Origin of the sequence: Cupriavidus neocaledonicus, assembly GCF_000372525.1 — a bacterium.
Taxonomy (GTDB): domain Bacteria; phylum Pseudomonadota; class Gammaproteobacteria; order Burkholderiales; family Burkholderiaceae; genus Cupriavidus; species Cupriavidus neocaledonicus.
Genome location: NZ_AQUR01000094.1, coordinates 1 through 57195 on the forward strand (window position 1 = coordinate 1; position 57195 = coordinate 57195).

Sequence of the window (57195 nt, forward strand, 5' to 3'; positions counted from 1 at the left end):
CTCTCAGAAAACTGACTGACCAGATCCGAAGACCCGGTCACGTTTTGCTGTGCGAGCACTGTATAACTTGAAGCATCACTGTCCGCAGACAGCGGCGTCCGCTACCCAGCGCCCACACTTATCGGTTGTTTGTTTGTTAAAGAACTTCGCTTCCCGGCTTTGCCGTTCAGCGCGCTGCGTTGTCTGCAGCAGAGAAACGAGATTATGCAGAGCTTTCTTCGTTTCGTCAACCGTTTGCAGCAATCTTTTTTGCTGCCGTCAGCGCCGCAAACCTTGCTGCGCCAACCTCCCGGCCAACCCCGCAACCCTTGCCGCGCCTGACTTGCAGCGCCGCGTTGTGTTGCGAGGGGGCGAATAGTAAGCGAGCGCGACGGGGTTGGCAAGCGATTTTTTCGGGCCAGCCGAAACCGGCACGGATACGCTGCTTCCGGCGCTCCTGACCGGCGGCGAGGCTGCTTATAGAATGGCCGTTCCGGCCCGCGGGGCCGCTCTTTGAAGAGATGGGGACGTTCGATGACTATCCAAGCGACATGGAAGCCAAGCCAGGGCAACAGCATCTGCCAGCTGACCAACGGCACCGCCGAGTGGCAAGCGGACCTCGACGCATCCGCCGGCGGCGACACGCGCTACCCGAACCCGCATGACTTGCTGGACTCCGCCCTGGCCGCGTGCACGACGCTGACCTTGCAGCTGTATGCGAAGCGCAAGGGCTACGCGGTCACTGACATCCAGGTCTCGGTCGCTCACGAGGAAGCCAACGGCACCTATACGATGCGGCGCGAGGTCAGGGTCAGCGGCGACCTTTCGCCCCAGATCCTGGAAGACCTGCTGCGCGTCGCCAATCGTTGCCCGGTGCACAAGACCTTGTCCGGCCAGCTTTCGATCCAGACCTCGATAGCCTGACGGGCGCACCCGCTCACCCGAGGGGCTTGCCACAGCAAATGAGAATCGTTAGCATTTGAGTCCTCGGGTTCTGACACCACCTGAGTCAGCAAATGGGTTGGCCGGACACCGCATCGTGTCCGGCTTTTTTCTTTTGCCGGGTGCCGTGTCATGGTCCTGACCGCCCGACGCAATACGCTACGCCGGGATCCGCCCCCGTTGACCAACGCCCCATGTGCTGTGTTGGCTGGCCCACCAAGTTCAGTCCGGGAAGTGATCAAAACGGCAGTGCCGACACACTCTGTGCCACACCGCCGGCTTACCATGGCGAAAAGCAAAAACAATAAAAACGCTTAAATAACGAAGCGAGCGGGGGGATGCCTTGACCAACTTCATCGAAGCCTATTGCGCGCAGATACGGCTGGCGGGCGCCGGCAGCGTGATCGCGAAACCCGTCGTGGTGGCGCGGGACAGCACCTACGCCATGCACTACGTGCCATGCGAATACCTGAATCCGCAAGCAGCGCTGGTGCTGGTCAGCACCACGCCGGGCCACGCGCACGTGCGGCTGGCCGCCGCGGTGACCGAGGAACTGCTGCACGCCCATGCGCCGGGCCGCGTGATCCAGCGCGAGAACAAGCGGCGCGTCGAACTGGGCGGCAAGCTGGTGCGGCCCAACCTGATCCGCATGCTCGACCACTTCCGCGTGCCCGAACTGGTGGGGCTGCCGCATGCCGCCGCCTTGTGGAACGACGGCTTCGAGCGCCTGCAGCCGTTGGCGCTGTTGCCGCATGCCACCACGCGGCGCGGGCTGGCATTCGACGGCCCGCTGGAAGAACTGCTCGACGCGCCGATGCTGCGCGACGTCTTCGAAACGCAATTCCTCGGCGCTGTGCGGCAGATGCGGACGGACGCGCTGTACATCGCCTTGGGCCGCACTGCCTGGGCCGCGCTCCAGCACGCGGTCACGCGCCGGTTGCTGGCGCGTCGCCAGTTGCTGGGAATGATGCCTGTGCCCGCGCGCGCCGGCAGCATGGTGCGCTACTTCCTGCGGGAGATCGCCGCCAGCGCCCTGTCGGCCAAGGATCCGGTGCGGCATCGCGTGGACTGGCTCGACGCGGCCCACGCCGAACTGGAATCGAATGTCCGGAAACTGCGCGCCTCCGTTCGGCCTGGCCCGCCTCCCGCCTACCTGATTGCGTGAGCGGACGCTCGCATTCATGCTTGTGATTCATAGACCCCACGGAAGTGGGGTCTTGAGCCCCCGCTTTGCGCCGATAACGTCTCCTGAGGAATTTGACACTCCTCGCATTCCCGATTTGCGGCCCCTCGTGGGCCGCGATTTTTTTGTGCTGGTCAGATCCGACAGGGTGCACGGCGCGCGGGCACACGGTTTGCGTTCGATCCCACGTCTCGTATTCCGCTGACCCGCCATGACGACCCTCCATGCATTGCTCCTTGCCTTGTGTGCCACCCTGCTGCTCGCCCCGCTCTCGGCGCCGGCCCAAGGCGGCAAGCCCTGACTTGTCGTTTCCGAGCGCAAGCCGGGCGGCGTGCTGCCGGCGGACTGGAAAAATTTACCGGTTGCCGAAGGCAAGGCCAGGACCGAGTACCAACTGGTCACGGATGGCGGCAGCACGGTGCTGAGGGCCCAAGCCAACGGGTCGGCGTCCGCGCTGATGCATGCGGGCGACGTGGACCTGTCGCGCACGCCCGTGGTGGCCTGGCGCTGGAAGGCAGACGGCGCGATACCGGGCGCCGACAACCGCGACGGCGCGCGCGAGGACGCGCCGGCACGGCTGGTGTTCTTCTTCGACGGCGACACCAGCAAGCTTTCGCTGCGCGACCGCGCCGCGATGCAACTGGCCAGGACCGTGGCGGGCGAGGAACTGCCCTATGCCACACTGATGTATGTCTGGTCGACCAGTTCCGCGCCCGGCAGCGTCATCCCCAACCCGCATACCGGGCGCGTGCAGATGATCGTGGTCTCCGGCGCCGACGATGCCGGCAAATGGCAGAACCTGCGGCGCAATCTGGCGCGGGACTATGAACGCGTATTCCACGAGCCGCCCGGTCCGCTCAAGGCCTACGGCATCATGACGGACACCGACAATACCCACGCCGCCACCCGCGCCTGGTATGGCGATATCCGCTTCCTGCCTGGCACCGCGGCGAAGGACTAGGCTGGGGCAGGATGCTGTCCGAGGCTGTATCGCAGCGCGTCCGAGACCTCGGCCATCAGCACGGCATCGTCCTGCGGGACACACCCGGCGGCCGCAAGCGCCTCGCGCACGCTGACGACCTTGCCCGCGTCATAACGCCGCTCGCTGCCGATCGCCGCCTCGAAGGCATTGGCGCGCGCATTGATCTGCTCCGGGTCGGCGCTGACCAGCAGCACCGCATGGGCCAGCACCAGGTGGCGCTGGCCGTCGGCCGCCTGCAGGGCCGCTGGCGCACGCCGCCAGTACTGGGCCGTGCCGGCGATCTTGCGGGCGCCTTCGGGCGGGCCCCAGGCGAGGTTGTAGCGGCCATCGCAAAAGGAGCCGGCCACGGCTTGCCAGTGGGTCTCGATGCCGAGCGTGCGCAGCGCGCCGCCGATCACCGCGCACAGGTGCAGGTAGACCGCGTCGCTGAGGGCGCCGGGCGGCTGTCCGACGGGGTAAGCGAGGCTCAGGTTGAGGATGCCCGGACCCTGGGGAACCAGGCCACCGCCCGACATGCGCAGGAACACCGGACAACCCCGCTGCGCGAAATCGGCGCGTGCGCGCTCCAGCGCCGCGTGGCGCAGGTAGGTGCGCGGCACCACCAGCGACAGCGGTGCCTCCCACAGCCGTGCTACCTGCCGGCCCTGCGCCGCGAGTTCGAGCAGCGCCAGTTCTTCCTGCAGCGGGTCGCTGCACGCGTGGTCCGGGGCGACGGGATCGACAAGTTCAAACGGCATCGGTGGGAAGCTGCCCGGGAATGGCAATGCGCCGAGTCTAGCAACCCTAGGCGTTGAGCGCATCGAAATACGCCAGCGCCTTGGCGGCGTACATGGCGCCGGGCCCGCCACCCATCTCGATATTGACGGCCAGCACTTCGGCCAGTTGCTCGCGGCTCGCGCGATGGCGCAGCGCCTGGCTGGTGTGGAACAGCACGCAGTCGTCGCAGCCCTTCTGCACGGCCAGCGCGACCGCCACCAGTTCCTTGATTTCGGCAGGCAGGCTGCCCTGCTGCGTGGCGGCTTTCATCACGCCCTGGAAGGCGCTCATCGCGGCGGGCTGGGCCTGGCCGAGCGCGCCGAATTGCTTGTTGATGTCCGCCAGGCGGGTCTTCAGGTCTGTGGTCATGTGGAGGTGTCCTTTGGTAGATTGGCCCCGGGCGTTGCCTGGACGGCGCGACGCGGCGCCGTCCGGGCGGCATCAACCGGCCAGGTGGGTCTTCAGCAGCGCGTTGAAGTCGTTGGCCTTCTCCATCTGGCTCATGTGGCCAGCGTCGGGGAAGACCTTGACGCTGGCACCCGGCGGCGCGGCTTCGGCATGTTGGGCGGGGATGATGCGGTCCTGGCCGCCCCACACCACCAGCACGCGCTTGCCGCTTTCGGCCAGGCGCTGGCCCGGTTGCTCGCGCTGCCGGCCGCCGGCGAAAAGTCCCTGACCGAGCGCGGTCAGCGCCTCGTCGACGCCATCGAGCCGCTTGTAGCGCAACAGGTCGTCCAGCATCTGCCGGCTCACCAGCCCCGGGTCAGCAAACAGCAGTTCGACCACGGGCTTGAGCTCGCGCCGCGACTGTGCCTTGACGAAGCCTTCGGTATAGTCGCTGTTGACGGCCTCGCCAAAGCCCACCGGCGACACCAGCGCCACCGACAGCACCCGCTGCGGCGCATCCACCGCCAACTGCGCGGCCACGCCGCCGCCCATCGAATGGCCGACCACATGCGCGGCGTCGATCCCGGCCTCGTCCATGAAGCGCGCTACAAAGCCGGCCATCTGCGCCAGCGTCGTGCCCGCGAGCCGCGGCGACGACTGTCCGTGGCCGGGCAGGTCGAGCGCCACCACGGTGTACGCGTCGGCCAGGGGCTCGAGGTTGAACAGCCAGTTGTCCAGGTCGCCGCCAAAGCCGTGGATGAAGAGCACGGTCTGGGCGCCGTCGCCCTTGCGGGCATAGCGGACCCGGATGCCGTCGACTTCGGCGAACTGGTACGCGGCGGCGGCATCCTCGTCGCCGCCGTCGTCCGCCGGCGTTTCATAAGCCGCCACGTATTCATCGATCTGCGCATCGCTCACCTCCGCAGGGGCCAGCACGCCAAGCAGCGCCTTCACCGGCAGCACGTCGCCGGCCTGCGCCACCTTGCGGCGCAGCGTGCCCGCGTCGGGGGCCTCCACCGCATTGGCGATCTTGTCGGTTTCCACGTCGAGGATCGGCATGCCCACGGTGATCTCGGTGCCTTCGTCGACCAGCCAGGCATTGACCGTGCCCTCCTTCATCGACAGGCCCCATTTGGGCATCACGATCGGGGTGATTGCATCCGTTGCCATCAGTGCTTGCCTCCCTTCACGGTCTTGCGCGCGGCATTGACGATCTGTGCCGCGCTGGGGATATACAGGTCTTCCAGCGTGGGCGAGAACGGCACCGGCGTATGCGGGGGGCACACCATCTCGATGCCGGCCTTGAGCGCACCGAAGGCCTGCTGCGCAACCTGCGCGGAGATATCGGTGGCGATATTGCAGCGCGGGCTGGCTTCATCCACAACGACCAGGCGCCCGGTGTTCTCTACCGACTCGAGCACCGTATCCATGTCCAGCGGCGACAGCGTGCGCAGGTCGACGATCTCGGCCTCGATTCCCTCCTTCGCCAGCGTCGCCGCCGCCTCCAGCGCGCGATGCACCATCAGCCCGTAGGTGACGATGGTCACGTCCTTGCCGTCGCGCACGATATTGGCCTCGCCGAACGGGATGGCATAGGCGCCTTCCGGCACGTCGCCTTCCAGCCCGTAGAGATTCTTGTGCTCGCAGAAGATCACCGGGTCGTTGTCGCGGATCGCCTGGATCAGCAGCCCCTTGGTGTCGTACGGCGTGGACGGGCACACCACCTTCAGGCCGGGGATATGCGTGAACAGCGGCGTCAGCATCTGGCTGTGCTGCGCGGCGGCGCGGAAGCCCGCGCCGACCATGGCGCGGATCACCACCGGAGTCTCGGCCTTGCCGCCGAACATGTAGCGGAATTTGGCGGCCTGATTGAAGATCTGGTCGAAGCAAACGCCCATGAAGTCGATAAACATCAGTTCGGCGATCGGGCGCATGCCGCAGGCGGCGGCGCCGATGGCCGCGCCCACGTAGGCGGACTCGGACAGTGGCGTGTCCAGCAGCCGGTCGCCATGCTTGGCGTACAGGCCCTTGGTCACGCCCAGCACGCCGCCCCAGGCGTCCTTCTCGCCGTCCGCGCCGGCGCCGCCGACGATGTCCTCGCCCAGCATGATGACGCTGGGGTCGCGGGTCATTTCCTGGTCGATCGCCTCGTTGATCGCCAGCTTGATGCTCAGTTTGCGAGCCATGTCTGTCTCCTGATAATTGGTTTGCGCGGGGCGGATCAGTAGCTGACGTAGACGTCGGTCAGCAGGTCTTCCGGGCCCGGCTGCGGCGCCGCCTTGGCTTGCTGCACGGCGTGGTCGATCAGCGCGGCGACTTCGCGGTCGATCGCGTCGAGCTCTTCGCGCGCGATCACGCCGGCCTGCGTCACGGTGCGGCCGAACAGCTTCAGGCAATCCTTGTTGGCGCGGATGTCGTCGAGTTCCCCGGCGGCGCGGTAGGTCTGCGCATCGCCTTCGAAGTGGCCGTAGAAGCGGACCATCTTGCATTCGAGCAGCGACGGCCCGCCGCCTTCGCGCGCGCGCCGGATGACTTCGCCGGCGGCTTCGTGGACCGCGAAGAAGTCCGTGCCGTCGACGGTCACGCCCGGGATGCCGAAGCCCGCGGCGCGGTCGACGTAGCTGTCGACCGCGGTGCCGTAGTCGCGCGAGGTCGATTCGGCGTAGCCGTTGTTCTCGATCACGAAAATCACCGGCAGGTTCCACACCGCGGCCAGGTTCAGGCTTTCCAGGAAGGTGCCCTGGTTGGAAGCGCCGTCGCCGCAGAAGGTGATGCCGACCTCGCCCTTGCCGCGGAACTTGGCCGCCAGCGCGGCGCCGCAGATCAGCGGGGCGCCCGCGCCGAGGATGCCGTTGGCGCCCATCATGCCCTTGGACAGGTCGGCGATATGCATCGAGCCGCCCTTGCCGTTGCACGAGCCGCCCTTCTTGCCGTAGATCTCCTTCATCATCGCCACCGGGTCGACGCCCTTGGCAATGCAGTGGCCATGGCCGCGGTGCGTGCTGGCGATGCGGTCGCCGTCGTGCAGGTGATGCAGGATGCCGACGCCCGCGGCTTCCTCGCCCGCGTACAGGTGGACGAAGCCCGGGATGTCGCCGCGCGCGAAATCCACGTGCAGGCGCTCCTCGAAGTCGCGGATGGTGCGCATCTTGCGGTACACCGTCAGCAGCGTCTCCTTGTCGAGCGGCAGCGCCGCACGAGGTTGTGCCGGATCTTGCGAAGCTCTGGCTGTCATGTCTGTCTCCTTCGTTTTCAGGTGTTGCACTTCAAGAAAATCGGGGCATGCGCGGCCTGGCGTGCTCAGCCCATGGCGTGCTGCGGCACGCTGCGCATCAGGTGTTGGCGCGCCGCGTGGCGCATGCAGGCAGCGACGTCGATGCTGCGGAAAGCGTGGTCATGCAGCGTGACGGTGACTTCGTCGTCCGGGCCGAAGGTCAGCTCGCGCTCGCCGTCCAGCGCGACGACGCCGCTGCGCTGGCGCACGCGATGAGGGCGGCCGTGGGCGAGCCGCTGCCAGCCGGCAATGGGCACGGTGCACATCAGGCCAGGCGCAATCGGCGCGCGCAGTTCGAATTCGCCCGCGCCCGGCGCCGCCAGCTCGATCGCGAGGCCGCCGGCTTCGCGGCGACCCACCGGCTCGAGCAAGCCGGCGATGGAGGACAGCCCGATCGTTTCGGGATCGGCAAACGACACGTAGACCGCGGCCAGCGTGTCGGTCTTCCACAGCGCGCGCGCGCCGATGAAGTGTTCGTGCGAGATCACCGCATCGACCAGCGCGATGTCGCGGCGGAAATTGCCATTGCCGTCGCGGATGACGATGTCCAGGCGCTTGTTCGACGCCAGCGCCTGGCTGGCGGGAATGCGTCCGCTGGCATAGAGGCCGGTGGCAAGCCCGGTGACGGTGGGTTCGCGCATCTCGGGGTAGGCGTTGTTGGTGCCGGTCGACAGTCCCGCGATCGGCACCGCGCCGCACTCGCGCACCACGGCGCGGTGGGTGCCATCGCCGCCCAGCACGATGATGGCGGCAACGCCGGCATCGGCCATGCAGCGCGCCGCATGCAGCGTGTCGTCGACGCGCGAGGCCACCGGCATGTCGAGATACGCGACTTCGGGCAGGCTCGAATCGGGTCCCTGGCGGTGCGCCAGGTGCCGCGCCAGCATGACGCGCAGCCCCTCGCGGTCGGGCATCATCAGCACGCGCCGCACGCCGCAGGACGACAGCGCGGCCAGCAGGCGCAGCACGATATTGACGCGGTCAGCCAGCTGCAGGCTGTTGGCGTTGGCGATCACGCGGCGGATGTCGCGCGCCGAAACCGGATTGGCGATGATGCCGACCAGCGGCGCATCGGCGAACCTTGTCTGCCCCATTGCCTGTCTCCTGTGTTGTCGTTGTCGTGACAGGCGACTTTGCAATGGCTGTGCCAGTGGCCGGATGGCATCGCAACGGGAAACTCGGCCCCTTGCGGTGCGCTGGCCTCAGGGATAACCCGCAAAAACTACTGCCGATTTCGCCAGACGGGCGGCCTTGGCGGCCGCCAGGCGAGACAGGTGTCACAGTACGGGTGTACACGCTGTACACCCGTACCACCTGAGCGGTTCCGCTCGCGCCGATTACTGGCGGGAATACCTGAATAGCCAATATTCAATGGTTTGAGGTGGCTGCCTGCGCCAGACTTTCGTCCTCGCCATCGCGAGCTTCGCCGTCCCCCGGCGAAGACAACGAGGAGACGACATGGATGCCCGCTGGACCGCGGTACTGGTGGAAAAATTCGGCCACAGCTTCAGTGCCTACGACCTGCAGACCGGCGCACGCCGCTTTACCGTACCGCTGCCGGAATACCCCCACGAATTCGCCATCGACCGCGACCGGCTGCTTGGCTATGTCGGCCACTACGGCGTGCAAACCTTTGCCCATCCCGGCGATGGCGGCGCGGCGGTGATCGCCGTCGACCTGGCCCGCGGCGAGCGTCATGGCGTGCTGGCCTGCGCGCCGTGGCATCGCATCCACGGCCTGCAACTCGACGCGCAGGGCCGCGTCTATGCGCTGAGCGAGCGCGACAACATGCTGCTGGTGTTCGAAGCGCCCGCGTCACGGCAGACACCGGACCGCGCGCTCCCGTCCGGCGGCGTCAAGAGCCATTTGTTCGTGCTGTCGCGCGACGGCCAGCGTGCCTATGTCACCAGCCTGCTGTCGCACACCGTGACGCTGGTCCATCCCCACGACGCCACGCGCCCGCCGCTGGCCGCGCATGCCGGCCGGCGGCCGGAAGGCTGCTGCCTGAGCCCCGACGAATCCATGCTCTACGTTGCCAGCCGGGATGAGCACCGCATCACGCGGCTGGACGCCCATACCCTCGCAGAAATGGGTACGGCCGATACCGGCGAGGATCCGACCCGGCTCTACTGGTCGCCCTGCAACCGGCTGGTCGCGCTGAACTATGGCGAGCGCAGCCTGCGTTTCTTCGACCCGTACACGCTGGCAGAACTGGCCCGGGTCGATACCGGCGCCAAACCCATCGCGCTGGCCTTCCATCCCGCCGACCCGGGCCGCGCCTGGCTGGCCCTGAATGACGACAGCGTCGGCGTGCTCGACCTGCGCACGCTTACCTTGCGCCACGCCTTTGCCACCGGCCAGGAGCCGGATGGGCTGGCGATCCTGGCGCTGCCGCGCCAATAGCCCCTACCCCAAGACAAGGCGCCGCAGCCGGCGCACGCGCTGACGGCAGCCCTGGAGGAGACCATGACCATTTCGCAGCCCGCGGGCGGCGCCTGCGCGCCCACCCTCGATTCCCGCACCCACATTCCGGCCCAGCGCTGGTGGCGGGTGATCCCGCCCATCCTGATGGTGTGCATCGTGTCCTATATGGACCGCGTCAATATCGCCTTTGCCATGCCCGGCGGCATGAGCGAAGCGCTCGGCATCGGCGCAGGCATGGCGGGCCTGGCCGGCGGCATCTTCGTTGCCGGCTATCTGTTCCTGCAAATTCCCGGGGGCAAGCTGGCAGTGCGTGGCAGCGGGCGCAAGTTTATCGCCTGGTCGATGCTGGCCTGGGCGGTGCTGTCGGTGCTGACCGGACTGGTGCGCAACGAGACCGAACTGCTGATCCTGCGCTTTGCGCTGGGCGTGGCCGAGGGGGGCATGCTGCCGGTGGTGCTGACCATGGTCGGCAACTGGTTTCCGGACCACGAGCGGGGCCGCGCCAATGCGCTGGTGATCCTGTTCGTGCCGATAGCGGGCATGATCACGGCCCCGTTGTCGGGGCTGGTAATCGCCGCGCTCGACTGGCGCTGGCTGTTTATCATCGAGGGCCTGCTCTCGGCGCTGTGCCTGGGCCTCTGGTGGCTGCTGGCCTGCGACCGTCCGCAGGAAGCCAGGTGGATCAGCGCGGCCGAACGCGACTATGTGCTGGGCCGGCTGCATGCGGAGCAGCAGCACGCCGCGCCGGCAAGCGCGCCGGCCACGCGCACGGTGCTGGCCCGGCTGCTGCGCGATGCCGTGATCTGGCGCCTGATCGCCCTGAATTTCCTGTACCAGATGGGCATCTACGGCTACACCCTGTGGCTGCCCACCATCCTCAAGAACCTGACCCACGGTGGCATGGGACAAGTGGGCTTGCTGGCCATGGTGCCCTATGTCGGCACCATGGCCGGCATCCTGCTGGTGTCAGCCTGGTCCGACCGCAGCGGGCGCCGGCGCGCCTTCGTGACGTGGCCGCTGCTGGCCTTTGCCGCGTGCCTGGCCGGGTCGGTCTGGTTCCACGCCAACACCTGGCTGGCCTATGGCCTGCTGGTCGGCTGCGGGGTCTGCCTGCAGGCGGCGGCGGGCGTGTTCTGGACCTTGCCGCCACGGCTGCTGGCGGTGGACGACGCCGGCGTGGCGCGCGGCCTGATCAATGCGCTGGGCAATCTCGGCGGGTTCTGCGGGCCGTACGCGGTCGGACTGCTGATCCAGCATGTCGATGCCGGTGCCGGGGTCTACCTTTTGGCCGGGGCGCTGGTGCTGGCCGCGGCCCTGGCGGCAACCTTGCCGGAGCGTTGCCGATGACGCACGGCCCGGCGTGCGGCGGCGCGCCGCTGGCCATCGTCGATGCCCACCACCACCTGTGGCGGCTCGATCGCGGCCATTATCCCTGGCTGCAGGATGCCTGCCAGCCGGCCGCGTTTTTCCTTGGCGACAACCGGGCGCTGCGGCGGGACTACCTGCCGGCGCAGTACCGGCGCGATACGCAGGGCGACCGCGCAGGCCGCGTCACGGTGCTGGCCACGGTGCATGTCGAGGCCGAGCGCGACCGCGGCGAGGCGGTCGCCGAAACCGCATGGCTGCACGAGCCGGGCTGGCCGCCAGGCATGGCCGCCGCGGTGGTGGCCTACGCGCCGTTCGGCACGCCCGGCTGTGCCGCGGTGCTGGCGCGCCAGGCGAGTTTTGCGCGGGTGCGTGGCATCCGCTGCAAGCCGCGGACCGCCAGCGGGCCGGGCGAATCGGTGGCCGGCGCGGCCGGCTCGATGCAGGACCAGGCCTGGCTGGATGATTTGGCGCGCCTGCCGCGCCACGGGTTGTCGTGGGACCTGCGCGTACCGTTCTGGCATCTGGCCGAGGCGGCGCAGGTGGCAGCCGCCCTGCCGGACCTGCGCATTGCGCTGAACCACACCGGCCTGCCGCTGGACCGTTCCGACGCCGGCCTGGCGCATTGGCGCCGCGGCATGGAGGCGCTCGCCGCCTGCCCCAACGTGATGGTCAAGCTGTCCGAGTTCGGGCTGCCCGGCGGCCGCTGGGACGCGCCGGGCAACCGCCGCATCGTGCGCGAGACGCTGGCCATCTTCGGGCATGAGCGCGCCATGTTCGGCAGCAACCTGCCGGTCGCCTCGCTGAGCGCCAGCTTCGGCACGGTGCTCGGCACCGTGTGCGAGGCCTTGCCGGACCCCGAGGCGCGGCTCCGCGTGCTGGCGGAGAATGCCGCGCGCTTCTACCGCATTGCGCCTGCGGACATGGCGCAGCCGCCGGTAGGATGGTTCGGATCCCGCTGAGCCTTCGGCCATCCCGGCCGCGTGCATGCTATAAGGACGTGACGCTCGCACATCGCCATGTCCCATCCACAGAACCTGTTGTCCAGCGCCGCCACGTTGCGCAAACGCCTGCAAATGCGCCATCTGCGGCTGGTGCTGGCGCTGGCCGGCCATGGCACGCTGCGCGGTGCCGCCGACCAGCTGGCATTGACCCAGCCGGCGGCCACCAAGGCGCTGCAGGAACTGGAGGACATCGTCGGCGCGCTGCTGTTCACCCGCCACGCCCGCGGCATCGCACCGACGCTGTTCGGCGAAGCGCTGATCCGCTATGCGCGCGTGGTCCTCTCCGACCTCGATGCGCTGCGCGACGAGTTTGCCGCGATCGCCGTGGGCGAGGTCGGCAAGGTGCGGATCGGCGCCATCCTGGCGCCGGTGCCCGACCGGCTTACCGGCGCCATCAACGGACTGAAGGCGCGCTACCCGCAATTGCATATCTCGCTGCAGGTGGATACCAGCGACGTGCTGGTGCAGGCGCTGCGGCAGGATGCCCTCGACTTGGTGGTGGGCCGCATCCCGGCGGACGCGCTGGCGCAAGACCTGGCCTTCGAGCCGCTGTGCGAAGAGACCTTGTCCGTCGTCGCCGGTACCGCGCATCCGCAGGCCGGCAAGCGTACCTTGCGGCTGGCTTCGCTGGCGCGCTATCCGTGGATCATCCAGCCGGCCGCCAGCCCGATGCGGCAGATCATCGACCAGGCGTTCCGCGACGCGCGCGTGCCGCCGCCCGAGGATGTCATCGAGACCTCCTCCATCATGGCAACGCTGCCCTTGCTGGCCGCCAGCGAGCGCGTGGCGGTCGTGCCCGACGCGATCGCGCGCTACTTTGCCGCACTGGGCGCGCTGGCGATCCTGCCGGTGGCGATGCGGGGCCGGCTGGTGCCCTATGGCCTGGTCACGCGCAAGCGCCGGGCCTCCACGCCGGGCATGCGGCTGCTGGCCGATGCGCTGCACGCGGCCTGCGCATCCGGCCAGCCCGGCCCTACGCCTGCGCGCCGCCGTCGCGCCGGTTAGGCGACTGGATGCCGTAGCGTTCCATGCGCCGGTACAGCGTCATGCGGCTGATGCCGATCTGGCGCGCGACCGCGCTCAGGTTCCAGCCCGAAGCGCGCAGGTATTGCATCAGCAGCATGCCCTCGGGGGGCAGCTGGTGCGGGTCGAACGGCGCGGTGGCGTCGTGGTCCGGGGCGCGATCCGCCGAGGCCGGCACGGCGGTTGCGGCAGCCGGTACGGCCGCGCCGGCCACGGCATCGGGCAGGTCGTGCACGTCGATATAGCCACCGCTGCAGACTGCGCGCGCGTACTCCAGCACGTTGCGCAGTTCCCGCAGGTTGCCCGGCCAGCGGTGGCGGCGCAGCCGCTCGCTCGCCGCCGGCGACAGCGTCACCGGTGCGCCGGCGCCTTCCTGCAGCAGCTTGCGCACCAGCCAGTCCAGGTCGGTGCGCTCGCGCAGCGGCGGCAGCTCGAAGCGCGCGCCGTTCAGGCGGTAGTAAAGATCCTCGCGGAAGCGGCCTTCGGCGACCAGCTGCTCCAGGCGATGGTGCGTGGCCGAGATCACGCGCAGGCGCACCGGTACCGGCCGCGCGGCGCCAACCGGCAGCACCTCGCCCTCGGCCAGCACGCGCAGCAGCCGCGACTGCAGTTCGCGCGGCATGTCGCCGATCTCGTCCAGGAACAGCGTGCCGCCGTCGGCCTCCTGGATCAGCCCGCGCTTGCCGCGCGAGCCGGCGCCGGAGAAGCTGTTGGGCAGGTGGCCGAACAGCTCGCTCTCGATCAGCGTCTCGGGAATCGCCGCGCAGTTCACCGCGACAAAAGGCCCGGCGCGGCGCGCGCTGGCCTGGTGCAGCGCCTTGGCGAAGAACTCCTTGCCGCTGCCGGTTTCGCCCTGGATCAGCAGGTGGATCGGCGAATCGACCAGGCGCGCGGCGCGCTCCAGCTGTTGTGCCAGCGCGGCGTCGCCGCCGCTGAGCGCGGCCAGCGGCGCCGGCATCGCCACCGGCACCGGGGCTGCGGGCGCCTGCCATCCCAGCGCGGGCGGCATCACGCTCAGGTACAGCAGGCCGCCGCTGCGGTTGAGCGCGACCAGCCGCTGCTCGCTGGGCCGCGAGTAGACATAGCGGCCCAGGTCTTCCAGCCGGGCATCGAACAAGGTCTCGAACGGCTGCCCGAGCACGGTGGCGCCCGGCATGCCCGCCAGTTCGGTCTCCAGCATCAGGCGGGCGCGATGGTTGTGGCCGACGATGCGTCCGGCATCGTCGAGCGCCAGCAGGTATTCCGGGTTGACGTCGACAAACTCGGGGGCGACGTTCAGCTTCAGGATCCAGTCGCGCCGGTGCGCGCGCAGGAAGTTGGCGTTCTCGATATGCGCGGCGTAGATGCGCACCATCTGCAGCGCCAGGCCCTGGCTGTCCTTGGCCTGCGGCGAGACCAGCGCCGAGATGTCGAGGATCGCGTGCAGCTTGCCGTGCGTGTCGAACAGCGGCGCCGCGGTGCAGGTCAGCGGGATATGGGTGGCGTCGAAATGGTCGGCCTGGTGCACGGTCAGTGCCTGCCCGGTGACCAGCGCGGTGCCGACCGCGCAGGTGCCGGCGCCGCTCTCGCTCCATTCCGCACCGAGGTAGAGGCCGGCGTGGCGCAGCGCGGCATCGCTGTGGGTATCGCCGATATAGTCGACCGTGACACCCTGCGCATCGGTCAGCAGCACCACGTAGCTCAGCGCGGCCACCTGCGCGTGCAGGCTCTGCAAGCCGTGGCGGGCGATGCGGGCGAAGTCGTCGATGCGTTCCTGGTGTTCGCGCAGGCGCGTCTGCGGCAGGATGCGCGCCTCCTGCATGCGCGAGGGATCGAGCCCGTACTGGTGCACGCAGCGCCGCCATGAATTCTGGATGATGGCGTCATGCGCGATGCGCTCCGCGAGCAGGGCTGGCGGGGATAGATAGGCGGTGGCCTGGACCACCGTCTCGATGTGCTCGCGTTGCCGCAGGTCCATCGCTGTCTCCTGTCGTCGCTGCCCTCGCCCCCGCGGGCTTGCCTGGGACGGTGGATCGGGCGAACTATGCGGGCGCGTGCCTGGCTGGCCACGCCTCTGTCTGGTGTCGGCCTTCTAATGTATCCGAGCGCCTCGGCGCCATGCAAACCCGAACCGGCAGGAAATGAAAGACAGCGGCCGGCGCACGCCGCAAGTGCGGCGTGCGCCATACCGAACGGCTAGAGCGTCGCGTTAGCCTGGAGGCCGCGCGCGGCAGTGGCTGCGATCTCGAACGATCGCAGCCGCGCCTGGTGGTCGAAGATCTGGCCGGTGATCATCAGCTCGTCCGGCTGCAGGTCATCGACAAAGCGCTGCATGCCGGCGCGGACCGCATCCGGGTCGCCCACCACCGAGCAGGCCAGCGAGCGCCGGATATGGTCCGCCTCGCTCTCGTTCCAGAGCGCTTCGATATCGTCGACCGGCGGGCGCAGCTGCCCCGGCGTGCCGCGCACCAGCGCCAGGAACTGTTGCTGCAGCGAGCTGAACAGCCGGCGCGCCTGGTCGCCGGTATCGGCCGCGAACACATTGAGGCCGAGCATCACGTAGGGCCGGTCCAGCGTTTCCGACGGGCGGAAGGTGCGCCGGTACAGGTCCAGCGCCTGGCGCATGAAGCCCGGCGCAAAGTGCGAGGCGAAGGCGAACGGCAGCCCCATCGCCGCGGCCAGCTGCGCGCTGAACAGGCTCGAGCCCAGCAGCCAGATCGGCACCTTCAGGCCCGCGCCGGGAACCGCGCGCAGGCGCTGGCCCGGGCGCACGTCGTCGAAGTAGGCCTGCAGCTCTTCCACGTCCTGCGGGAAGGTGTCGGCGCTGTCGCTGGCGAGATGGCGGCGCAGCGCGCGTGCGGTGGCCTGGTCGGTGCCGGGCGCGCGGCCCAGGCCCAGGTCGATGCGGCCCGGATAGAGCGAGGCCAGCGTGCCGAACTGCTCGGCGATCACCAGCGGCGAATGGTTCGGCAGCATCACGCCGCCGGAGCCCACGCGAATGCTTTGCGTGCCGTTGGCGACATAGCCGATCAGCACCGCGGTGGCGGCGCTGGCGATGCCGGGCATGTTGTGGTGCTCGGCCAGCCAGTAGCGGTGGTAGCCCAGTTGCTCGGCATGGCGCGCCAGGTCGAGCGAGTTGCGCATGGCCTGGCCGGCATCGCTGCCTTGCGGGATGGGGGCGAGGTCGAGCACCGAATAGGCGATGCCGTTGCCGGCGGGGAGAGAGTCGCGATTCATGTCGTGGTCGGGCCGGCGGCGGGCGGCATAGGCCACACGTGCGCCGCCCGCTGCAATGCGGATGGTTCGCTATGGTAGTGAGCCTGCGCGGATCGTGCTGGCGGCGGCATTGCGGCCCTGCGGGCGGCGTGGGTATCGCTCGCGCGGCAGGGCCGCAGCCGGGCTGCCGCATGCCCTTACCATTCAGCCCGATGCGAACGAACGATCGATGACTCTCAAGACACTTCGAGGCCGGCTCGGCGCGCCATCACGCCAGCAGCGCCTTGCCTGCTTCACCGCCCAGCACGCGCTTGCCGATTGCATGCCCCAGGGCCCGGTAGCTCTCCCATTGCGCCTCGTCGAAGAACTGGTCGCCGGTGCCTTGCTGCGGAAAGTCCGGGTGCGTGGCGCCATAGTGCCGCACGTCGGCCGGCGCCCATGACACCAGCCGCGGCTTGATCAGCACGATGCGGCAGACGCGCACGCGCGGCGCCGCGCAGGCGGGGTCGGTGCGGAACACGTCGAGCAGCACCGCGCATTTGTCGGCGGCGCCGGCCGGCTGGCCCGGCCCGAAATCGTCCGGCACGCCGAAGACGCGGCTCAGCACCGGGTGCGTGGTGGCGGCCTCGGTATCGACGACGATCTCCAGCCCATGGTCGATGCGCGCAAGCCGGATCAGGTTGGCAAGGTCGCCGAAGCGATAGTCGGGATCGGCGCCGCAGTCGCACAGCACGATCAGCGCGACGTCCCGGCCGGGGCGCAGCAGCTCGTAGACGGCGGTGTTGTCGAAATGGCCGCCGTCCGACAGATACTGCCAGCCGCGCCGCGTGCCATGGAAGCGCGCGCTCAGCTCGCATCCCAGGTAATACTGCGTGCGGAAGATGCCCGCGGCCAGCCACGGATGCGTGGCGCGTTCGGGATGGCGCCAGCGCTCGCCCTCGCGCCCGCCGCGGCGCGCGTAGCGGGCCGGGAACGACGGCCACCACGTGCCCAGCCGCAGGTTGGCCAGCCCCAGCAGCAACGATGTGCCGAGCGTGGTGGCTCGGCCCAGCCCGGTGGACACCGCCGCGCCCGAGATCGCGATCCAGTCGCCCACCGTCAGCGCTTGCGCCAGCTTGCCCGACGCCGGCCATGACGCATCCGGGCAGCACTGCCAGCCATCGACGGTGAAGCGCGCATAGGCGTCCGGCGCGATCGCGCCCGCCGCGCCCGGCTGCGGCAGGCCGGCACCCGGTGCCAGGCACAGCGGCTTGCCCTTGCGGTCGCGCTGGACCAGCTGCTCGGCCGGATCGACGGTCAGGTTCAGCGTCACGTTGATCAGGTGCAACGGCGCGAGCACGTGCGGATCGTAGTAGGCATTGAGGCTGAGCTGGTCGCCGGGCACGGGTTCGGCCACGCTGAAGCGCGCGCGCCGGCGCCGGTCCGCCGCCGGATCGGGATCGTGCGCGGCAAAGCGTTCGCCGTTGGACGCGCCGAGGTAGGCGCGTGTGAGCCGTGCCGCGTAGAAGGGCTGCAGCGTGGACAGGTTCAGGAAGCCGGTAAAGCGGCCGGCGACCAGCGCCAGCACCAGCGCCACCACCGTCAGCGTGGCCAGCGCCGGCCCGGTGTAGGCGGTGCCATACACCAGCCAGTCGACCGGCTCGCGCCCATTCCAGCGCACCCACAGCACCAGCCACGACCACAGCACGTACAGCAGCAGCGCCAGCACCGCCGCGGCCGCCCCGGCCAGCAGCGAGACCGGCAGGCGTGCCCACAGTGCGCGCCAGGCCGTGGCGGCGCTGCCCTTGCGACCTTCGTCGAGCCGGCGCGCGCCGTAGCGCACCAGCCAGACCAGCACGCCCAGGGCGCTCGCGGGCAGCGCCACGCTCCACGGATGGCCGGCGGCCTGGGCATACAGGTAAGAGGTGCGCGCGACGGTATCGGCCACGCCCAATGCCGCCAGCCACAGCGTCAGGGTGACCGCCGTGCGCAGCGCGCGCGTGGCGCGCACGCGATAGCCGGACACCGTGCGCGGCTCGCCCTGCAGCATCACCAGGCAGGCCAGCACGCCAAGCCAGGTGAGCACGCCCAGCGCGGCAAACAGCTGCGCCGGCAGCGGCCGCGCCCCGATCCGTTCCGACCAGTACGCGGCGGCGAGCAACAGCAGTCCCAGCAGCGTCGCCACCATCGGCGCGGGGCTGAAGAAGCGGCCCGGCGCCTGCGGTTCGCTGGCGCGGGGATAGACCAGCCAGTACGCCAGCCCGGGCGGCACCGCGCCGAGCACCGCCGTGGCCAGCGGCAGCCACAGCAACGGGCTCCACCAGATCGCGCATTCGCCCTGGTTGAAGGCCTGGCGCGCATCGTGGAGCAGGTCCATCTCGTAGCGTCCGAAGCCGTACCACGCGCCCGCCGCGCCGTGCAGCAGCAGCGCCAGCAGCGACAGCAGCACCAGCAGCGCGCTGCCGATCACGTAGTGCATCGCCAGCCAGTTGCGCGCCACCAGCGCGGCGGCATAGAGGTTGTCGCCCGCGCCCGTGGGCGACAGGTAGCGGCCGTTCTCGCGCAGCCACGCGACCGCGCCGCGGCCGGGATCGGCGGCATAGGAGACCGAGGTGTGGATGCGGCCCGGCGGCTCGCATTGCAGCGTGTGGTAGGCGTCGGCGGCAGCCTGGACCGGACCCGCGCCGCGGCGCAGGCGCCCCGGCACGAACAGGCTGACGAAAAAGGCGCCGAGGTAGCCACCGCCGCTGACGGTCGACAGGTAATCGAACTGCGCCAGCAGAGAAGCCAGCCCGGGAACGGTCTGCGCCGGGGTGGCCGCGCTCGCCGCGGGTGTCTGGGGCGCGTCGCCGCGCGGGGTCGCCGCGGTCGTGTCTGCCGGCATGTCGGTGCCGGCCAGCGCCTGCATCACGCCAAGGCAAAAGGTGGCGCTGCGGATGCCGCCGCCGGACAGCGCCAGCGCCCAGTGGCGCTGGCCCTCTTGCGTGCGCGGCGCGATGCCGAGCAGGCGGCGGCGGTGCGCGATGCGGGCCGCTTCGTCGCCGTAACCGTGGTCTTCCGCAGCCATGGGCGCCTCCCGTAGCAGTCGGCCTGCGCCAAGTATAGGCAACGGCGCATGGTCGATATTCCGCTGCAGCCCGCGGCTCAGCGTGCCGTCGCCTGGCCCGGTCCGGGATGGGTGACGGCGGGCGGCACGGTGGCGCCGTGCCGCCGCTTCCATTCATCGAAGCCGCCGGCCAGCGCCCAGGTCCTGGGATAGCCGGCCACGCGCAGGCGTTCGGCCAGCAGCGCCGCGGACATCTCGTTCGGGCAGGCGCAATAGACCACGATGTCGGCCTCGGCGGGCGCCACGCCGAGCGCGTCGAGGCTGTCGAGCGCCCCCTGCATGTCGAGCACCATCGAGCCGGGAATGCGCTCCATCGGCAGGTCGCCATGGGCGCGTACGTCGATCACGAGCGGCAGCGCGCCGGCCAGCCGGCGCGATTCCAGTTCATCCACACTCATGCGCGGCACGCGCTTCGTGATGCGCAGCAGCCGCAGGCGGCGCCACGAGCGCCACGCCAGGAACACCAGGAAGGCCCCCACCACCGCCGCCAGCGCCATGTGGCCGTAGGTGCTGAAGCCCTCGAGAATGGCATCGATGAAGTCGCTGAACACCACGCCGATCAGCAGGCCGCTGCCGGCCCACACCAGCGCACCGATCGCATCGTAGAACAGGAACAGCGGCAATGGCGTGCCGGTCATGCCGGCCATCGCGGTCGACAGCGCGCCGGCACCCGGCAGCAGCTTGGCCACGACCAGCGAGCGCGGCCCCACGCGCAGGTACAGCGACTGGGTCTGGCGGATGCAGGAGTCGGGCGAGATCGATACCTTGCAGATGGTGCGCAGCATCGGCTGGCCCAGCCGGCGCCCGGCGAAGTACCAGCCGGTATCGGCAATCAGGCAGGCGGCGATGACCGCGGCCAGCACCGCGCCGATCGACGGCCCGGTCTCCTGCACGCCCAGCGCGCCGGCGACGAACAGCATCGGATAGGCCGGCACCGGCAGGCCCGCCTGCTCGACCAGTACGTTCAGGAACACCAGCATCAGCCCGTGGTTTTCCAGCAAGGCCTGTAACTCTCCCACCGCGCTCTCCCCTTTGGTCCAGGACGCCAGTGTGCCAGCCGCGGGATCGCCGTGGCGCGGAACCTTTGCATGGTCGATTCAAATTGGCTGGTGGATACTGCAGCACGGGACCTACGTTGTCCTACAACAACGGCTGCGGGCCCATACACCTCCTGACCGGCCGGGAAGCACACAGCAGCCCACCCGCGAGCCGCTTCGCCGGGCTCCCGGTTAACCCGGGGTACATCTCCGACCTATTGCCTTCGCCAGCCTTATGTCATACGATGACTGATAACTCGACTGATCTTCCGCCGGTCAGCCGCCTCTGCCACCCGGGCCCTTGGCCCGCCCCGGATTGCCGCAATGCTCGCACCGAACGAACTCAAGCAAATCGTCTCCGAAGGCCTGCTGTCCTTCCCCATCACCGACTTCGACGCCCAGGGCGACTTCGCGCCGAAGTCCTACGCAGCGCGCCTCGAGTGGCTGGCACCCTATGGCGCCACCGCGCTGTTCGCGGCCGGCGGCACCGGCGAATTCTTCTCGTTGACGCCGCAGGACTACTCCGCCGTGGTCGATACCGCCGTGCGAACCTGCGCCGGCAAGGTGCCGATCCTGGCCGGCGCCGGCGGCCCGACCCGCACCGCCATTGCCTATGCGCAGGAAGCCCAGCGCCTGGGCGCCGCCGGCGTGCTGCTGCTGCCGCACTACCTGACCGAAGCCAGCCAGGACGGCATTGCGGCCCACGTCGAAGAAGTCTGCAAGGCGGTCGATATCGGCGTGATCGTCTACAACCGCGCCAATTCGAAGCTCAACGCCGACCAGCTGGCCCGCCTGGCCGGGCGCTGCCCCAACCTGATCGGCTTCAAGGATGGCGTGGGCGACATCGAAGCGATGGTCAGCATCCGCCGCAAGCTGGGCGACCGCTTCTCCTACCTGGGCGGCCTGCCGACCGCCGAGGTCTATGCCGCGGCCTACAAGGCGCTGGGCGTGCCGGTGTATTCGTCGGCGGTGTTCAACTTCATCCCCAAGACGGCGATGGACTTCTACCGCGCCATCGCCGCGGACGACCACGACACCGTGGGCCGCCTGATCGACGACTTCTTCCTGCCCTACCTGGCCATCCGCAACCGCAAGGCCGGCTATGCGGTCAGCATCGTCAAGGCGGGCGCGCGCCTGGTCGGCCGCGACGGCGGTCCCGTGCGCGCGCCGCTGACCGACCTGACCGGCGAGGAGATGGAGATGCTGGGCGCGCTGATCAACCAGCTCGGCGCGCAGTAACCCGGCGCGCGGACGGCCAGCGCGCCGTCCCCCGCCGCGCATTCCGACCAGCCGGCCGCGGGGCGCATGCCCTGCGGCCGGTTTCCCGTTCCAAACGCTGACAAGGACCTTTCATGCAAATCACCGGCGACATGCTGATCGGCGCGCAAGCCGTGCGCGGTACCGAGGCCACGCTGCAGGCGATGAATCCCGCCACCGGCGCGGCGATCGGCCCTGACTTCCACGGCGGCGGCGAGGCCGAGGTCGAGCGCGCCTGCGCGCTGGCCGGGGCGGCCTTCGACACGTACCGCAACACCACGCCCGAACAGCGCGCGGCCTTCCTCGAGGCCATCGCCGCGGGCATCGAGGCGCTGGGCGACACGCTGATCGAGCGCGCCCACCTGGAAAGCGCGCTGCCGATCGCGCGCCTGCAAGGCGAGCGCGGCCGCACCGCCGGGCAGCTGCGCCTGTTCGCCACGGTGCTGCGCGAGGGCCGCTGGCAGCAAGCCACCTTCGACCCCGCGCTGCCCGAGCGCAACCCGCCGCGCCCGGACCTGCGCATGCAGCGCATCGCCATTGGTCCGGTTGCGGTGTTCGGCGCCAGCAACTTCCCGCTGGCCTTCTCCGTGGCCGGCGGCGACACCGCCGCCGCGCTGGCCGCGGGCTGCCCGGTGGTGGTCAAGGCGCACCCGGCGCACCTGGGCACGTCCGAGCTGGTCGGGCGCGTGATCCAGCAGGCGGTGCGCGACGCCGGCCTGCCCGAGGGCGTGTTCTCGCTGCTGGTGGGCGCGGGCAATGCCATCGGCACGGCGCTGGTGTCGCATCCGGCGATCCAGGCGGTGGGCTTTACCGGCTCGCGCGCCGGCGGCATGGCGCTGATGCGCGCCGCCAACGCGCGCCCGCAGCCGATCCCGGTGTACGCCGAGATGAGCAGCATCAACCCGGTGTTCCTGCTGCCCGCCGCGCTCGAGGCGCGCGGCGAGGAGATCGGCCGCCAGCTGGTCGATTCGCTGGTGCTCGGGGTCGGCCAGTTCTGCACCAACCCCGGACTGGTGATCGGCGTCGAAGGCCATGCGCTGGACAAGTTCCGCGCGGCGGCGCTGGGCGCGCTGCAAGGCAAGCCGGCGGCCACGATGCTGACACCCGGCATCCATGCCGCGTATCAGCAGGGCGTGGCCCGGCTCGCATCGCTCGATGGCTTGCAGCGCATTGGCCACGGCGTGGACGCCAGCGGCGCAAACCAGGCCCGGCCGGAAATGTTCGAAACCACCGCCGCGCGGTTCCTGGCTAACCACCGCATGCAGGCCGAGGTGTTCGGCCCGTCGACGGTGCTGGTGGTGTGCCGCGATCTGGACGAGATGCTGACCGTGGCGCGCGAGCTCGAAGGGCAGCTGACGGCGACGATGCAGCTCGACGACGCCGACCACGCCGCCGCGCAGCGCCTGCTGCCGGTGCTGGAGCGCAAGGCCGGGCGGGTGTTGTGCAATGGCTATCCCACCGGCGTCGAGGTGGCGTACGCGATGGTCCATGGCGGGCCGTTCCCGGCGACATCGGATGTGCGTACGACTTCGGTGGGTGCCACGGCGATCGACCGGTTCCTGCGGCCGGTTTGCTATCAGAACCTGCCGCAGGCTTTGCTGCCGGCGGCGCTACGGAAATAACGAGAGCTGTCGAGATATGCCCCGCCTGGTGCGGGGCTTTTTGCTTTTTGGAAGGGGCACAAAGCTACGCTCCCAGCGATATGCCGCAGGCCTTCCCAATCCCGACTGGGTGCTCCCTCTCCCGCAAGCGGGAGAGGGGAGAAAACACACGCTACTTATAGCCTTCAAAAAAAAACGGCCCGCATGCGAGCCGTCCTTTGCCAACACCCACGCATCAGGCCTCCAGCTTGATCCCCGCCTGCTTCACCACCCCCGCCCAGCGCGATTGCTCGGCAACGAAGAACTTGCCCGTTTCCCCCGGCGTCATCGTCACCACTTCGGCGCCCTGCGCCACCAGCTGGGCACGCAGTTCAGGCGCGCGAATAATGCGGATCAGCTCGGCGCTGATGCGCGCCACCAACGCGTCGGGCATGCTGGCCGGGGCCATCACGCCCTGCCAGGTGCCCGACTCGAAGTTCGGCACGCCCTGCTCGGCGATGGTCGGCACGTTTTGCAGCAGCGGCATGCGCGTGCGCTTGGATTGCGCGATCAGCTTGAGCTTGCCCGACTGCACATGCGGCAGCGTGGCGAGCATGCCGTTCATCAGCACCTGGGCACTGCCGCCGACGGTGTCGGCAATCGCCTGCGAGCCGCCCTTGTACGGCACGTATTGCCACTTGGCGCCCGTGGCCTGCTCCACCGCCACGCCGGCCAGGTGCGGCGCGCTGCCGATGGCGGTGACGGCAAAATTGAGCTGGCTGCGCTGCGACAGCGCCACCAGCTCCTTCACGCTGGTCACCTGCACCGACGGATGCACCACCAGCAGATGCGGCGAATACGCCAGCATCGACACCGGCTTCAGGTCTTTGGCGATATTGAAGGTCAGCTTGGTATAGACCGACGGGCTGATGGCCAGCGCGCCGATATCGCACAGCAGCAGCGTATGGTTGTCGGTGGCCTGCGCCACCAGCGCCGCGCCGACATTGCCGTTGGCACCGGGGCGGTTGTCGACCACCACCGACTGGCCCAGCGCCTCGCCCAGTTGCTTGCTGATCAGGCGCGCGATGATGTCGGACGAGCCACCGGCGGTGTACGGCACCACCAGGCGGATCGGCCGGCTGGGCCAGTCCGCGGCGTGCGCGGCCGGCGACAGGCCGGCGAGCGGCGCGGCGGCGAGGCCCGCGGCCAGGGCGGAGGATTGCTTGAGGAAGTTGCGGCGTCCGTAGGTCATGCTGTGTCTCCTGTCGAGGGCGCGCGCCGGCCCGGCGCGATGCACGTGCCGGGCCGGCGTGGTCGGTGTTTTGGTATCGGGTTTATGCGGCGGCTTTCAGTCCAGCGCGATCTTGCCCTTCTCGATCACGGTCTTCCAGCGCTGCAGCTCCTGCGCCTCGAACTGGTTGAATTGCTCGGGGCTGTTGGCCACCACCTCGAAGCCGCTTTCGGACAGCTTCTGGCGCATCTTCGGGTCGTTCAGCGACGACACCAGCGCGCCGTGCAGGCGGCTCTTGATCTCGGGCGGCAGGCCGCGCGGCGCTGCCACGCCCTGCCACGAGTAGACCTCGACATCCTTGATGCCGGCCTCGGCCATGGTGGGCACATTGGGCAGCACCGGCGAGCGCTTGTCGGAAGTTACCGCCATGGCCTTGAGCTTGCCGGCACGGATGTGCTGCAGCACCGCGTTGACGTTCTGGAACGACACGTCCACCTGGCCCGCCAGCAGGTCCGAGATGGCCGGGCCGCCGCCCTTGTAGGGCACGTGCAGGCCGTCGGTGGCGCTCTTCTGCCAGAACAGCGCCGCGGTCAGGTGGTCGGACGAGCCGGCGCCGGACGAGGCAAAGCTGACCTTGCCCGGGTTCTTCTTCATGTAGGCCACCAGTTCCGCGAGGGTGTTGGCCGGAAAATTCGGGTTGGCCACCAGCACGTTGGGCGCGCGCACCGCCACCGTCAGCAGGTCGAAGTCCTTGGCCGGGTCATAGGCCAGGTTCTTCTGCAGGAACGGATTGACCGCATAGACGCCGATCGACGCCACCATCATGGTGTAGCCGTCGGCCGGCGCGCGCTTGACGTAGGTGGCGCCGATGGCGCCGGTCGCGCCGGGGCGGTTGTCGATCACGAACGGCTGGCCCAGCTTCTCGTTGAGCGGCACCGTCAGCATGCGCGCGATGGCGTCGCTGGAGCCGCCCGGCGGGAACGGCACCACCACCGATACCGGACGTTGCGGCCAGTCCTGCGCCGCGGCGCCGGCCGGGGCGCTGAAGGTCAGCGCCGCGACCGCGGCGACCGAGCCGAGCGCGAAGGCGCGCAGCCAGTAAGGCAGGCGCGGCGCGCCCTGGCGTTGGAAGGTGTACATCGTTGTCTCCTGCAGTGTTCTTGATGAGAAAGGCCGGCCGCCCCGAGGGTCGGCCATGGCCGCGGGCGTCGTCGCCGGTGCCGCGTCAGCGCACCATGCACGGCGCCTTGTTGTTGAACTTCCAGCCGGGGATCAGGAACTGCATCGCCGCGGCATCGTCGCGCGCGCCCAGGCCCTTGCGCTGATACAACTCGTGCGCGCGCGCCAGTGCATCCGGGTCGAGCTCGACGCCCAGCCCCGGGGCCCTGGGCACCTGCACCAGCCCGCCTTCGATCTTCAGCGGGTTGCGGGTCAGGTGTTCGCCGTCCTGCCAGATCCAGTGCGTGTCGATCGCGGTGACGCGTCCCGGCGCGGCCGCCGCCACGTGCGTGAACATCGCCAGCGAGATATCGAAGTGGTTGTTCGAGTGCGAGCCCCACGTCAGGCCCCACTCGGCACACATCTGGGCCACGCGCACCGAGCCCTGCATGGTCCAGAAGTGCGGGTCGGCCAGCGGGATGTCGACCGACTGCAGCCGCACCGCATGCCCCATCTGGCGCCAGTCGGTGGCGATCATGTTGGTGGCGGTGGGCAGGCCGGTGGCGGTGCGGAATTCGGCCATGATCTCGCGGCCCGAGTAGCCGTCCTCGGCGCCGCACGGGTCTTCGGCATAGGCCAGCACGCCGCGCTTGTCGCGACACAGGCGCACGGCTTCCGCCAGCGACCAGGCGCCGTTGGGATCCAGCGTGATGCGCGCCCTGGGAAAGCGCTCGGCCAGCGCCACGATCGCTTCCATCTCTTCGTCGCCGCGCAGCACGCCGCCCTTGAGCTTGAAGTCATTGAAGCCGTAGCGCTCATACGCCGCTTCGGCCAGGCGCACCACCGCCTCGGGCGTCATCGCCGCTTCATTGCGCAGGCGGAACCACGCGTTGTCCGCGTCAGGCTCGGTGCGGTAGTCCAGCGTGGTGCGCTGGCGCTCGCCGATATAGAACAGGTAGCCCAGCATCTCCACGGCGTCGCGTTGCTGGCCTTCGCCCAGCAGCGCGGCCACCGGCACCTCCAGGTGCTGGCCGAGCAGGTCGAGCAAGGCCGCCTCCAGCGCCGTGACGGCGTGGATGGTGATGCGCAGGTCAAAGGTCTGCAGGCCGCGGCCGCCGGCATCGCGGCCGGCAAAGGCCGCGCGCACGCGGTTCAGCACGGCCTGGTACTGGCCGATGGGCTGGCCCACCAGCAGCGGGCGCGCGTCTTCCAGGGTCTGGCGGATGCCTTCGCCGCCCGGCACTTCGCCGACGCCGGTATGGCCGGCGCTGTCGCGCACGATCACGATATTGCGCGTGAAGTACGGGCCATGGGCGCCCGACAGGTTCATCAGCATGCTGTCATGCCCGGCGACGGGCACCACGGTCAGTTCGGTCACGACCGGGGTGTGGGCGGACGCCATGGGGGCGGCGGTAAGGCTCATTTCGGGACTGTCTCCGGCATTGCCCGGGCGTACGATTCTTCACCCCAGGTCTGTCTTGCGTATGTTATCTGTCATCGTATGACTGATAACCCAGTATAATGAGGCCATCTCAGACCGGTCAAGTCCGGGAAAGCCCGCCCGTATCCCGTCTTCGTACGTAGCCGCCATGCCGAACGCCCAGCCCCTCGCGCCGCCCCCGAGTTCCGCCCCCACCCCGTTGCGCCGCCGCGGCCGCACGCTTGCCGAGGAAGTCGTACAAGCCCTTGGCGAAGAGATGCGCCAGGGCCAGCTCAAGCCCGGCGACAAGCTGCCCACCGAATCCGAGATCATGGCCACCCTGGGCGTGAGCCGAACCGTGGTGCGCGAGGCGCTGTCGCGGCTGCAGGCCAGCGGGCTGGTGGAGACGCGCCACGGCATCGGCACGTTCGTGCTGGAACGCCCGGCGGAGGCGCCGTCGCCGTTCCGGATCGGGCCGGACACGCTGGGCACGGCCATGGATGTGATGGCAATGCTGGAATTCCGCGTCAGCGTGGAAGCCGAGGCGGCAGGCCTGGCGGCAGCGCGCCGCACCGACGCGCAACTGGCGGCGATGCGCCAGGCGCTGGACGAGCTCAAGCATGGCGCCGGGGCGGGCAATGACGCGGTGGAAAGCGACTTCGCCTTCCACCTGGCCATCGCGCGCGCCACCGGCAACCGCTATTTCACCGACATCATGGGCCACCTGGGAACCATGGTGATCCCGCGCAGCCGGCTGCAGGTCAACACGCCCGAGCGCGTGCAATACCTGGAGCGGGTCAGCATCGAGCACGAGAACATCTACGACGCGATCGAGCGCCGCGACTCCGACGCCGCCAAGGCCGCCATGCGCATGCACCTGACCAACAGCCGCGAGCGGCTGCGCAAGGCGTCCGGTTCGGCCGGTTCGGCCGGCCCGCAAGGCTGAGGCGGGACGCGCATGCGGCGGGCATGCGCCGGCAAGTCATACGATGTCTAATGAATAGTGACGCGCGCCGCGCTAGGGTGTCAGCCGGCAGCGGCGCGCGAAGTCGACCAGTTCGACCAGCGACGACACCTGCAGCTTGTTCATGATGCGGGCCTTGTAGCTGCTCACGGTCTTGTTGCTGATAAAGAGGCTTTCGCTGATGGCCTTGTACGACATGCCGCGCGCCAGCATCTGCAGCACCACCAGTTCCTTGTCGGACAGCCGCCGCAGCATCTCGTCGTCGGCGGACATCGACTGGCGCGGCGCGCCGCCGCGGCCCAGCACCGGAAACACGGTATAGCCGGCCAGCACCGCCTCGACCGCGCGCAGGATTTCCTTGATGTCCTGGGTCTTGCTGACGAAGCCCTGCGCGCCCGCCTGCCACGAGCGGCTGACGAACACGGCGGGGTCCAGCGCCGTCACCACCAGGATGCGCACCTGCGGATGGATCGCGCGCAGGCGCGGCGCCACGTCGAGCCCGCTCGAGCGCGGGATGTCGAGGTCCAGCAGCACCAGGTCCGGCATGCGTGCGCGCACCATTTCGATGGCGCATTGCCCGTTGTCCGCCTCGATCACCTCGTCGACGCCAAGCAGTTGCGACAGATGGTGCCGAAGCACCAGCCGCATCGCCGGATGGTCGTCAACGATCAGGATGGTTGTCATGCGCGGGGTCCAGGTTCTAGGCAGGCATCGGCTGAGGCAACATCCCGATGCTGGAACGGGCTGGCAGGAACGGCGCACGCCGGTGCGCGATGCCACGCCAGTATAGGGAGCCGCAGGCGCGCGCAGGATGGGAGGAATCCGCTTCGGTTGCAGCGAAAATCCTAGGCCGGCCTCAGACGCGCGGGCCGTCCGCGCGCCGCCCCCAAACCCGTGCCCCTGCCCGCGGCAGGGGCAACGGGGAGCGGCCAGTGGTGCTACTCTATCCGGGCGTGTTTCATCCATGGAGAACACTGTGCCCCGCAAGACCCCCATCGAGCGCTACCGCAATATCGGCATCAGCGCGCATATCGACGCCGGCAAGACCACGACGACCGAGCGCATCCTGTTCTACACGGGCGTCAACCACAAGCTGGGCGAAGTGCACGATGGCGCGGCCACCATGGACTGGATGGAGCAGGAGCAGGAGCGCGGCATCACCATTACCTCGGCCGCCACCACCGCCTTCTGGAAAGGCATGGCGGGCAACTATCCCGAGCACCGCATCAACATCATCGATACGCCGGGGCACGTCGACTTCACCATCGAAGTCGAGCGCTCCATGCGCGTGCTGGACGGCGCCTGCATGGTCTACGACGCCGTCGGCGGCGTGCAGCCGCAATCCGAGACGGTCTGGCGCCAGGCCAACAAGTACGCGGTGCCGCGCATCGCGTTCGTCAACAAGATGGACCGCATCGGCGCCGACTTCTTCCGCGTGCAGGCGCAGATCGCCGAGCGCCTGCGCGGCCGCGCCGTGCCGATCCAGATTCCGCTGGGCGCCGAGGACCACTTCCTGGGCGTGGTCGACCTGGTCAAGATGAAGGCCATCGTCTGGGACGAGGCCAGCCAGGGCGTGCGCTTCGAGTACCAGGAGATTCCGGCCGAACTGCTCGCCACCGCGCAGGAATGGCGCGACAGGATGGTCGAGGCCGCCGCCGAGGCCGACGAGGCGCTGCTCAACCAGTACCTGTCCGGCGAGCCGCTGAGCGAAGCGCAGATCAAGCAGGGTCTGCGCAAGCGCACCATCGCCAACGAGATCGTGCCGATGCTGTGCGGCAGCGCCTTCAAGAACAAGGGCGTGCAGAGCATGCTGGACGCGGTGATCGACTACCTGCCGTCGCCCGCCGACGTGCCCGCCATCCTCGGCCACACCGAGGATGACCGCGAGGCCGAGCGCCACCCCAGCGACGACGAGCCGTTTGCCGCGCTGGCATTCAAGATCATGACCGACCCCTTTGTCGGCCAGCTGATCTTCTTCCGCGTGTATTCCGGCGTGGTCAACTCCGGCGACAGCGTCTACAACCCGCTCAAGGGCAAGCGCGAGCGCCTGGGCCGCATCCTGCAGATGCACGCCAATGTGCGCCAGGAGATCAAGGAAGTGCGCGCCGGCGACATCGCCGCGGCGGTTGGCCTGAAGGAAGCCACCACCGGCGACACGCTGTGCGACCCCGACAAGGTCATCATCCTGGAGCGCATGAGCTTCCCCGAGCCGGTGATCTCGCAGGCGGTGGAGCCGAAAACCAAGGCCGACCAGGAGAAGATGGGCATCGCGCTGAACCGGCTGGCACAGGAAGACCCGTCGTTCCGCGTGACCACGGACGAGGAATCCGGGCAGACCATCATCTCGGGCATGGGCGAGCTGCACCTGGAAATCCTGGTCGACCGCATGCGGCGCGAATTCGGCGTCGAGGCCTCGGTCGGCAAGCCGCAGGTGGCGTACCGCGAGACCATCCGCCAGACGGCGCGCGACGTCGAGGGCAAGTTCATCAAGCAGTCGGGCGGGCGCGGCCAGTACGGCCACGTGGTGCTGAACCTCGAGCCGATGCCGCATGGCGGCGGCTACGAGTTCGTCGACGCGATCAAGGGCGGGGTGGTGCCGCGCGAGTTCATTCCCGCGGTGGACAAGGGCATCCGCGAGACCATGCAGTCGGGCGTGCTGGCCGGCTACCCTGTGGTCGACATCAAGGCCACGCTGGTGTTCGGCTCCTACCACGATGTCGACTCGAACGAAAACGCGTTCCGCATGGCGGGCTCGATGGCGTTCAAGGAAGGCATGCGCCGCGCCCGGCCGACGCTGCTCGAGCCGATGATGGCGGTCGAGGTGGAAACGCCCGAGGAATTTACCGGCAACGTGATGGGCGACCTGTCGTCGCGGCGCGGCATGGTGCACGGCATGGAAGATATCGCCGGCGGCGGTGGCAAGATCGTGCGCGCCGAAGTGCCGCTGGCGACCATGTTCGGCTACTCCACCACGCTGCGCTCGCTGACGCAGGGACGCGCGACCTTCACCATGGAGTTCAAGCACTACGCCGAGGCGCCGGCCAATGTGGCGGAAGCAGTGATCTCGGCGAAGCGGGTGGGCTGACGATGGTTTCGGGCGGCGGACTTCCCTGACGTTGGCGGCGCCCCACCCCGACCCGCTCCCGCATGCCGCGCCGGTTACCGCTACGGGGGGCCAGCGGCGGCGCGGACGCGTTGTTTTTGCAAGCCTCGGGAAAGAATTACCTCCGGCGGGGGCGCCAGCGGGTGCCGCCGCGCGGCGCTCCACGTGGAAACCGCGCCAAAGCGGCGCAGGCATGGTCATTGCGCACGCCAAGCATTCCACCGTCTCGCGACAAGGAGCACAGCATGCAAACCCAACCTCCCAGCAGTGAAGGCGCAGCCATCGTCGGTTCCGGCGTGGGCGAAGGCCCGGGCCCGGAAGTGATGGCGGCTTCCAGCCTGGATGGCACCAAGGCCTATTCGTCCGACGGCGAGCATGTCGGCACGATCTCCGAGATCATGCTGGACGTGCCGCACGGGCGCATAGCCTATGCGGTGCTGACCACCGGCGGGTTCCTCGGCATTGGGGACACGCTGCACGCCATCCCATGGAACGCGCTGGTCATGGATACCGACGAAAAGTGCTTCCGGATCGCCGTGACGGCGGACCGGATCAAGTCCGCGCCGGGCTTCAACAAGGACAGCTGGCCGAGCATGGCCGACCCGCAATGGGGCAAGTCGCTGCACGAATATTACGGGCGCGACCCGTACTGGGTCGCTCCGCCGCTGTAAGCCGATTGCAGCACGCTGCCAGCCAGGGCCGCGAGTGCGCCGCGACAGGCGCCTCGCGGCCCGCTTGCATTGCAGGGCAAGGCTAGGCACAGTCTGCGAAGACGCGCGGGCCGGACCCGGGGCCGGCGTGCCCGAGAGACGACCATGAGGACACCCGCCGCCAGCATGACGCCCCTGCCATCTCCGCCGCCCCCGGGCGAAACCGCAACTGCCGGCCCCAGCACAGCGTCCGCCGCGCCCGGCGACAGGCCCGGCTTTCTTGCCGGCGGCGGCGAGATGGGCGCGCTGATGCGCGGCTTCGACTGGGACGCCACCCCGCTCGGCCCCCCGCAAGGCTGGCCGCACAGCCTCCGGACCGCGATCCGCATCATGCTGACCTCGCGCCAGCCGATCTGGATCGGCTGGGGCGACGCCCTGCACTTCTTCTACAACGACGCCTACAAATCGATCATCGGCGGCAAGCACCCCGGCGCGCTGGGACAGCCCACCTCGGTGGTCTGGCGCGAGATCTGGCCCGAGATCGCCCCGCTGCTGGCCACCGCGATGACCGGCAGCGAGGGCACCTTCGTCGAGCAGAAGCTGCTGGTCATGGAGCGCAACGGCTACCCCGAGGAGACCTACTACACCTTCTCCTACAGCCCGGTGCCGGACGACCACGGCGGCACCGGCGGCATCATCTGCGCCAACAGCGACGACACCGAACGCGTGCGGGCCGAGCGCCAGCTGAATGTACTGCGCGACGTGGCGGCAACGGCCAGCGAGGCGCGCGCGTGGCGCGATGCCTGCGCGCGGGCCATGGCGGCGCTGTCGTCGGACCCGCGCGACATCGTGTTCGCGCTGCTGTACATCGCCGAGCCCGGCGCGCGCACGCTGCAACGCACCGGCGCCATCGGCATCGATGACGGCCACCCGGGCGCGCCTGCGCAGATCGCGCTGGACGCGCACTGGCCATGGCCCGTGGCCGAAGTGCTGGCACAGCAGCAGCCGGTGCTGCTCGACGGCCTCGCCGAGCGCTTCGCCGTGCCGCTGCCGGGTGGTGCCTGGAGCGTGGCGCCGTCGCGCGCGGCGGTGATCGAGGTGGCGCCATCGGGCAGCGCGTCGCATCGCGGCGTGCTGGTGGTGGGCCTGAACCCGTTCCGCCTGTTCGACGAGCGCTACCGCAGCTTCCTGACGCTGGCGGCCGGGCAGATCGGCGCCGCCATGCACTCGGCGCTGGCCTATGAGGCGGAGCGCAAGCGTGCCGAGGCGCTGGCCGAGATCGACCGCGCCAAGACCGCGTTCTTTTCCAACATCAGCCATGAATTCCGCACGCCGCTGACGCTGATGCTGGGCCCGCTCGAGGAACTGGTGCGCCGCGCCGGTCCCGGCGAGGACCGCGCCATGCTGGAGATGACGCATCGCAACGGGCTGCGCCTGCTCAAGCTGGTCAATGCGCTGCTGGATTTCTCGCGGATCGAGTCCGGCCGCGTGACGATGCGGCGCCAGCCCACCGACGTGGCCGCGCTGACGGCGGACCTGGCCTCGCTGTTCCGCGCGAGCGTGGAAGCGGCCGGCATCACGCTACGGGTCGACTGCCCGCCGCTGTGCCCGCCGCTGGCACGCGCCGTGGCGGTGGACCGCGACATGTGGGAGACCATCGTGCTGAACCTGGTCTCCAATGCCTTCAAGTTCACCTTCGCCGGCACCATCGCCGTGACCGTGGCGCCGCAGGGCGACGACGCCGTGGTGCTGACCGTGCGCGACACCGGCATCGGCATCCCGGCGGCGGAACTGCCGCGCATCTTCGAGCGCTTCCATCGCGTCGAAGGCGCCCAGGGCCGCACCATCGAAGGCAGCGGCATCGGCCTGGCGCTGGTGCAGGAACTGGTGCGGCTGCACGGCGGCACCATCGACGTACAGAGCACACCCGGCGCGGGCACCTGTTTTACCGTGCGCCTGCCGGCCGGCGCGGACGCGGCCATGGATGCGGCCATGGATGCGGCCACTGCGGTGGCCACGGCGGCTGATGCCGCGCCCCCGGCCAGCAGCGTGCAGGCGCGCGCCTATGTCGAGACCGCGCTGCGCTGGCCGCAGGCGCAGATGCCGCCGGCATCGAGCGTGGCAGCGGAAGACCTCCCTTTGCCCTCCGCGCAGCCCGTGGCCGAAGCCGACGCCGGCGAGGCGGCGCGTGCCGGCGCACTGGTGCTGGTGGTGGACAACAACGACGACCTGCGCGACTACATGCGCCGCCTGCTGGGCGCCGCCGGCCATCGCGTCGCCGTGGCGGCCGACGGCGAGGCGGCGCTGGCGCTGGCGCGCGCGCACGCGCCGGCCCTGGTGGTATCGGACGTGATGATGCCGCGCCTGGATGGCTTTGGCCTGGTGCGCGCGCTGCGCGGCGATGCGGCGCTGAGCGACACGCCGGTGCTGCTGCTGTCGGCCCGCGCCGGCGAGGAGGCGCGCGTCAGCGGCCTGGGCAGCGGCGCCGACGACTACCTGGTCAAGCCCTTCTCCGCACGCGAGCTGCTGGCGCGCGTGGCCAGCAACCTGCGCCTGTCGGCGCTGCGCCGCGCCAGCGAGCGTCGCCTGCAGGAACTCAACGCCTCGCTGGAGCGCCGCGTCGCGCAGGCCGTGGCCGACCATGACCGGCTGTGGGAGCTGAGCGAAGACCTGCTCATCGTGGCGCGCTTCGATGGCTGCCTGCAGCGGGTCAGCCCGGCGTGGACGCGCACGCTCGGCCACGCGCCGCAGCAGGTGCTGGGACGCGCCTATTTATCGTTCATCTACCCCGACGACCTCGCCGGCGCCAGTGCGCAACTGGACGCCCTGCGCCACGATGGCATGCCGGTGCGCTTCGAATGCCGGCAGCAGCGCGCCGACGGTGCATTGCGCTGGTTGGCCTGGACGCTGTCGGTCGATCCGGCCAACGGCCATATCCACGGCGTCGGCCGCGACGTCACCGGCGACCGCGCAGCCCAGGCCGCGCTGCGCCACGCCGACGAGGCTCTGCGCACGGCGCAGAAGATGGAGTCGATCGGCAACCTGACCGGCGGCGTCGCGCACGACTTCAACAACCTGCTGCAGGTGATCGGCGGCAACCTGCAGTTGCTGGCGCGCGACCTGGCCGGCGATGACCGCGCCGGGCCGCGGCTGCGCAACGCGCTGGCCGGCGTCGCGCGCGGCGCCAAGCTGGCGTCGCAGCTGCTGGCGTTCGGGCGGCGCCAGCCGCTGGCGCCCCGGGTGGTGAACCTGGGCCGGCTGGTGCGCACGCTGGACGACATGCTGCGCCGGGCGCTGGGCGATGGCATCGAGATCGAAACAGTGGTGTCGCCCGACCTGTGGAACACGCTGGTCGATCCGTTCCAGGTCGAGAACGCGCTGCTGAACCTGGCGATCAACGCGCGCGACGCCATGCACGGCCACGGGCGCCTGACCCTCGCGGCGCGCAATGCGCTGCCTGGCGAAGCCACCGGCGAAGCGGCGGCGGCCGCGCCGATGCAGTACGTGCTGCTGTCGGTCACCGACACCGGCGTGGGCATGCCGCCCGAGGTGCAGGAACGCGTGTTCGAGCCCTTCTTCACCACCAAGCCCGAGGGCCAGGGCACCGGGCTGGGCCTGAGCATGGTCTATGGCTTCATCCGCCAGTCCGACGGACACGTGAAGATCTCCAGCGAGCCCGGGCACGGCACCACGGTCACGCTGTTCCTGCCGCGGGTGCTCCAGGACGAAGACCCGGATATCGAACCGGACGCGGGCCCGGCGCGCGGCGGCAGCGAAACGGTGCTGGTGGTCGAAGACGACGAGGACGTGCGCGCCACGGTGGTCGAGATGCTTGCCAGCCTGGGCTACCACGTGCTGCGCGCGCGCGACGCGCACAGCGCGCTGGCCATCGTCGAGCGCGGCGTGCCGGTGGACCTGCTGTTCAGCGACGTGGTGATGCCCGGCCCGCTGCGCAGCACGGAACTGGCGCGCAAGCTGCGCGAACGCCTGCCCGACGCGGGTGTGCTGTTTACGTCGGGTTATGCCGACAGCGCCATCGTGCATGACGGCCGTCTCGATGCCGGCATCGAACTGCTCAGCAAGCCCTATACCCACGAGGCGCTGGCGCGCAAGGTGCGCCACGTGCTGGCCCACCGTGGCCAGCGCGCCGGGGAGGCCGGGCAGGGCCGGCCCGCGCCGCCGCGCGTGCTGTGCGTGCTGTGCGTCGACGACGATGCGCTGGTGCGCGCCGGCACCGCGGAAGTGCTGCGCGCCCATGGCATGCACGCGCTCGAAGCGGACGGCGAGGCCGAGGCGCTCGCCTTGCTGGACGGCAATGCGGTGGATGTGCTGCTGACCGACGTGGCGCTGGCCGGGGAATCCGGCGTGGACCTGGCGCTGGCGGCGACTGTGCGCCAGCCGGGGCTGGGCGTGGTGTTTGCCACCGGCTACGCGCTGGAGCTGACGCCGGCACAGCGCGCCGAGCTGGGTGCGGTGGCGGTGCTGCGCAAGCCATATCCGGCGCAGGCGCTGCTCGAGGTGCTGCGCGATGTCGCTGGCGATATCCCAGGCGATGCCCCTGGCCAGGCCGAAGCGCCCGGCCGCCCGCAACCGGCAAGTTGAGCGGCGGCGCCAGCGCTCGGCGCGGCCGCTCAGCCGGCAAGCAGCCACGCGGCGCCGGCCAGCCCGACCAGCGCCACGCCGGGCAGCAGGCGCGGCACGGCGCGCGGCGCGTAGGACAGGCCCAGCGCCACGGCGATGGCACTGGCCGTGAGCGTGCCGACCCACGACACCGTGCCCATCGGCCCACCCTGCGCGGCGATTTGCAGGCCCCACGCAAGCGCCAGCGCCACCGCACCGGCCAGGCGCAAGCGCGCCACCGCGCCGCGCGCCGGCATGCTGCCGCGGCCATGGATATCGGCATGATGACGCTCCAGCGACAACGCCAGCGCGGCAAACCCGGCCAGCGACAGCGCGAATGCAGCCAGCGCGCTCATGCGGCCTCCCGCGTGCCGGCCACGACGTTGCGCGGGGGCGATGCCACCCGCGCGGCCACGGCTTGCCGGCGGCCCGTGATCCATGCCGCGGCACCCAGCCCCACGCCCAGCGCCAGCGACACCAGGTCGAAGCCGGCCACGGCGGCCGGGCCGCGCCCCTGCAGCAGGGTCACGCCCAGGTGCGAGCCGGTGGTCAGCGCATTGAGCAGCGGGATGGCGCCGAACAACGCCGCCCCCGCCCACAGCTGCGCACACCACATGCCGCGCGTGGGCCGGCACAGCGCCAGCAGCGCGCACGCGGCCCAGGCGATGAAGAACCAGCGGATCTCGGCCTCGGGCCGCTGCGCCATCGCCACCGGCAACAGCCGGTTGGCCCAGAAGTAGCTGGCAAAGGCCACCGGCAGGCCGGCGATGGCGCCGATATTGAGCGCCTCGACCAGGCGCAGCCCGACCCCCGGCCGTCCCCGCGCCGCGATCGCCTTGGCCTGTTGCTGGCGCGTGCGCACCGCCCACAGGATGGCGCCGGTGGCGACCATGGCGGCACCCGCCAGCCCGCACAGGAAGAACAGCGCGCGCAGGCCGGGGGGCGCAAAGCTGGCGATATGCAGGCCGGCCATGACGCTGCGCGTCAGTTCGGCGGCGGACTTGTCTTCGGCATACGCGCCCCGCAGGGCGCCGCTGGCACCCGCGAATTCGAGCGCGGGCGGATCGTGCGAGAGCGTGGCGGGCTCGGCGCGGGACAGGGTCACGCCCGCATTGGCATCGCCCGGCAGGTGCACCACGATGCGGCGCACCTGCCCGCCCTGCCAGTCGTGCTCGGCCTGCGCCATCATGTCCGGCACGCTCGCCAACGGCGCGGCCGTGCCCGCGGCCTTGGGCGGCAGCGGGCGCAGCCGGGTCTGCGCCTGAAACGCGCGCAGGTCGCCGCCGTATGCCGCCTCGACGCCCCACGGCATGTACATGAACAGCAGCGTGACCAGCCCGGTATAGGTGATCATCAGGTGGAACGGCAGCGGCAGCACCGCCAGCGCGTTGTGCGCGTCGAGCCAGGAACGCTGGCCCTTGCCGCGCCGGAACGTAAAGAAATCGGCAAAGATGCGGCGATGGGTGATCACGCCGCTGACGATCGCCACCAGCATGAACATGGCGCAGAAGCCCGCGATCCAGCGCGCCCACTTGGCCGGCATGTAATGCAGGTCGAAGTGCAGCCGGTAGAGGAACTCACCGCCGCGGGTCTCGCGCGCGGCCTGCAGCGGCGCGCCGGTGGCCGGATCGAGCAGGCGCGTGTCGGAGCGGCGCGGCTTGCCGTCGGCATCGCGCGGTGCCTGTCCCGGCTTGTAGGTCCACAGCACATGGACCGCGTCGCGCCGCGCATCCGGCAGCGTGATGAACCAGCGCAGCGCGTCGGGTGCCTCGCGCTCGAGATAGCGCAACGCCTGCTGCGCCATCTGCGCGGCCGGAATCTGCGCGCCATCGGCCGGCGCGGTGCGATGCAGCTCCGGCCGCATCCACAGCGAAATCTCTTCCTTGTAGTAGCTGGCGGTGCCGCCGCAGAACATCAGGAACAACACCCAGCACACCAGCAGGCCGCTCCAGGTATGGAGCCAGGCCATCGACTGCCTGAATCCCGCGCGCATCACGCCCCCCGCCCGAGCGCCAGCATGGCCGATAGCAGCGCGGCCTGCAGCGCCAGGCCCGCCCACGCGCGCCAGGCGCTGCGCGCCGCGAACACCCATACCGCCGCGCCGGCATAGATGGCGAACGACAGCAGCGTCGCCGTGGTCACGGCATCGTGCCGCGCCATCGGCAGATGGCGCGCCAGCACCGCGGTGGCCAGCGCGGCCAGCGCATAACCGCCGGCAATGGCGGCGACGGCGCGCGCGCCCACGCCAGCGCGATAGCGCCACCCCCCGCCTGCAGCGCCTTGCTCACGCCGGCACCCGCAGCGCCGCGCGCGCCGCGGCATTACCAGCGCGAGCAGCGTGGCTGAGACAACAAGGATGGCAAGCGGGGACGGCGGGCATGGCGGGATGAGAACAGGGAAAGACCACAAATGATAACAATTCGCATTTCCGAGCTCAAGGCAATCCCCGACCGGCACAAGGCGAGCGCCCGATCACATTATCAATTTTTTTGAACAACACTGACAATGGACGTCGAGAGAAAGCCTCACGGTGTTCGTTATAGTTCTGCACATGGCAGCGCGACACAAACAAACAGAGCTGCTACAGACAATCAACAATTTTGAATCGTTTAGGAGAAGATCATGTCGAAAGCCAAGCTTGAAGTCCTGACCCCGCGCAACAGCCAGCTGATCATCATCGACCACCAGCCGCAGATGGCTTTCGGGGTCCAGTCGATGGACCGCCAGACCATGAAGAACAACGTGATCGGGCTGGCCAAGGCGGCGCGGGTGTTCGACGTGCCGACCACCATCACCACCGTCGAGAGCGATTCGTTCTCCGGCTACACCTACCCCGAATTGCTGGACGTGTTTCCCGGCAAGCAGACCCTCGAGCGCACCTCGATGAATTCCTGGGACGACCAGAAGGTGCGCGATGCCCTGCAGGCCGCCGGCCGCAAGAAGGTGGTGGTGGCGGGGCTGTGGACCGAAGTCTGCAACACCACCTTCGCGCTGAGCGCGATGCTGGAAGGCGACTACGAGATCTACATGGTCGCCGACGCCTCGGGCGGCACCAGCAAGGAAGCGCACGACTACGCCATGCAGCGCATGATCCAGGCTGGCGTGGTGCCGGTGACGTGGCAGCAGGTCCTGCTGGAGTGGCAGCGCGACTGGAAGAACCGCGACACCTATGACGCCGTCACGGGCATCGCCAAGGAACACTCGGGCGCCTACGGCATGGGCATCGACTACGCCTACACCATGGTGCACAAGGCCGCGCAACGCACCGCCACGCCGCACGCATCGATCGCCCCGGTCCACGCCCCGGTGACCGAGCGCTGATCCGCGCCGCCAGCCCCTGACAGGAGACCCCATCATGAACTTAAGCCGAAGCCTCGCCCATGGCGCGCTGCTGCTCGGAGGCTGGCTGGCAATCGGCACCTCGAGCCTGGCCGCCGCGGCCATCGTCGCGCAGACGCTTGCGTGAGCAGCGCTACGCTGCCGGCAAGACGCCGCCACCGCGATCCTGCTGGCGCTGGCGCGCGAACATCGACATATGCCGGCCGATATGGTCGAGCAGTTCGAGCGCTGCCGCGGGCAGGGGCCGCCCGGCCTTCACCAGCAGCCGGGCCTGCGTGCCCAGAAACAAGGGATGGTCCAGCGGCACCACCGCCAGCGTGCCCGCCGCGATCTCGCGGTACGCGGCGAATTCGCCGATCAGCGTCATGTACTGGTCGTAGGCGACGAACTGCTTCAGCGCGGTCAGCGAGTTGCTGACCAGCGTCGCGCGGATCGAGACGTTCTCGGCGAACTCGACCATGCGCAAGGCATGGCCGACGCCAAACGATGCCGGCATCATGGCGAGCGGATAGGCCTGCAGGTCGGCGACGCTGGCCGCGCCGCCGCGCAGCGCCAGCGGGTGGTCGGGCCTGACCAGCAGCACCACCGGCTGCGCCGCGCTCGCGCGGTATTCGATGCGCGGGTGCGGCGGCGGGTTGTAGGCCAGGCCAATATGCGCGCGGCTTTCCGCCACTTCCTCCAGCACGCCATCGACCGCCAGGATGTCCATGCGGATATCGAGGCGCGGATAGCGCGCACAGAACCGTGCCAGCACCTCGTTGACGAGCAGGTCGACGTAGCCCTCGCTCAGGACCAGCCTGACCTCGCCTTGCTGCAAGCCCTGCAGCGCGTGCAACTGGTCTTCCAGCTTCTCCTGGTGCGAGCGGTAGCCGCGCCAGAATTCCAGCAGGTGCGCCGCCGCGGCGGTGGGCCGCAGCCCGCGTGGCTCGCGCTCGAACAGCAGCGCGCCCAGTTCTTCCTCCAGTAACCGGATCTGCCGCGTGATGACCGAGGGTGAGGTGTTCAGGCTGTCCGCCGCGCCGCGGATGGTGCCGTGCGCCAGCACTTCACGGAAGTATCGCAGCCGCTGCTGATTGATCTCTCGCATGTCGAACGCCTGTTCCGCCGTGTTTCCGCAGCGGTAACGATACCCGAACGCGCTTCGCCTTGCTTGCCATGGGCAGCGTGGGCCACCTGGACCGGTGCGTTGCCCGGAACAGAACGAAGTGTGGCCCGAGTTGCTGTTTGCCAGCCCGCCCGCGGCTGCCACGATTCAGCACATGAGGGACACGACCAGGCCCCACCGAGCCCACCGGGCCGCAATCACACCGGAGACAGCGAGCATGCTAGCCATCCCTACCGCGGGCGCCATGGAAGGCGCTTCCAGCCTCTACAGCCGCATTAACTGGCGCCTGTTGCCATTCCTGCTGGTCTGCTACCTGTTCGCCTACCTGGACCGGGTCAACGTTGGCTTTGCCAAGCTGCAGATGCAAAGCGACCTGGGCTTTTCCGACGCGGCCTACGGCGTGGGCGCAGGGATCTTCTTCGTGGGCTATGTGCTGTTCGAACTGCCGAGCAACCTGATGCTGCCGCGGGTCGGGGCCCGCAAGACCTTCAGCCGGATCCTGGTGCTGTGGGGGCTGACCTCGGCCTGCATGGTGTTCGTGCGCGACGTGCCGACGTTCTACGCGTTGCGCTTCCTGCTCGGCGTGTTCGAGGCCGGCTTCGCGCCAGGCATGATCTATTACCTGTCATGCTGGTACGGGCCGCAACGCATGGCCCGGGCCATCGCCATCGTGTTCCTGGCCGGGCCGATCGGCGGCATCGTCGGCGGGCCGGTGTCGGCGTGGCTGATGACCGCGCTGGCGGGCTATGGCGGACTGGCGGGCTGGCAATGGATGTTCCTGATCGAGGGCCTGCCCTGCGTGCTGCTCGGCATGCTGGCGCTGTCGCTGGTGCCCGACCGCCCGGCGCAGGCGAGCTGGCTCAGCGACGCCGAACGGCGCCTGCTGGAAGCCGAACTGGGGCCGGTTGCCGCGCACAAGCATGGCTTCGGCGCCGTGGCCCGCGACCCGCGCGTCTATGTGCTGGCGCTGGCCTACTTCTGCATCATCGCGGCGATCTACGCCATCAGCTTCTGGCTGCCGACCATGATCAAGGCGCAGGGCGTGGACGATACCGTGCGGCTCGGCTGGTATGCGGCCATCCCCTATGTAGCGGCGGCGTTCGGCATGTATTACATGGGCCGCAAGTCCGACCGCTCGGGCGAGCGGTGCCTGCACTGCGCGCTGCCGGCACTGGCGGCAGCCATGCTGCTGGCGGCCTCGGTGCTGGCCGACGGCAACCTGGTGGCGACGCTGGTACTGCTGACGCTCGCCACCATGGGACTGTGGATGGCGTACACCGTGTTCTGGGCCATGCCGGCCGAATACATCCAGGGCCCGGCGGCGGCGGGCGGCATTGCGCTGATCAACACCATCGGCCTGTCGGGCGGCTTCTGGGGACCGGCCACCATCGGCTGGACCAAGACCGCGACCGGCAACCTCCATCTCGGCATGCTGATGATGGCCACGCTGCCGCTGCTGGCGGCCATCATCATCCTGTGCAACAAGCTGCCCGCGCGCCGCTGATGCGGCGTCGCGCCGGCGTGACGCCGACCATCACCCACCAAGGAGCTCCCGTGCAACTTCATCTTTCAACCTGGGCGGAGATCGAGCAGTACCTGGCCCGCAGCCGTACCATCGTGATCCCCATCGGCTCGAACGAACAACATGGGCCGACCGGTCTGCTCGGCACCGACTGGCTGTGCCCGCAAATCATTGCCGGCGAGGCGGAGAAGCAGGCCGATATCCTGGTGGCGCCGACCTTCAATATCGGCATGGCGCAGCATCACCTGGCATTCGCCGGGACGATTTCGCTGCGTCCGTCGACCTTCATCGCCGCGATCGGCGACTGGGTACGCTCGCTGGCGGGGCATGGCTTCGAGAAGCTGCTGTTCCTGAACGGCCATGGCGGCAACGTTGCCTCGATCGACGCGGCCTTCTCCGAACTCTACGCCGAAGCCAGCTTCGCCAGGCGCCGCGCCGGCTTTGCGCTGAAGCTGTGCAACTGGTGGGACTTGCCTGGCGTGGGCGAGCTGGCGCGCGACCAGTTCCCGAGCGGCCACGGCTCGCACGCCACGCCTTCCGAAATCGCGATCACCCAGTGGGCCTTTCCGGATGCGCGCAAGCATGCCGACTATGCGCCACGGATCGCCCCCAGCGGCCCCATCCGCGAGGCGCTGGACTTCCGCGCGCGCTACCCGGACGGCCGCATCGGCTCGGACCCCGGACTGGCCACGGCCGAGAAAGGTGCCGCGCTGGTCCGGCTGGCGGCGCAGAGCCTGGTCCGGGAACTGGACGCGTTCAGCCGCGAACCGATGCCGGACTGATGTCGCCGCGACGTGGATGGCTGGCCGGGGCCGGGACTGATTACGCCATGTATCAAGTCCTGTTCCGGCCGATGGCTTTATCGCGTGCAGGCGGCCCCATAGAGTCTGTGGTGTGAGCACGGCTGCCGGTCCGACATGCACCTGCCGCCGTCTCCGATGCCACCGCCGGCACTCGCCGTGCCGTTTGCGACACCACCTTTGGATGGGGAGCCACCATGTCTGTCCAGCAACGACTCGCGGCGCGCGGCCTGGCGCTGCCGCAACCGCCTCGACCTTTAGGCAGCTATACCGCGGTCAGCCAGGCCGGCGACTTGCTGTTCATTTCCGGGCAACTGCCGCTGCAGGACGGCAAGGTGATCTGGCAGGGCCAGGTCGGCAAGGACCTGAGCGTCGACGAGGGCCGGCGCGCCGCCGAACTGGCCGCGCTCAACGTGCTGGCGCAGATCGACGCGCACCTGGGCGGCTTTGCGCGGCTCGACCACCTCGTGCGGGTCGACGGCCACATTGCCAGCGCGCCCGGGTGGTTCGCACAACCGGCGGTGCTCGACGCCGCGTCGGAGCTGTTCCGCGACGTGCTGGGCGACAAGGCCGGCCACGCCCGCACCATCTCTTCGCACTTCCAGCAGCCGGGCAACGCGGCCGTGATCCTGGTGGTCATCGCCCAGCTCCGGCCGGCATGAGCGCACCCTGCGCGCGCAGCGTGCCGCCCGCTACGTCGAAAACTTGTCGAGCAGGAAGTCAACGAATACCCGGACCCGGCGCGTGACATGGCGCGCCGACGGGTATAGCAGCACGAACGGACGCGCGCTGCCGCCGTATTCGCGCAGCACCTCCACCAGCGTGCCGTCGCGCAGGTCCTGTTCCACCACGAAACGATAGGTCTGGAACAGGCCGGCACCCGCGCGCACCAGCGTGGCGCCGCCAAGGATGTCCTCCGACGCCGTGTACGAGCCGGTCGTCACGATATCGGTCTCGTTGCCATCGACCCGAAGTGTCCAGGGAATCCTGCGCCCGCTGCTGGGGCGCTCGAACTGGATGCACTCATGCCGCAACAGATCCTCCGGCGTTTGCGGCGTGCCGGCCTGGCGCAGGTAGGCGGGCGTCGCCACCACGACCAGCTCGGCGTCCTCGAGCTTGCGCGCGATCAGGTTCGAGTCATCCGGCGCGCGCCCGCGCACGCACAGGTCATAGGTGTCGTCGGCGAAATCCACATTGCGGTTGCTGATGTGCACATCGATCTGGACCTCCGGATACCGGGCCCGGAATGCCGGCAGCACCGGCAACACGCGATAGTGTGCATACGGCGTCGGCAGGCTGATGCGCAGCCGTCCGGCCGGCGTCGCGTGCTGGCCGCCGATCTGACGTTCGGCATCGACCAGCTGCGCCAGCGCGGCACGGCTCTGCTCGAAGTACAGGCGGCCTTCGTCGGTCAGGCGGATCTGCCGCGTGGTGCGCACGAACAGCCGCACGCCCAGCCGCTCTTCCAGCCTTTGCACGGTACGACTGACCGCGGGCGGCGTCACGCCGGCGGCGACCGCGGCCGCGGTAAAGCTGCCCAGTTCCGCGGCCAGGCAAAACAGCTCGATGCTGCCGAGCTGGAGGTCATCGAATTGGCGTTTCATCGCTTTCCCTGCTGGTGACGGACATCGCCCGGTATCCACGGCAGTCGCCATCATAGGTTCGCGCCCCGCCGAAGTCGACTGACGCGCCCGTGCATTAGTACGCGCCGCGCATAACTGTTTGTCCGGCCGGTGCCTTCGTAAGCCCGGCCCGAGCCCCTAGATTGGAACCCATCGGCGCCGCGGGCCCGATCGGCACGCAAGCCGGACCCCACCTACATCGAGGTAAGAAACATGAGTGCAGCACAGAAAGTTGTCGTCATCACGGGCGCTTCGCAAGGCATCGGCGCGGAACTGGTCAAGGCCTTCCGCGAGCGGGGCGATCGCGTCGTCGCCACGGCGCGCAGCATCCGGTCATCCGACGACCAGGACCTCCTGGCCGTCGCCGGAGACCTGGCCGACCCGGCCACCGCGCGCCGCGTCATCGCCGAGGGCGTGGCCAGGTTCGGCCGGATCGATACGCTCGTCAACAACGCCGGCATCTTCGTTGCCAAGCCGTTCACCAGCTATACCGACGAAGACTATGCGGCGGTCACCGGCATCAACCTGGCGGGCTTCTTCCATATCACGCAGCTGGCCATCGCCGAGATGGAAAAACGGCGCAGCGGCCACGTGGTCAGCATCACCACCAGCCTGGTCGACCATGCGCTCAGCGGGGTGCCGTCGGTACTGGCATCGCTGACCAAGGGCGGCCTGAATGCGGCCACCCGGTCGCTGGCGATCGAGTACGCCAGGACCGGCATCCGCGCCAATGCGGTTTCGCCCGGCATCATCAAGTCGCCGATGCACCCGCCCGAAACTCACGCGGCCCTGGGCGCGCTGCACCCGCTGGGCCATATGGGCGAGATGCGCGATATCGTCGACGCCGTGCTGTACCTGGATTCGGCGCCATTCGTGACCGGCGAGATCCTGCACGTCGACGGCGGGCAGAGCGCCGGCCATTGACCACGCGGCATGCGACCGCGGCAGCCCCGGGCTGCTGCGGTCATGACATGCAGAATGGGGGCTGCCTCGCGATGAGGCAGCCCCTTGCTTCAGACCAGCCGGGTCTCGACGTGGATGTTGCCACGCAGGGCCTTGGAGTACGGGCAGGTCTGGTGCGCGGTATCGACCAGTGCCTGCGCCAGCTCGCGCTCGATGCCGGGAATGCTGACATTGAGCCGGGCCTGCAGCAGGTAGGCGTCGCCGGCCATGCCCAGGTCGACCTCGGCATCGACCGACAGGTCCGACGGCAGCTTGACCTGCCGCTTGCCGGCCGCCAGCCCGATCGCGCCGATAAAGCATGCCGACCAGCCCGCCGCCAGCAATTGCTCAGGGTTGGTGCCGGCGCCGGGAGATCCTGGTCGTGACAGCTGCAGGTCGAGGCGGCCATCGTCGCTGCGCGCCTCGCCATCGCGGCCGCCCGCGGTGATGTGGACTTTGCCGGTGTACAGCACTTTCTCGATACGGGTCATGTCTGGTTCCTGTTGGGTAGTGTTGGGGGAAGGAAGCGGGCCGGCGGGCCGGCCGGCACGGCTCAGGCGTAGGCGCCGTCGAGATACGGATCGAGGCTGCGCGCCGGGTCCGCCGACACGCCGCTGCGGTCGAGCCCGGCCACGGAGCGGGCGCCGTCGGTATAGGGGTCGACGTTGCGCGCACCGTCGCTGAACGGGTCGACGCTGCGGGCGCCGTCGCTGTACGGGCTGCGCGGCTCCTGGACCGAGCGCGCGCCTGCGCTGTACGGGTCGCGGGCGTCCACCGCACTACGGGCACCGTCGGTGAACGGGTCGCGGGCGCCGGCGGCGGAGAAGCTGGCGGCCTGGGCGCCTGCGGCGGCGGCAGCCAGGGCCAGGGCGAGGACAAAGCGGCGGGCGATTTGGGTAGTCATGATCGGTTTCCTTAAGTTCACGTTGAGAGTTGAGCGGGCCGGCTTTCGCTTTCGGGGTATCCGACGCCGCGGCCACGGAACGTATTTAAGGTGACCGGTGTATCGGCCATGTAGCCAATGCGGGCCGCATTTGTCAGCCGCCGTGTCGCAGCCGAAGCCGGATACAAAGCGGTACAAAGTGGCGGCTAACGCGCAGGGATCGCGCCGGCTAACTTGCCGCTGTGCCCTGCCCTGACTCCAGCCCCAGGCGCGCGGCCTCTTCGCGCAGGCTGCGCACGAACGCATGCACGACCTCGCCCGCGCCACCCTGGCGCCATACCACGCCCACCGGCCCGAACGACTCGGCATCTGCCACCGGAAGCACCCGCAGCAGGCCCAGCGCTTCGAGGTGGCGCGCCATCGCGCCGGAACAGACGCCGATGTAGTCGGTGCCGCGCAACACCGCTTCCAGCGTCAGCACGGAACCGGTTTCCACGCGCGGCTGCAGCCCGGCCGCGCCGCGCTCCAGCAGCACGGTGTCGAGCCGGGTCCGCATCAAGGTCTCGCGCGGCGGCATCACCCACGGAAAGGCGAACAGGTCGCGCCAGGCAATGCGCTGGCGTCCGGCCAGCGGATGATGCCGTGCCACCACCACGCCGATGCCATCCTCGAACAGCACCTCGTGCGCCAGATGCGGGCCATAGGCGCGCGCGTCGATGGAGCCGACGATGAGGTCGTAGTCGCGCCGTTCGAGCCGCTCCAGCAAGGTGTTGAAGACGCCCTCCGTGACCTCGATCTGCACGTTGGGCTGCACCTGCTGGAAGCTGACGATGGCGCGCGGCACCAGGTGCGCCACGCCGGCAAAGACACTGCCCACATGCAGCCGCGCCACCGCGCCCTTGGCAATCGAAGCCAGTTCTTCATGCGCGCGCGACACCTCGCCCAGCACGCGCAGCGCCAGCTTGCGCACCGCGTCGCCGGCGGGCGTGAGCTGCAGCCGCCGCCCGCGCACCAGCAGCCGCGCGCCGGCGAGCGCTTCCATCTCGCCCAGCCAGTGCGACATCGCCGATTGCGTCATGTGCAGCCGCTGCGCCGCCGCGGACAGGGTCCCGGCGTCCAGCAGGATCAGGAAGGATTCGAGATGCCGCATGCGCAGCCGGCGCGCCCAAGCCACGCTATCCGCAGGATCAGTCATGAGTATTTACTAATACATCTATCGGAACAATTCACTGGCGCTCATGGTAAGCCAATTCAATAATGCGCAGGAGTTCTCGGGCCTTCTCAGCTTCCTCACATTGTTCTCAGGCTTTCTACCTATGAAGAAACTCTCAGTTGTTTCGCACCTGGTCGTGACGGCAATCGGCCTGGGCCTGGCTGTGCCCGCATGGAGCTGCGGCGAGGCGGGCTCGAACCGGCCCATCCGCCTGGTGGTTTCCCAGCAAGCCGGCGGCAGCACCGACACCATCGCGCGCATGTGGGCCGAGCATGCCGGCAAGGAACTCGGCACCACGGTGGTGGTGGAGAACAAGCCCGGCGCCGGCGGCGTCATCGCCGCCAAGTCGGTGCTGGCGCAACCGGCGGACGGCTGCACGCTGTTCCTCGCGGGTGTGTCGCAGATGGTGCTGAACAAGTTCGCCTACGCGCCGCTGGCCTATTCGCCCGAGAAGGATTTCACGCCGGTCGCGACCCTGACCAATGTGCCGTTCGTGCTGGTCGCCAACCCGCAGACCGGCCTGCGCACGCTGGACAACCTCGGCGAAGCGGCGCGGGCCAGACCCGGCGCAATCAATTTCGCCTCGTCGGGACTGGGTAATTCGACCCATCTGGTAGTCGAGATGCTGCTCAAGCAGCGCGGCCTGCGCATGACCCACGTTCCCTACAAGGGTGAGCCCGATGGCGTGATCGCCACGGTTTCGGGCGAAACGCAGGTGATGGCGCCGGTGCTCAGCACCGCGTTGCCGCAGATCCGCGCCGGCAAGCTGGTGCCGCTGATGGTGTTTGCCGCGAAACGCGTGCCGGACCTTCCCGACGTGCCGGCGGCGCCGGAAATCGGGCTGAAGGGCTTCGAGGACATCGGCTGGTCGGGCATTGCCGCCAAGGCCGGCACGCCCGCGGAACCGATCCGGCGCATGCATGCGGCCACGCAGAAGTTCCTGTCGGATCCGGTGGTGGTGGACAAGCTGCGCGCGATGCAGGTCACGCCGATGCCCGGCCCGGTCGGCAAGCTGGCCGAGCTGACCGCGCGCGACACGGTCAAGTGGAAGGACGCCATTGGCGACCTGAACCTGCGCGCCAACTGAAGCCCATCCGACACCTGGTCCCGAGGTCACAATGAAAAAAGGCATGGTCGTCTGCCCGCAGCCCGAAGCGGCGGAAGCAGGCATCGAAATCCTGCGGGCCGGCGGCAATGCGGCGGACGCCGCGGTTGCCTGCGCGTTTGCCCAGACCGTGGTCGATCCGCTGATGTGCGGCATCGCCGGGTTCGGCACCGCGGCGGTGTATATGCCGTCGCGCCAGGCGCACGAGTACATCGACTTCCACGCCACCGCGCCGGCGCGCGCCACGCCCGACATGTGGGCCGACAAGCTGGAAGGCGAGGCCCGCGACGGCTTCGGCTTCTTCGTCAGGGACCGGCTCAACGACATCGGCTACCAGTCGGTCGCCACGCCGGGCACGCTGCGCGGGCTGGAGGCGATTCACCGTAGCTACGGCAGGCTGCCCTGGCGGGAAGTGATCGCGCCGGCGATCCGCTGGGCGCGCGACGGCTATTTCGTGCGGCCGGGGATGTATGCGTTCTGGATCGACGAAGGCACGCTGGGCCGCGCCAGCAACCGCGAACGCCTGGCGTACAGCGCCGATGGCCGGCGCCTCTATTGCCGCGAAGACGGCTCGCCCAAGACCATCGGCACGCCGCTGCGCAATCCCGACTTTGCCGACACGCTCGAGCAGATCGCGCGCGAGGGCGCGGACGCGTTCTATCTGCACGATCTCGCCGCGCGCATCGTCGCCGACATGGAGGCCAACGGCGGGCTGCTGTCGCGCACGGACCTGGCGGGCTACCGGCTCGAGCGCACCGCGCCGCTGGCCGGCACCTATCGCGACCGCACCATCACTACCAACCGGCCGCCGGGCGGCGGCGTGATGCTGATCCAGATGCTGAATATCCTCGAGCACTTCGACCTGGCGCGGATCGGCCACAACACGCCGGAATATCTGCGCATCGTCTGCGAGGCGATGAAGGCGGCCACGCGCGACAAGGACCTGCACGTCGGCGACCCGGCCTTTGTCGAGGTGCCGCTGGCGCGCTTGCTCGACAAGGGCTATGCCAGCGAGCTGGCCGCGCGCATCGTCGCCGGCGACAAGGTCGACATCGCCCGCGTCAATCCCGGCCACGTGGTGCCGCGCGATACCACGCACCTGTCGGTGGTCGATGGCGAGGGCAACTGCATTGCGCTGACGCATTCGCTGGCGATGCCGTCCGGGGTGATGACGCCGGGGCTGGGCTTTCTGCACAACGGCTGCATGGGCGTATTCGATCCGCGCCCGGGTCGCGCCGGCAGTATCGCGCCGGGCAAGCGGCGCTTCACTTCGTCCTGTCCTTCGATCGTGTTCCGCGACGGCGAGCCGGAGATCGTGCTGGGCGCGCCGGGCGGCACCCAGATCGCCATGGGCGTGCTGCAGGCCATCCTGAACGTGGTGGATTTCGGCATGGCGATGCAGCCGGCCGTCTCGGCGCCGCGCTTTTCCTCGACCAGCAATGCCATCGACGTGTGCAACCGGATTCCGCGCTATCTGACCGCGCAACTGGAAGCGCAGGGCTATGAGGTGATTCGCAATCCGTACAACTACACGATCGCGTGGGTGCATGCGATCCGGCTGGCGAACGGGCAACTCGATGGCGGCGCGGACCCCGGGCGGGACGGGGTGGCGCTGGAGACGGAGATCGCCTGTGTGAGGAACCGGAAATAGATGGACTGAGTGTTCTTAAAAGGCTTAACAGCTAATTCCGTCGCCGCTGGGCCGACGTTAGAACCGGAATTAATTGGACTGCAGTGAAAAGAAGCGCGAATTGGCTGGACTGCAATGCAGGCGCGTTTTGCGCACTTCTCGTTGCAAAGATTTAAACCGGTTGTCAGTGGCTCTTGCCGACAAGAGCCATCCGGTCATCCGCAAAACGGTCACTCGTCACAGCGCTTTCACAATGGGTCGCCGTTTCATCTTCAACCGCCCTAAAACCCAGTCGAGAATAGAAGACAGCGGCGGCTTCAGTATCAGTTGACAGCCGGACTTGGCGGAAATGTAGCGATGCATTGCGAAGAAGCTCAAGAACGAGGGCCTCACCTATTCCGCGACGCCGAAAGTCCTTTGCTACATAGAGACGGCGCAGGCGCCCTGTAATGCCGTCCATGATGTACGGGTCAACGTTCAAACCTCCGATTCCTACGAGGTTTCCTTTGTCAGTGACCTCGAGGAGACGCTCGCCCGGCTTGTTGAACCTATTGCTGCCACCGCGCCACTCGTCGATCAAACGCCCAACAAAGTTGAACCCTTGCGCTGAAGCCTCACGCTCCAGATCAGCCATCTGCGGCGGAAGAACTGTCAACTGATTGATCGAGAACATTTTGGATTTTCGCAGAGGGCAGGACGCAATGTTAGCGATTTGACGGTCCGCTTTCCAGCAATTCGCCTGACGTGGACGAACGGCAGCAACTGGCCGAACTCCGAGTCTGCCCGTCCCGCCCACGGGTGCGCTAGGTAAGGGGCAGCTACCGACCCGACTCGGTCATTCGCGGACCGATTCCCGGATGACCGAAGTACTGTCGAACCGGCCGGTCGAGGTCATGGCCGGATAACGGCCATACCACACCCATACTCTAACGGGAGGGGCCACGCCTTCCTTCAGAGAGCCGAGCTGATCATCGTTCGTGCTTGGCAATGAAGACCTCAACTATGTCGTGCAGTAGTTCAGGCTTTTCTAGGAAGATGAAGTGACCACCGTCCAGGATCGTAAATTGTGCTTGCGGAATCCGCTCTGCAAGCTCGGCAGAGAAGTAAGGCGGGGCGCAGAAATCGCGCTGGCCCACCAGCACCAGCGTCGGCGTCGCGATGGAAGGAAGTTCATCGAAGGCGTCGTGCCCCACGATCATGTCGATCCGGGCAAAGCTAATTTCTCGTTCGAAAGTGCCAGCCGCTGTAGCGTTCACCCATGCTTGAACCTTTTCCGGATGTTCGCGAATAAATTTCGGATCGAAGAGGAATAGTGCGTTGGCCTCGGTTGACGCGCGTAGGCCGGAATCGGTCAACATGCGTCGCCGCATGTCGAACTGACGACGGTAGAACGCGTCCGCGCGGGCAATCGAAGAGACAATGGTTGCACAGCGTAGAAGTTCGCGGTGTTGGATCGCCAGCAATTGCGCGATGGCACCCCCAGTCGAAGAACCGACCACGTGGACCGGCCCGCATCCGACTGCCTCGATGACCCGCGCCATATCCCGCGCGTGTTGTGAAATCGTCATGTCGCGCGCGGTGTGCTCGGACGCGCCGGTGCCGCGGTGGTCAGGGACGATTACTTGGTGATGCTCGGCAAACAATTCGATTTGGGGGCCCCACGACGCGCCGATCCCCGCAAGGCCCGCCAGAAGAAGCACAGGCGAACCTTGGCCCTTGACCTCGTAGTGGATTGAAACACCGTCGGACGTTACGTTTGGCACTTTGCTTCTCCGTTTCAGCATGAGGCGAATGAGAAGGCGAGCGCGTCGTCGGGCGCTGCGTTTTTTTAATATTAGCCTTGGAAAAGCAGCACCTACACCTTAGCCGAAGCCGTGATGCTCGAAGGTTGCAACGCCGCGTGCGGCGCGCCATTCTGCCTGACCTCGTATGTCACCTTCGGCAAGTCGCCAGTCGTAGCTCAGTCGGACCGCTCTCCGTGCGTGGGTCGACGCTCGAATGACTGCGATCTCGCGACATGCAATGGCGGGAACTGTCCGGTCCCGGCCTTCGGCATCTTCTGTTGCGAGCGGCCTGGCGCCAGAGACGCTTCTCGACCCTTCTCGAACGATGGATCGAACGGGGGGACCGCTTATGGTCCGGCAGCGGTCATTTGACGGTGAGGGCGTGACCTTCGTAAGGGCTCGCAACCGGCTCTGGAGCAGGTGCCAGTGACTGCTTCAACCGGCGAGTAGCCTGCCACTCAGAAGCATGTGAAGCGTTCTGACGAGGAGAACCACGATGGCGATGCTCAGCATGGCGAGGAGGATGATCGCAATCAGCGCCACGGGCCAGGCCTGGACGAACATCGAGTATTTCAGCGCGGCACTCGCGAGGGCGGCCATTGGAAAGCTGATGGCCCACCAACCGGAAGCGAACGGAATTCCCTTGCGAAATACTTTGGGCGCCAGCGTCAGGAAAAGAAAGAGACCGAAGTAGAACAGCAACCCGGAGAATGTGTCGACACGCTGCGTAAAGTTGGTGTAGGCGAGAAAGCCCACTTCGAACGGCGCCATCATGATCAACAGCGAAGGAACCATGCCGGCAGGCAGGGGCTCGTGATGGATCATTCGCGACATGATGATCGTAAAGAACAAAAGGGCAATCATCGTCCCAACGGCCAGTGCGAACATGTTGACTTCATGGGCCCACGGCATTGGCATGGTGCCGCCGGCAACCGCGATATCCAGTGTGGCGACCCCCGGAATAAACCAGGCAGGAACCGCATGCCCGGCGTCGATCTTGCCCTGCAGCAGCCGGCTTGCAATCGTGAAACTGAGCGCGATCGTCGCAACGGTCCCCACCGTCCAAATCGCTGCGGCGAGCGGCTGGCTCAGTTGTGCAACGACCGAAGAGAGCAGCAGGACAGCAATCGTGATAGTGCCAAAGAAGTTACCCGCGACCGGATGCCGAAACTCTGCGACGACCGCTTCCGGATGCTTCAATGCCTTGACAAGATAGCTCGCGCTAAGCACCAGGAACACGATAACGGCAAGCATCCCGGCTGCCGCGGATATCAGCGGAGTGACGCCGAATTGCTGGCTGGCCTGGCGCCATGCGATCGAGAGTCCGGCAATGCCCATGACCGACGCGAACAGGTTGACGGGTAAATGTCTAAGGGAAGCGTTGCGTTGCAAAGCCTGCGGTTGGGCATTCGAAAGTGTCGACACAGCACATTCTCCAGATGCTCGACGCATTCGCCGAGGACGTCCGGATGTTAAGTGGTTCCAGGAAGAAAGATAATCCAGCATGATTGGGAATCATCCTCTCAAAAAATGAGAACATGACCGATCGTTTCGAATCCATGTCGATCCTGGTGGCCGTGGTCGATGCAGGGAGTCTTTCCGCGGCTGCCCGCAAGCTGGAGATTCCGCTTGCGACGGTCAGCCGCAAGGTCGCAGAACTGGAGTCGCACCTGAAAACCCGACTCCTGCATCGCTCCACCCGACAACTTGCCCTGACCGAAGCCGGACAATCCTATGTCGCCGCATGCCGGCGCATTCTGGAAGAAGTGGGAGAGGCCGAGCGTGCTGCGTCGGGGGAATACGCGGTCCCTAAAGGGGAGCTTGTCATGACTGCGCCCATTGTCTTCGGACGCTTGCATCTGTTGCCGGTGGTCGCGGAGTTCCTCAAGACTTACCCCGACATCGATGTGCGGATGGTGCTGACCGATCGCGTGATGCATCTCCTTGAAGAGCAAATCGACGTCGCAGTGCGGATCGCTGAACTGCCCGACAGCAGTTTCATCGCGACGCGGATTGGCACAACGCGTCGGGTGGTTTGCGCCAGCCCAGCTTACTTCGCGGAACATGGCACGCCGACGAACCCCCTTGAGCTCACCGGCCATGCATGCATCACCATGGAACAGATTGCATCCAGGCAAGTGTGGACCTTCGGGGGTGGCAAGGCGGAGGTGGAGGTGCCGATCCGCTCGCGGCTTGTCGTGAGCACTGCAGAAGCCGCAATCGAAGCGGCCGTGGCCGGGGTCGGTCTCACTCGCGTGCTGTCCTACCAGATCGCGGACGCGATGCGTGCCGGTGCGGTCAGGACCGCGCTCGAAGCGTTCGAGCCGGCACCATGGCCCGTCAGCCTTGTTCACCCTGGACAGGGAATCCTGCCGCTGAAGTTGCGCGCTTTTCTGGATTTCGCCGGGCCGCGATTGAAGGCTCGGCTGGAGGAGCTGGGCGTCTAGTGGTCTTATGCTTTGAGGCCTCCAGACATCTAAGCCACTGCTTCGGGCACGCCGAGCCGGGGCACGCACCGCCTTCACGAAAGCCGACATTGCACTCCTTGCAAGCGGCAGGGCCGATTCATCTTTCCGCTTGCCAATAGAACGCATGGTCCAGCTTCGCTCGCGGGCCGATACAGTCTTTCCTTGATTGACACTTGAATGGTCGAAACCGGGCCGCATTCGGCCAGTGGCCCGCCATTGGCCGAATGCCCGAAACTGGCCGGTTGCCGACGCTGGAGGCGGTCAGACTGTCTCGGTCGCGACGGCTGGCCAAGTGTGGTAGCCCGTGGTGCAGGCCTTTATATTGACCGTGGGACGCCTGCTGCCATATCGGAATGCCGTCGTCGAAACTATCGAACCACTCCCGGATCGCGTCGGCCATAACGCTTGGATCGCACGTGTCGGCGTTCGGAACGCATGGCCGAATGAGATCGACGCCAAAGAGTCGTTCCGCCCGAGGCCGCCAGGCGTCGCGGTTGCGGGCGACGATAGTGAGGGTCGTGGATCGGGACGTAACGCATGGTGAAGGCACGTAATGGAGTCACGTATTGAGGGCCGCCTCGCCGCCTTCTTGAGCCACGCCCAGTGAGCAAATCGACCTACGGATCATGGCTCAGCGTCGGCGAGATGCACGGCAGTCCAGCTAATTCCGGATCTCCAGTCCGGCAAACTGATCTGTCGTCCGGCTAATTCCGGTTTCCTACACCTGAGAGGCCTCGCAGCCCAGAATCGCCATCCCGGAAAATTTTCCTTGAAATGAGATCGATTCCCATTTACTATTCGATCACTGCCTGACGCGCGGTGCACCGAACCAAGCACCCGACGGCGCGGGCAGACCGGCCAGGCTGGCACCGCGCGGCACGCGACGGCGACCGGCGCTGGCAGGCATGACAGATTTCCGGATGCCGCCCCCGCGGCCTTCGATACCGACTTTTGTGGGGACCGCTCCGTCACGCGGAGCGTTTGGTAGTAGCCAGTCTCCGGAAGATCGGGAAAGCAACCAGACCCCGCTTTCCCGATCGCGTCTTCCGGCGGCAAGCCAGGCCACCTTTTTATTCCGCGCGCCGTGCAGGCACGTCGCGCCGCCAGGGACGAGGGCGCCCGCGCCCAGCCGGTCCTGGCGCTTCCCGCCTGAAATTCCGCCAAGCCACTGACGCCGTGCCAGGTGCGGCGCCGGTCCGGGCGCGCCCTGGCTGCGGGGCGCCAGCCGCAGCATGCCTATGCCATCCGCCATGTCATCCGAGAGCACCAACCCGATCCATCTCAAGCGCGCCGGCCTGAAGGCCACCTCGCCGCGGATGCGCATCCTCGAAGTGTTCCGCACCAGCGCCAGGCGCCACCTGAGCGCGGAAGACGTCTACCGCATCCTGCTGACGCAGGACGAGGATGCCGGACTGTCGACGGTGTACCGCGTGCTCAACCAGCTGGTTCAGGCCGATATCCTGCTGCGGCACAGCTTCGAGTCGGACCACGCCGTGTTTGAACTGAACGAAGGCGGTCACCACGACCACCTGATCTGCGTGGCGTGCGGCCGCGTGGAGGAATTCCGCGACGAGGGCATCGAGCAGCGCCAGCGCCAGGTTGCCGCCGACAACGCCTTCGTGCTGCGCGAGCATATGCTGGTGCTGTATGGCATATGCCCGCAATGCCGCGCCAACGCCGCCGACGCGGAGCGCGTGCCGGAACTGCCGGCCAGCGCCTGATCCCGCCGCCGCATGTTGCGCGCCTGACGGAGCCAGCCATGGAGCGCCCGACCAAACCCCTGTCCGAGCTGAAGCACCTGATCAACCTGTGCCTGCGCCAGGAACCCGGCTGCCACGACTGCCAGCTGCGCGCGGTGTGCGTGCACCGTCCCGACCACACCGGCTGCAACTGGAGCGCCGAGGTGGATTTTCCCGAACGCAGCGAAGCCGACGCCGTGCGTCACTGGCGCCAGGCACGCCGCGTGGTGATGATGGTGCGCGCGCAGTACAACGTGGGCACCGCGGCGCAGGCCTGAAACGGCCGCGCAAATCAGACATCGAGTTGTGCCGCCGTGATGCCTAGCGCTGCGGCAATCCGTCCGCGCGATGTCTTGCGCAGGCGGGCACTGTTTTCCTGCTGTGCGTAGGCAGGCTGCGAGATGCCAAGCCGCGCGGCAACTTC

At 68.4% G+C, this 57195-nt stretch carries 49 protein-coding genes (1 of these 49 only partly in view); 23 read left to right on the forward strand and 26 right to left on the reverse strand.

Translation table 11 applies throughout. The annotated features are described in order from the left end of the window. Window positions 1–513 precede the first annotated feature (513 nt). From A3AG_RS0113715 to A3AG_RS31650, 3 genes are all read left to right on the forward strand, one after another. Window positions 514–903 (forward strand): OsmC family protein, encoded by a 390-nt coding sequence (locus tag A3AG_RS0113715; RefSeq protein WP_018005961.1) that lies wholly within the window; start codon window positions 514–516, stop codon window positions 901–903. A gap of 361 nt (window positions 904–1264) precedes the next feature. Then, window positions 1265–2086 carry a hypothetical protein gene (locus A3AG_RS0113720; RefSeq protein ID WP_018005962.1) on the forward strand — a complete coding sequence of 274 codons (822 nt, stop codon included), beginning with the start codon at window positions 1265–1267 and terminating at the stop codon, window positions 2084–2086. 349 nt (window positions 2087–2435) lie between these two features. Then, window positions 2436–3065: a DUF3047 domain-containing protein gene (locus tag A3AG_RS31650; RefSeq protein ID WP_018005963.1), complete on the forward strand. Its 630-nt coding sequence runs from the start codon at window positions 2436–2438 to the stop codon at window positions 3063–3065. Here the strand turns inward: A3AG_RS31650 and A3AG_RS0113730 are convergent. The 6 genes from A3AG_RS0113730 to A3AG_RS0113755 form a co-directional block, all read right to left on the reverse strand. Beyond that, window positions 3062–3823 (reverse strand): lipoate--protein ligase family protein, encoded by a 762-nt coding sequence (locus tag A3AG_RS0113730; RefSeq protein ID WP_018005964.1) that lies wholly within the window; start codon window positions 3821–3823, stop codon window positions 3062–3064. The genes A3AG_RS31650 and A3AG_RS0113730 overlap by 4 nt on opposite strands. A 46-nt stretch (window positions 3824–3869) precedes the next feature. Next, window positions 3870–4211: a carboxymuconolactone decarboxylase family protein gene (locus A3AG_RS0113735; RefSeq protein ID WP_018005965.1), complete on the reverse strand. Its 342-nt coding sequence runs from the start codon at window positions 4209–4211 to the stop codon at window positions 3870–3872. A 72-nt stretch (window positions 4212–4283) separates the two neighbouring features. Further along, complete coding sequence (locus A3AG_RS0113740; protein ID WP_018005966.1) at window positions 4284–5399, reverse strand: acetoin dehydrogenase dihydrolipoyllysine-residue acetyltransferase subunit; 1116 nt, start codon at window positions 5397–5399, stop codon at window positions 4284–4286. Beyond that, on the reverse strand, window positions 5399–6415 hold the full coding sequence (locus A3AG_RS0113745; RefSeq protein ID WP_018005967.1) for an alpha-ketoacid dehydrogenase subunit beta: 1017 nt from the start codon (window positions 6413–6415) through the stop codon (window positions 5399–5401). The genes A3AG_RS0113740 and A3AG_RS0113745 overlap by 1 nt, the downstream gene beginning before the upstream one ends. A gap of 35 nt (window positions 6416–6450) precedes the next feature. Next, the gene (locus A3AG_RS0113750; protein ID WP_018005968.1) at window positions 6451–7464 is read right to left on the reverse strand and encodes a thiamine pyrophosphate-dependent dehydrogenase E1 component subunit alpha; all 1014 of its coding nucleotides are present in this window, start codon (window positions 7462–7464) and stop codon (window positions 6451–6453) included. Between the two features lie 65 nt (window positions 7465–7529). Continuing rightward, window positions 7530–8597, reverse strand: coding sequence for an ATP-NAD kinase family protein (locus A3AG_RS0113755; protein WP_018005969.1), 1068 nt, complete (start codon window positions 8595–8597; stop codon window positions 7530–7532). Window positions 8598–8961: 364 nt separating this feature from the next. Here A3AG_RS0113755 and A3AG_RS0113760 point away from each other — a divergent pair, with 364 nt between their 5' ends. The 4 genes from A3AG_RS0113760 to A3AG_RS0113775 all read left to right on the forward strand — a co-directional run bounded on the left by A3AG_RS0113760 (window position 8962) and on the right by A3AG_RS0113775 (window position 13301). Continuing rightward, complete coding sequence (locus A3AG_RS0113760; RefSeq protein WP_018005970.1) at window positions 8962–9906, forward strand: YncE family protein; 945 nt, start codon at window positions 8962–8964, stop codon at window positions 9904–9906. A gap of 63 nt (window positions 9907–9969) precedes the next feature. Next, on the forward strand, window positions 9970–11274 hold the full coding sequence (locus A3AG_RS0113765; protein WP_018005971.1) for an MFS transporter: 1305 nt from the start codon (window positions 9970–9972) through the stop codon (window positions 11272–11274). Further along, entirely contained in the window at window positions 11271–12254 is a 984-nt protein-coding gene (locus A3AG_RS0113770; protein ID WP_018005972.1) for an amidohydrolase family protein, read from the forward strand. The genes A3AG_RS0113765 and A3AG_RS0113770 overlap by 4 nt, the downstream gene beginning before the upstream one ends. Before the next feature lie 57 nt (window positions 12255–12311). After that, window positions 12312–13301, forward strand: coding sequence for a LysR family transcriptional regulator (locus A3AG_RS0113775; RefSeq protein WP_018005973.1), 990 nt, complete (start codon window positions 12312–12314; stop codon window positions 13299–13301). Here the strand turns inward: A3AG_RS0113775 and A3AG_RS0113780 are convergent. From A3AG_RS0113780 to A3AG_RS0113795, 4 genes are all read right to left on the reverse strand, one after another. Further along, window positions 13270–15276: a sigma-54-dependent Fis family transcriptional regulator gene (locus tag A3AG_RS0113780; protein ID WP_018005974.1), complete on the reverse strand. Its 2007-nt coding sequence runs from the start codon at window positions 15274–15276 to the stop codon at window positions 13270–13272. The genes A3AG_RS0113775 and A3AG_RS0113780 overlap by 32 nt on opposite strands. Window positions 15277–15494: 218 nt before the next feature. Continuing rightward, on the reverse strand, window positions 15495–16535 hold the full coding sequence (locus A3AG_RS0113785) for an LLM class flavin-dependent oxidoreductase (RefSeq protein WP_035848781.1): 1041 nt from the start codon (window positions 16533–16535) through the stop codon (window positions 15495–15497). Between the two features lie 247 nt (window positions 16536–16782). Further along, window positions 16783–19560, reverse strand: coding sequence for a hypothetical protein (locus A3AG_RS0113790; RefSeq protein WP_018005976.1), 2778 nt, complete (start codon window positions 19558–19560; stop codon window positions 16783–16785). 77 nt (window positions 19561–19637) lie between these two features. Continuing rightward, window positions 19638–20618 (reverse strand): DedA family protein/thiosulfate sulfurtransferase GlpE, encoded by a 981-nt coding sequence (locus tag A3AG_RS0113795; protein WP_018005977.1) that lies wholly within the window; start codon window positions 20616–20618, stop codon window positions 19638–19640. Window positions 20619–20960: 342 nt separating this feature from the next. Between A3AG_RS0113795 and kdgD the strand changes: the two genes are divergently transcribed. Both kdgD and A3AG_RS0113805 read left to right on the forward strand, forming a co-directional pair. Beyond that, window positions 20961–21875 carry a 5-dehydro-4-deoxyglucarate dehydratase gene (gene kdgD / locus A3AG_RS0113800; protein WP_026164170.1) on the forward strand — a complete coding sequence of 305 codons (915 nt, stop codon included), beginning with the start codon at window positions 20961–20963 and terminating at the stop codon, window positions 21873–21875. A 113-nt stretch (window positions 21876–21988) separates the two neighbouring features. After that, a complete protein-coding gene (locus tag A3AG_RS0113805) occupies window positions 21989–23515 on the forward strand; it encodes an aldehyde dehydrogenase (NADP(+)) (protein WP_018005978.1) in 1527 nt (508 codons plus the stop codon). Window positions 23516–23729: 214 nt separating this feature from the next. On the opposite strand, the gene A3AG_RS0113810 is transcribed toward A3AG_RS0113805, so the two are convergent. The 3 genes from A3AG_RS0113810 to gudD form a co-directional block, all read right to left on the reverse strand. Continuing rightward, the gene (locus A3AG_RS0113810; protein WP_018005979.1) at window positions 23730–24725 is read right to left on the reverse strand and encodes a Bug family tripartite tricarboxylate transporter substrate binding protein; all 996 of its coding nucleotides are present in this window, start codon (window positions 24723–24725) and stop codon (window positions 23730–23732) included. Between the two features lie 96 nt (window positions 24726–24821). Further along, window positions 24822–25844, reverse strand: coding sequence for a Bug family tripartite tricarboxylate transporter substrate binding protein (locus tag A3AG_RS0113815; protein ID WP_018005980.1), 1023 nt, complete (start codon window positions 25842–25844; stop codon window positions 24822–24824). A gap of 85 nt (window positions 25845–25929) precedes the next feature. Continuing rightward, the gene (gene gudD / locus A3AG_RS0113820) at window positions 25930–27285 is read right to left on the reverse strand and encodes a glucarate dehydratase (RefSeq protein ID WP_018005981.1); all 1356 of its coding nucleotides are present in this window, start codon (window positions 27283–27285) and stop codon (window positions 25930–25932) included. Between the two features lie 166 nt (window positions 27286–27451). Here gudD and A3AG_RS0113825 point away from each other — a divergent pair, with 166 nt between their 5' ends. Then, a complete protein-coding gene (locus A3AG_RS0113825; RefSeq protein ID WP_026164171.1) occupies window positions 27452–28228 on the forward strand; it encodes a FadR/GntR family transcriptional regulator in 777 nt (258 codons plus the stop codon). A gap of 72 nt (window positions 28229–28300) precedes the next feature. Here A3AG_RS0113825 and A3AG_RS0113830 read toward each other — a convergent pair whose 3' ends face one another. Beyond that, window positions 28301–28930, reverse strand: coding sequence for a response regulator transcription factor (locus tag A3AG_RS0113830; protein WP_026164172.1), 630 nt, complete (start codon window positions 28928–28930; stop codon window positions 28301–28303). A 292-nt stretch (window positions 28931–29222) separates the two neighbouring features. On the opposite strand from A3AG_RS0113830, the gene fusA reads away from it, so the two are divergent. From fusA to A3AG_RS0113845, 3 genes are all read left to right on the forward strand, one after another. Beyond that, the gene (fusA, locus tag A3AG_RS0113835; protein WP_020384459.1) at window positions 29223–31331 is read left to right on the forward strand and encodes an elongation factor G; all 2109 of its coding nucleotides are present in this window, start codon (window positions 29223–29225) and stop codon (window positions 31329–31331) included. Between the two features lie 263 nt (window positions 31332–31594). Continuing rightward, window positions 31595–32020, forward strand: coding sequence for a PRC-barrel domain-containing protein (locus A3AG_RS0113840; protein WP_018005984.1), 426 nt, complete (start codon window positions 31595–31597; stop codon window positions 32018–32020). Between the two features lie 144 nt (window positions 32021–32164). Further along, window positions 32165–36601: a response regulator gene (locus A3AG_RS0113845; protein ID WP_026164173.1), complete on the forward strand. Its 4437-nt coding sequence runs from the start codon at window positions 32165–32167 to the stop codon at window positions 36599–36601. A gap of 29 nt (window positions 36602–36630) precedes the next feature. Here A3AG_RS0113845 and A3AG_RS0113850 read toward each other — a convergent pair whose 3' ends face one another. The 3 genes from A3AG_RS0113850 to A3AG_RS0113860 are packed head-to-tail and all read right to left on the reverse strand — an operon-like array spanning window position 36631 to window position 38863. Further along, the gene (locus A3AG_RS0113850) at window positions 36631–36975 is read right to left on the reverse strand and encodes a DUF3325 domain-containing protein (RefSeq protein WP_018005986.1); all 345 of its coding nucleotides are present in this window, start codon (window positions 36973–36975) and stop codon (window positions 36631–36633) included. Beyond that, window positions 36972–38612, reverse strand: a complete 1641-nt coding sequence (locus A3AG_RS0113855; protein WP_018005987.1) for a PepSY-associated TM helix domain-containing protein — start codon at window positions 38610–38612, stop codon at window positions 36972–36974. The genes A3AG_RS0113850 and A3AG_RS0113855 overlap by 4 nt, the downstream gene beginning before the upstream one ends. Beyond that, the gene (locus tag A3AG_RS0113860) at window positions 38612–38863 is read right to left on the reverse strand and encodes a DUF3649 domain-containing protein (RefSeq protein WP_018005988.1); all 252 of its coding nucleotides are present in this window, start codon (window positions 38861–38863) and stop codon (window positions 38612–38614) included. The genes A3AG_RS0113855 and A3AG_RS0113860 overlap by 1 nt, the downstream gene beginning before the upstream one ends. A 378-nt stretch (window positions 38864–39241) precedes the next feature. On the opposite strand from A3AG_RS0113860, the gene A3AG_RS0113865 reads away from it, so the two are divergent. Continuing rightward, window positions 39242–39940, forward strand: a complete 699-nt coding sequence (locus A3AG_RS0113865; RefSeq protein ID WP_018005989.1) for a hydrolase — start codon at window positions 39242–39244, stop codon at window positions 39938–39940. Between the two features lie 151 nt (window positions 39941–40091). On the opposite strand, the gene A3AG_RS0113875 is transcribed toward A3AG_RS0113865, so the two are convergent. Continuing rightward, the gene (locus A3AG_RS0113875; protein WP_018005991.1) at window positions 40092–41045 is read right to left on the reverse strand and encodes a LysR family transcriptional regulator; all 954 of its coding nucleotides are present in this window, start codon (window positions 41043–41045) and stop codon (window positions 40092–40094) included. 235 nt (window positions 41046–41280) lie between these two features. On the opposite strand from A3AG_RS0113875, the gene A3AG_RS0113880 reads away from it, so the two are divergent. The 3 genes from A3AG_RS0113880 (at window position 41281) to A3AG_RS0113890 (ending at window position 44047) form a co-directional block, all read left to right on the forward strand. Next, window positions 41281–42567, forward strand: coding sequence for an MFS transporter (locus A3AG_RS0113880; RefSeq protein ID WP_018005992.1), 1287 nt, complete (start codon window positions 41281–41283; stop codon window positions 42565–42567). Between the two features lie 50 nt (window positions 42568–42617). Next, a complete protein-coding gene (locus A3AG_RS0113885) occupies window positions 42618–43367 on the forward strand; it encodes a creatininase family protein (protein ID WP_018005993.1) in 750 nt (249 codons plus the stop codon). A 215-nt stretch (window positions 43368–43582) separates the two neighbouring features. Continuing rightward, on the forward strand, window positions 43583–44047 hold the full coding sequence (locus A3AG_RS0113890) for a RidA family protein (RefSeq protein ID WP_018005994.1): 465 nt from the start codon (window positions 43583–43585) through the stop codon (window positions 44045–44047). 30 nt (window positions 44048–44077) lie between these two features. Here A3AG_RS0113890 and A3AG_RS0113895 read toward each other — a convergent pair whose 3' ends face one another. Further along, window positions 44078–44989 carry a LysR family transcriptional regulator gene (locus A3AG_RS0113895; RefSeq protein ID WP_018005995.1) on the reverse strand — a complete coding sequence of 304 codons (912 nt, stop codon included), beginning with the start codon at window positions 44987–44989 and terminating at the stop codon, window positions 44078–44080. Window positions 44990–45220: 231 nt separating this feature from the next. On the opposite strand from A3AG_RS0113895, the gene A3AG_RS0113900 reads away from it, so the two are divergent. Beyond that, complete coding sequence (locus tag A3AG_RS0113900; RefSeq protein WP_018005996.1) at window positions 45221–45931, forward strand: SDR family NAD(P)-dependent oxidoreductase; 711 nt, start codon at window positions 45221–45223, stop codon at window positions 45929–45931. A gap of 89 nt (window positions 45932–46020) precedes the next feature. Here A3AG_RS0113900 and A3AG_RS0113905 read toward each other — a convergent pair whose 3' ends face one another. The 3 genes from A3AG_RS0113905 to A3AG_RS0113915 form a co-directional block, all read right to left on the reverse strand. Then, window positions 46021–46440: an organic hydroperoxide resistance protein gene (locus A3AG_RS0113905; protein ID WP_018005997.1), complete on the reverse strand. Its 420-nt coding sequence runs from the start codon at window positions 46438–46440 to the stop codon at window positions 46021–46023. A 62-nt stretch (window positions 46441–46502) separates the two neighbouring features. After that, window positions 46503–46853 (reverse strand): hypothetical protein, encoded by a 351-nt coding sequence (locus A3AG_RS0113910; protein ID WP_018005998.1) that lies wholly within the window; start codon window positions 46851–46853, stop codon window positions 46503–46505. Window positions 46854–47061: 208 nt separating this feature from the next. Further along, window positions 47062–48027, reverse strand: coding sequence for a LysR family transcriptional regulator (locus A3AG_RS0113915; RefSeq protein ID WP_035848704.1), 966 nt, complete (start codon window positions 48025–48027; stop codon window positions 47062–47064). A 121-nt stretch (window positions 48028–48148) separates the two neighbouring features. Here A3AG_RS0113915 and A3AG_RS0113920 point away from each other — a divergent pair, with 121 nt between their 5' ends. Together A3AG_RS0113920 and ggt are read left to right on the forward strand one after the other, a co-directional pair. Beyond that, window positions 48149–49132 (forward strand): Bug family tripartite tricarboxylate transporter substrate binding protein, encoded by a 984-nt coding sequence (locus tag A3AG_RS0113920; RefSeq protein ID WP_018006000.1) that lies wholly within the window; start codon window positions 48149–48151, stop codon window positions 49130–49132. A gap of 43 nt (window positions 49133–49175) precedes the next feature. Further along, window positions 49176–50801 carry a gamma-glutamyltransferase gene (gene ggt, locus A3AG_RS0113925; protein ID WP_018006001.1) on the forward strand — a complete coding sequence of 542 codons (1626 nt, stop codon included), beginning with the start codon at window positions 49176–49178 and terminating at the stop codon, window positions 50799–50801. A 163-nt stretch (window positions 50802–50964) separates the two neighbouring features. Here ggt and A3AG_RS33380 read toward each other — a convergent pair whose 3' ends face one another. The 3 genes from A3AG_RS33380 to A3AG_RS0113940 form a co-directional block, all read right to left on the reverse strand. Next, the gene (locus A3AG_RS33380; protein ID WP_081610727.1) at window positions 50965–51453 is read right to left on the reverse strand and encodes a GNAT family N-acetyltransferase; all 489 of its coding nucleotides are present in this window, start codon (window positions 51451–51453) and stop codon (window positions 50965–50967) included. A gap of 295 nt (window positions 51454–51748) precedes the next feature. Further along, window positions 51749–52543 carry an alpha/beta fold hydrolase gene (locus A3AG_RS0113935; protein WP_018006002.1) on the reverse strand — a complete coding sequence of 265 codons (795 nt, stop codon included), beginning with the start codon at window positions 52541–52543 and terminating at the stop codon, window positions 51749–51751. 456 nt (window positions 52544–52999) lie between these two features. Further along, window positions 53000–53989 carry an SLAC1 anion channel family protein gene (locus A3AG_RS0113940; RefSeq protein WP_018006003.1) on the reverse strand — a complete coding sequence of 330 codons (990 nt, stop codon included), beginning with the start codon at window positions 53987–53989 and terminating at the stop codon, window positions 53000–53002. A 113-nt stretch (window positions 53990–54102) separates the two neighbouring features. Between A3AG_RS0113940 and A3AG_RS0113945 the strand changes: the two genes are divergently transcribed. From A3AG_RS0113945 to A3AG_RS0113955, 3 genes are all read left to right on the forward strand, one after another. After that, window positions 54103–55011: a LysR substrate-binding domain-containing protein gene (locus tag A3AG_RS0113945; RefSeq protein ID WP_018006004.1), complete on the forward strand. Its 909-nt coding sequence runs from the start codon at window positions 54103–54105 to the stop codon at window positions 55009–55011. A 1253-nt stretch (window positions 55012–56264) separates the two neighbouring features. Continuing rightward, a complete protein-coding gene (fur, locus tag A3AG_RS0113950; RefSeq protein WP_018006005.1) occupies window positions 56265–56753 on the forward strand; it encodes a ferric iron uptake transcriptional regulator in 489 nt (162 codons plus the stop codon). A 38-nt stretch (window positions 56754–56791) separates the two neighbouring features. Beyond that, the gene (locus A3AG_RS0113955) at window positions 56792–57049 is read left to right on the forward strand and encodes a hypothetical protein (RefSeq protein WP_018006006.1); all 258 of its coding nucleotides are present in this window, start codon (window positions 56792–56794) and stop codon (window positions 57047–57049) included. 14 nt (window positions 57050–57063) lie between these two features. Here A3AG_RS0113955 and A3AG_RS0113960 read toward each other — a convergent pair whose 3' ends face one another. Further along, on the reverse strand, window positions 57064–57195 hold the final stretch of the coding sequence (locus tag A3AG_RS0113960; protein ID WP_018006007.1) for a helix-turn-helix domain-containing protein. Its footprint extends 198 nt past the window's final position; only the last 132 of its 330 coding nucleotides appear in the window; the start codon falls outside the window, past its right edge; the stop codon is at window positions 57064–57066.

Coding starts and splice junctions, on each gene's coding strand:
- A3AG_RS0113715 (WP_018005961.1), top strand. CDS start 514: ATGACTATCCAAGCGACATGGAAGCCAAGCCAGGGCAACAGCATCTGC.
- A3AG_RS0113730 (WP_018005964.1), bottom strand. CDS start 3,823: ATGCCGTTTGAACTTGTCGATCCCGTCGCCCCGGACCACGCGTGCAGC.
- A3AG_RS0113735 (WP_018005965.1), bottom strand. CDS start 4,211: ATGACCACAGACCTGAAGACCCGCCTGGCGGACATCAACAAGCAATTC.
- A3AG_RS0113740 (WP_018005966.1), bottom strand. CDS start 5,399: ATGGCAACGGATGCAATCACCCCGATCGTGATGCCCAAATGGGGCCTG.
- A3AG_RS0113745 (WP_018005967.1), bottom strand. CDS start 6,415: ATGGCTCGCAAACTGAGCATCAAGCTGGCGATCAACGAGGCGATCGAC.
- A3AG_RS0113750 (WP_018005968.1), bottom strand. CDS start 7,464: ATGACAGCCAGAGCTTCGCAAGATCCGGCACAACCTCGTGCGGCGCTG.
- A3AG_RS0113755 (WP_018005969.1), bottom strand. CDS start 8,597: ATGGGGCAGACAAGGTTCGCCGATGCGCCGCTGGTCGGCATCATCGCC.
- A3AG_RS0113760 (WP_018005970.1), top strand. CDS start 8,962: ATGGATGCCCGCTGGACCGCGGTACTGGTGGAAAAATTCGGCCACAGC.
- A3AG_RS0113765 (WP_018005971.1), top strand. CDS start 9,970: ATGACCATTTCGCAGCCCGCGGGCGGCGCCTGCGCGCCCACCCTCGAT.
- A3AG_RS0113770 (WP_018005972.1), top strand. CDS start 11,271: ATGACGCACGGCCCGGCGTGCGGCGGCGCGCCGCTGGCCATCGTCGAT.
- A3AG_RS0113775 (WP_018005973.1), top strand. CDS start 12,312: ATGTCCCATCCACAGAACCTGTTGTCCAGCGCCGCCACGTTGCGCAAA.
- A3AG_RS0113780 (WP_018005974.1), bottom strand. CDS start 15,276: ATGGACCTGCGGCAACGCGAGCACATCGAGACGGTGGTCCAGGCCACC.
- A3AG_RS0113785 (WP_035848781.1), bottom strand. CDS start 16,535: ATGAATCGCGACTCTCTCCCCGCCGGCAACGGCATCGCCTATTCGGTG.
- A3AG_RS0113790 (WP_018005976.1), bottom strand. CDS start 19,560: ATGGCTGCGGAAGACCACGGTTACGGCGACGAAGCGGCCCGCATCGCG.
- kdgD (WP_026164170.1), top strand. CDS start 20,961: ATGCTCGCACCGAACGAACTCAAGCAAATCGTCTCCGAAGGCCTGCTG.
- A3AG_RS0113805 (WP_018005978.1), top strand. CDS start 21,989: ATGCAAATCACCGGCGACATGCTGATCGGCGCGCAAGCCGTGCGCGGT.
- A3AG_RS0113810 (WP_018005979.1), bottom strand. CDS start 24,725: ATGACCTACGGACGCCGCAACTTCCTCAAGCAATCCTCCGCCCTGGCC.
- A3AG_RS0113815 (WP_018005980.1), bottom strand. CDS start 25,844: ATGTACACCTTCCAACGCCAGGGCGCGCCGCGCCTGCCTTACTGGCTG.
- gudD (WP_018005981.1), bottom strand. CDS start 27,285: ATGAGCCTTACCGCCGCCCCCATGGCGTCCGCCCACACCCCGGTCGTG.
- A3AG_RS0113825 (WP_026164171.1), top strand. CDS start 27,452: ATGCCGAACGCCCAGCCCCTCGCGCCGCCCCCGAGTTCCGCCCCCACC.
- A3AG_RS0113830 (WP_026164172.1), bottom strand. CDS start 28,930: ATGACAACCATCCTGATCGTTGACGACCATCCGGCGATGCGGCTGGTG.
- A3AG_RS0113840 (WP_018005984.1), top strand. CDS start 31,595: ATGCAAACCCAACCTCCCAGCAGTGAAGGCGCAGCCATCGTCGGTTCC.
- A3AG_RS0113845 (WP_026164173.1), top strand. CDS start 32,165: ATGAGGACACCCGCCGCCAGCATGACGCCCCTGCCATCTCCGCCGCCC.
- A3AG_RS0113850 (WP_018005986.1), bottom strand. CDS start 36,975: ATGAGCGCGCTGGCTGCATTCGCGCTGTCGCTGGCCGGGTTTGCCGCG.
- A3AG_RS0113855 (WP_018005987.1), bottom strand. CDS start 38,612: ATGCGCGCGGGATTCAGGCAGTCGATGGCCTGGCTCCATACCTGGAGC.
- A3AG_RS0113865 (WP_018005989.1), top strand. CDS start 39,242: ATGTCGAAAGCCAAGCTTGAAGTCCTGACCCCGCGCAACAGCCAGCTG.
- A3AG_RS0113875 (WP_018005991.1), bottom strand. CDS start 41,045: ATGCGAGAGATCAATCAGCAGCGGCTGCGATACTTCCGTGAAGTGCTG.
- A3AG_RS0113880 (WP_018005992.1), top strand. CDS start 41,281: ATGCTAGCCATCCCTACCGCGGGCGCCATGGAAGGCGCTTCCAGCCTC.
- A3AG_RS0113890 (WP_018005994.1), top strand. CDS start 43,583: ATGTCTGTCCAGCAACGACTCGCGGCGCGCGGCCTGGCGCTGCCGCAA.
- A3AG_RS0113895 (WP_018005995.1), bottom strand. CDS start 44,989: ATGAAACGCCAATTCGATGACCTCCAGCTCGGCAGCATCGAGCTGTTT.
- A3AG_RS0113900 (WP_018005996.1), top strand. CDS start 45,221: ATGAGTGCAGCACAGAAAGTTGTCGTCATCACGGGCGCTTCGCAAGGC.
- A3AG_RS0113905 (WP_018005997.1), bottom strand. CDS start 46,440: ATGACCCGTATCGAGAAAGTGCTGTACACCGGCAAAGTCCACATCACC.
- A3AG_RS0113910 (WP_018005998.1), bottom strand. CDS start 46,853: ATGACTACCCAAATCGCCCGCCGCTTTGTCCTCGCCCTGGCCCTGGCT.
- A3AG_RS0113915 (WP_035848704.1), bottom strand. CDS start 48,027: ATGACTGATCCTGCGGATAGCGTGGCTTGGGCGCGCCGGCTGCGCATG.
- A3AG_RS0113920 (WP_018006000.1), top strand. CDS start 48,149: ATGAAGAAACTCTCAGTTGTTTCGCACCTGGTCGTGACGGCAATCGGC.
- ggt (WP_018006001.1), top strand. CDS start 49,176: ATGGTCGTCTGCCCGCAGCCCGAAGCGGCGGAAGCAGGCATCGAAATC.
- A3AG_RS33380 (WP_081610727.1), bottom strand. CDS start 51,453: ATGTTCTCGATCAATCAGTTGACAGTTCTTCCGCCGCAGATGGCTGAT.
- A3AG_RS0113945 (WP_018006004.1), top strand. CDS start 54,103: ATGACCGATCGTTTCGAATCCATGTCGATCCTGGTGGCCGTGGTCGAT.
- fur (WP_018006005.1), top strand. CDS start 56,265: ATGCCTATGCCATCCGCCATGTCATCCGAGAGCACCAACCCGATCCAT.
- A3AG_RS0113955 (WP_018006006.1), top strand. CDS start 56,792: ATGGAGCGCCCGACCAAACCCCTGTCCGAGCTGAAGCACCTGATCAAC.